We start from the raw sequence: 56,716 nt of genomic DNA on the forward strand, positions 1-56,716 counted from the left end.
TCCTGTATAAGACCGCTTGGGGCCAGCCCTTCAAGAACCGGCTCGCGCTCTCGGGCAAGCCCGCCAAGCTCATCATCGGTGCCATGATGCGCAAGCTCCTCCAGGTCGCTTTCGGCGTCCTCAAGTCCGGAAAACCCTTCGATCCAGCACTCCATGGCACTTGACCCGGATAACAGTATCTACTCGCGAGTGTGCATACGGTAGCTTTGAAAATGCTCTAAGAAATTGCTGATCCGGTGGGTTCCGTTGATGCCTCTCCAACGAGCGGTCAACGGATTGGACGGTTGGGTCAGATGCAGCCCTACGATTCAGCGTGTTTTCTGTCGGTCCGAGCCCGAGGCAGTGGCGACCGTGCTGGGCGTCCGGTCCTGGTCCGTCGAATGGAAAATGTGAATCCGAGTGTCGGCCCGATGCTGTTTCACGAGGTGAAAGATCCTGGGCATTTGCTTGCGGTCGACGCGTATGCACCCGTGGGATCGTTTGCGGCCGAGATATCGCATTGCTCCGTCCGAGGCGTCATGCATGAAGATGCCGTCCACGATCTGAATCGCGTGGGTCAGGTATACCGGCCTTTTCAGGAGTCGGGTGGCGTAATAGGAAGGGCGGCGCAACACTACGGTGCGCGGCGAGTAGATGCCGTCCGGCGTTCTTGTGGTTCTTCCCGGCAGTCCCGTCGACACGCGAACGGATTCGAGTCCGGGTACGGTCCTGCCACCGACACGGACTGACAGACGTTGACGGGTCTGATCGATTCGGATGACGACAGGGCCTTTCAGTTTCGCGCTGGTGACGCCTGCGGTTTTGGACTTTTCCGCGTGCTTCGATCCGGTCTTTGCCTTCGATGCCCGGCTCCGTTTGTACAGTTCGTATGGATCGAGTTGCGGCGGTGGATCGGTGATCAAAGGCGGATGCGATATCGATGCGAAAAGCTCGGCGATCTCCCGGTCGACTTCCGGTCCCGAGCGGTCCGCGATGCGATAGGGTATCGGCCGATCATGTGGAATCTCGTCGTGACGGCTCAAAGGCGTTACGGCCGTCCGGGGTGGCGTGTCCGTCGACACGGGATAAAGCAGCAAGGCTGCAAGGCTCGACAGAATGAACGCGATGGCTGACCTGGTCTTGTCCATGATGGGTCTTGATTTCGTCGGCTCGTCACTCTTTGACCTCAAAAACCGTCTTGATATCGATCAATTTCCGAGCGTCTTGAGAACCTGTTCCGTAGGCCATCCGATCTCGTTGCTGCGAACGATTCCGCCCCCCGTTCTCGGTACGGACGATGTACGTAGTTGTGCAAGCTCTGTTGCCGGCCGGTGAGGGACTGCGGCGGCTGATAGGGCGTTGCGGTTATTTCGGTAGTCAACTTAGGCTCAGCATAAAGCCGCCATTCTCTACGGAGACCGTAGAGAAGCCGAGACCAAGCATGCGCCGAAGTTCGACTCAAAGCGTGAATCGGAAGCTGCCGACGAGTGCGCCGGGTACCTTGCTGCCGCCGAGTGCACGATGATGGTAGGTATCGATGGCAGGGTGGATAGGGCTTTCCCGCGTCAGCGCTTCGAGCGCCGAGCCAAAAACTCGATACAAGCTGTCGTCGAACCGCAGATCGTTGATCGGTGCCACGATCTCGCCGTTCTCGACCCAAAAACAGGCATAGCGGGTCATGCCGGTCACGCGCGCGGACTGGATGTCGCTCCAATTGAGGTAGTGCAGATTGCTCACGTAAAGACCAGTACCCAGGCGTTTCAGGGCATCGGTTTCTGGCAGGTCGCCGGCCGCGAGTTCCGCAGCGCGCAAATGCTCGCCGAACCAGCCACTTGGATCGGCCGCATTGGAGGGGACACCATACTGTTTCGCGGAACGGGAACTCACCAGCAGGTTTTTCAGCCGTCCTCTTTCGATGAGTGTCAACTCCGTCGGCGGAAGCTCGCCCAGGCTGTTGAATCGAGGCGTGAGTCCCAAGCGGAAGTTTTCTTCCAAGGTGAATTGCTCGGACAAAACGGCCTCACCCTCGATCAGACGCTTGAGAGGACAATTGCCATCCCGGTACGCCCGGTAACTGAGCGCGCCCCAGGAGAACATGTCGATTAGGTCGGCGACGGCGGCTGGAGCGAAATAAACCCGATATTCGCCGGGCGCAATCGGACGGGCAGGGCGTTTCAGATGGTCAAGCAAAGCCTTGTCGGCCGCCAGGGCTGCTTGGAACCGTTCCTCGTCCCAAGTCGCTCCCCAATAACGGCCTTTGACGGCTTTGTTATCCCCGGATGCGTTGGTCGTGAACAGGGAATAGTCCACCCACAGGGATGTGGTCGAAAACCAATGGTTCAGCCCCGCCGAATTGCGGACGGCGCGGACCTGCGGGCCCGAAGCCAAGAGTCCGGTAAAGTCCGTCCCTTGCGTGACGCGTGCGATGGTGTCGATTGCAGCGGCGGCATTCGGCTCTACCCCGGAATGTTCGTGTGTGCTGGTTCCGTGGTCTTGTAGGGGCACGGCAAACGGGTCTTCCGGGAGCGTTTGGGCTTCCCGCCGTGCTCGCTCCAAACAGGAAAGGAGAAGCGCCCGGTCTCGATCGAGCTGGCCGCCGAGGTCTAAGGTGAACGTCACCTGACGGCCAGCGTGCTGAAAGGTAAGCGATAAGTTTCTCTGCAAGACGGCCGTCGCTTGCCTCACTTTGGAGTCGTTGAACCGTACATAAGTTTGATCTTCGGCGGTGAGTTGGAGGCCGAGGGCTTCTCCGGCCTTCAACTCGGAAAAGGCAGCGTCCGCGAGATCGTCGAAGAACCGTCGGGTTTCCGGAATAAACATCACGCGCCACCTCCGAAGACGTCGACGCCCGCAAACAGGCAGGGCGGGGCGGCATGGCCCACGCGGATAAGCTGATTGGGTTCGCCTTTCCCGCAATACGGGCTTCCGAAAAGCTCCCACTCTTCGCGGCGACCGACCGCCTTCAGTGCGTTCCAAAAAGGCACAGTTACTCCCCGGTAATTGGGATTCTTGAGGACGTCGGTCAAGCGGCCTTCTTCGATCCGGCGGGCATATTCGCAGCCGAACTGGAATTTGTTGCGGTAGTCGTCGATGGACCAAGATCGATTGGATTGCATGTAAATGCCCCTTTCCACGGAAGCGATCATCTCGGCCAGGGAGTTTGTGCCCGGTTCCAAGTTAATGTTGGCCATACGGTCGATCGGTGCCCGATTCCAGCTGGTCGAACGGAAATTGGCGACGCCGGGGATGCCGAGCCGGGACTGGCTCTCCAAACTGCCGAGTCCCCGCAGCAGTATTCCGTCACGGATCAGATATTCCCGTGTCGCGGGGTTGCCGCAGTCGTCGAAAGCGTAAGAAGCAAATTCCCCCTCGACGGTTGGGTCGAAGGTGACGTTCAGCAAGGGGGAGCCATAGCGCAGTCGGCCGAAATCGTCCGGTTTCACGAAGCTCCAGCCGGCATAATTGCGCTCGTCACCGAGGATGCGGTCGAGTTCCAAGGGGTGGCCGATCGATTCGTGGATCTGTAGCAGCATCTGGTCTGGCGCCAAGATTAGATCCAGCGTCTCATTGGGACAATTTTCGGCATCCAGCAACTCGAGTGCCTCACGGCCCGCCCGCCCGCACTCGGCATGAAGGGTCGGAAAATCGAAGAATTCCAACCCCGCCTGACGGCAACGGGCAGCCGGACCGTTCAGCGAACGCTGTTGGGTCTCGGTACCGTCCTGAGCGGTGGCCGCACAATGGCAGGAAACCAGCCACCACTGCTGTTCGATATCCGCGCCGCTGGATGAAACGTAAAGCATCGTGCTGTCCACCAGCGTAACTTCAGCGACCGTGCTGACGATCTTGTCGGAGACCTTGAGTGACTGGCTGGCACGAATCAGCTGATCGGTCAATTCGGCGAGCGTCAGACGGTCAAAACCCGTTCGCTGGCTGCCGGTAAAGTAACCCTTAACCGGGGGCCGGTGCTTTTCAGTGAATGGGAACAAGGCATGGCGCGCACAGGTCCGGGCCAAATGCGCTGCCCGCCGGGCGGCTTGGATCACACCCTGTTGTGAGAGATCACTAGTGCCGGCATAGGCGATATGGCCCTCGATCAGCGCTTCCACCATAACGCCGCGTTCCAGGCTGATGGCATTGTCTTCCGGAAGGTGGTTACGGACGGTACGCCGATAGGTCTGTTCCTGGACAAAACGAAGGCCGATCCAGTCCGCCTCACCTTGAATCCAGGTCAGAGCCCGGTGAATATCGAAAGCGGGAAGTTCGGGATGAAAGACGACCGGGAGGCTCATACTTCGTTGATTTGGTTGACGGTATCAAGACTGTTGTTGTACCGGGATGTCCCCGGGGCGGTCCGGCGGTTGCAAAGGTCCACCCAGTTTCCGTGAAATCTCGGTAGCCTCGGAAATCCGATCCATCGACGAGCGTCTTGCTGCAATTGCTGGAATGTACGTCTGACGTCGCTTCGGACGGCCTAACTCAAAGCGAGACAAACGAGCTAGAGCTTGGATGAACCCAAGCGCCGGAGTCGATTGGTGGCATCTTAACATGACGGGCCAACCCGAGCGCCATGGGCTCAACCTCGATCCGGTGCGGAGGGAAAGACCCGTCGAATTCCGCAACGAAACGCTTCGCCTGACTAATGGCCCACTCCGCCCACTCGGCAGCGATCTGCTCAGTGGTATAGTCCGAAACTAACCGAATATAGGCAGCTCGGTTGAGCGCCTTGCCGAATTCGATAGAAATCCGGCCGGTCGTGACGAGATGCGGCCTGAACGCCGTTATCAGACCGCTGTGGGTTTTGGCGACTTCCGGCTTGGGTATTGGCTGCCAATAGCGGCGCCCGAGCGGCATCTAACATGGCGTAATAGGCACAGTTGCAAGCTCCATCCACGTCGCCGCTGTCGCGTAGGAGCCGAGCCGAAGCCAAAGCGATCGGCTATTCCCACCTCGAAGTCGCGGGTGTTACAGACAACAACCGGGCCGTGTTTAGCAGATTTCTAGGCGGCGTTGCTGTCCTGATTGATCTCACTGCTAGAAAGGACAGTGATGGTTATGGGGGTGACTCCGTACACGGATGTCGATAGGTTACTACGGTCTGGTGTTCAGGCTGGTAAAAAATGTGCCGAGCGGCACTGCCGGAGACGGGAGAGGATTTACCAGTTGGCCCAGATCATCGAGGCAGTCGAGTTCAAGGATAGGGTTCTGGAAGACGTCGAGAACGGTACCGCCTGAGTCCATCCCGTACACAGCGTTTGAACATTTCTCTGGCCCACTCCACTCTTCAGTGCTAGCCCGTTCACCATCCTGTGAGCCATGGCGGACAAAAAAATACGCAAAGGCTTACAAGCGATCTGCGGGTAGCTCATGCAGAATATGCCGCGCAACGGTAGCTGGTGCGTTTATTAACCCATGCCATTAGGCTGGATTAATCCGGGGCGGGGATGCCGAGGTGTGGCGACAAGCGGCGTGAGCCCAAGCCGAGCGTGTAACGCCGGCCTGGGGCGGCAGCTCGAGAATACCAGGAGGGTATTCACGGGCTGACCATAAGAACAACCAGCCCATTGAACGAGTCGTTACGAAGATTGAAGGGAGGAATGAGATGTCAAGGGTAGCGTTAAAGCTATTGGTAGGAATCGTAGGATTGGCCACGGTCGGCGAGACTTACGCTGCAGTGGTGGATGGTGGCATAGAGACTACTGGGAAACTTATGTAATTGCTGCGGGCAGCAGCGTCACGTATACCCCGCCCCCCGCTTTTGTCTTTTCTGAGGAATCCGGGGAAAACGTGCTAACGCCCTCGCCATCGGAAACTTATGAGTTCACGGGTCGATTCGACGTCGAGTTCTATCGCTATTGGTGGCGCTATGAAACTCCCGTGGATGGCGGTACGTTCGAGGATACGTCGGAGGAATTCTGGGCGAGGCTGATAAACACCGATCTACATGGTGCCGAAAGCCTGCCTGAGTTCGATCTACCCAGTTTTTTCTTCGCGTCAGTGGCAATACTTTAGCCGGCAATTCCGGACCCTGTTCTATCCCCTTGGGACCCGATACCTATTGCACCGGTTATTCGACGCTCTTTTCGAGTTGGCTGACGGGAATTTTTGACGAAGAGACCCTGCAATTGGATGGCCAAACCCCCACTGGTCCTATCTGGGGTGAGGGTTACAGCTATCACATCAACGCAGCCGCGGCCGTTCCACTACTGGGTGCCCTGGTCTTGTTGGCGAGCGGTGTCGTTGGCCTGTTCGGTTGGGGACGATGCAAGTCATAATCTAGCTTAGATCTTTTATCAGCTCTCTCGGGGCCGCCGTAGCAGGATGGTGGTCTTAATGGCGTGGGGTTGTGGAGCCGATAGGGAGAAAACGGACGGACAAGGCAAGGCCGTTTCTCCTCGCAGTGAAATATCGGGACTAGGGACGGATCAGTACCTTGATCACGCCCGATTTGGCCGCCGAGTCAAAAGCTTCAACCGAGCGGGCCAGAGGGAATTCGGCGTCGATCAATGCTACGGGGTCGACAGTTCTCTGTTCCAGCAGGTTCAAGGCGGCCTCGAAGGGACCGCAACGGGAACCGATCAACGAAATCTCGTCCACGACAAGCGACGATAGGTTTACGTTGGCACTGTCCCGATAAGTCGATTTCAGTACCAGCGTGCCGCGCGGCCGGACCGCGCGGCGGGCTAACTCGAAGCCTGAGGGCGAGCCGGTCGCCTCGATGACGATGTCGTAACGACGAGCGGGAGCCTCATTCTCTGCGATCACCCGTATGCCTCGGTTCAAAAGCAGCGCTTTCTGTCGGGGATATCGCGCCGATACGTGCAAATCACAGCCGGTAAGCGCCAGGGTCTGAGCGATCAGTTGTCCCAATCGGCCCGCTCCGATCAGCAAGACCCGATGCTCGCCGGTGATGGTGATTTGTCGTTGAATTTGCAGTGCCGCCGCGAGCGGTTCGGTAAAGACTGCAGCTTCGTCCGGTACGGTATCCGGCACCCGGTGTAGATTCCGCAATGGCAAGCTGAGATATCCGGCGAATGCGCCGTGCCGGTCCCGGATGCCGAGCACGCTACGGCGCTCGCAGTGGGTCGGAAGATTACGCCGGCAGGTCTCGCATTCCCCGCAGGAGACGTTGATTTCGCCGACTACCCGACAGCCGGGCGGCGTGCCGTCGGACGATTCCACGATTTCACCGACGAATTCGTGTCCTGGAATGCCAGTGTAAGGATAATAGCCGCGCACCAGTTCAAGATCGGTGCCGCAGATGCCCGCGAGCCGCAGCCGAACCAACGCTTCGCCGGCGGTTGGCACGGGAGCGGGAAGATCGTCGCGAATGGAGAGCCGTCCGTTTTCCAGCCAAAGGGCTTGCATATCGAGGCCCGCGAGGCGTTGTACTAGAAAAGAAATGCCTTAACCCGTTTTCCTGAACACGTTTTCGATTTGCTCCTGTACCTTTTTCGCCGCCTCGCGCGGATTGGCGGCATCCCGGATCGGGCGGCCGACGACGATGTAATCGGCGCCGTTCAAAAAGGCTTGTTCGACCGTCACCACCCGTTTCTGGTCATCCGCGGGACGGTTTTCCACCGGGCGGATGCCGGGCGAAATGACCAGCAGCTTTTCGTCGGCTTCCCGCCGCAACGCAGGGACTTCGAGGCCTGACGAAATCACGCCGTCGCAGCCTAAGGCCAGGGCGCGCCGGGCGCGGGACAAGACCAAACGCTGGACGTCGCATTCGAAGCCGAGATCCTTGAGATCGCCCTGATCGAGACTGGTCAGTACCGTGACGGCTAGTATTTTGAGATCGCCTTTCGCTTTCGCGGCCGCTTCCATGATGGCGTCGTTGCCGTGGATGGTGGCGAATTCGACGCCGTGGGCGCTCAATGCCCGAACCGCCCTCGAAACCGTTTCCGGCACGTCGAAAAACTTTAGATCGGCGAAGATCTTCTTATTCCGGCCTTTGAGCCATTCGATCAATTCGAAGTAATCGCCGGCCATGAACAATTCCAACCCGATTTTGTAAAAACGCACCGAGTCGCCCAAGGTTTCCACGAGATTCTTGGCTTCAGTGACGCTCGGCAGATCCAAAGCCATGATTAGGCGTTCCTGGGAGGGAATGGGTTTCTTGGAAAGGAGGTCGGTCATGGATAGTCCTCTGTGTTTCGGTCGTTCGACCGCTTCAGTGCCGGCACCTGCGCAGCGATTGCTAGAATAACGCCTCCTTAAATCCAGGAGTCGCGAATGGTTTCCGTGCTGATGCAGATGGCCGTGTTGATCTTGTGCGGCGCGATGTGGCGCATTATACGGCCTGGCGGGCTGGATGCCGATCAGACTCGCCTGGTGTTGACCGCATTGGTATTTCATCTTCTGTTGCCCGCGCTGGTCCTCTCCGTGCTGTGGAATGCTGATTTAGGGATGGAAACCCTGAAGATTTCGCTGTTCGGTGTGGGCATCATTCTGTTCGGCACGGCCATCACCTGGCTCGCCGCCCGTCTCGTCAATCTGGCTCCCGAGCGCGCGGGTGCCGCGATGCTGGCCATCGCCTTCTCGAATGTGACTTACATGGGGCTGCCCGTGCTCGAGCAGACCTTCGGCCCTTGGGCGAGAGCCATCGTCGTTCAAATCGATTTGTTCGCATCCATGCCGTTGGTATTCACGCTCGGTGTTCTGATCGCCCGGCATTATGGCACGGTGAACTTGGAAAACGGCTCGATGCTCCGGTCGTTGCTGATCAACCCGCCGCTTTGGGCCGCGGCGGTTGCAACGGCGTTAAATGTTGCAGGCGTCGCGCAACCGGCCTGGATGGGGCACTTTTTAGTGAGCCTGTCTTCGGCCGTCGTGCCGCTCATGCTGATTTCCTTGGGACTCGGCCTCCGATGGAATGCCTGGCATGGCCGTAACCTGCCGCTTGCAGCGGTGGTCGTCGCGTTCAAGATGGGCGCCGTGCCGTTGTTCGGTTTAGGCTTAGGCTTGGCCTTGGGATTCCAAGGCGATACGCTGACTGCGCTGGTCTTGGAGGCTGCCATGCCCAGCATGTTGCTGGGCGTCGTCTACTGCGACCGCTATCGGCTCGACACGTCGTTCTACGCGTTGGCGGTTTCGCTGACCACGCTTTGCGCCATGGTTTCCCTGCCGTATTGGCATCATCGGGTGGCCGCTCTGCATCCCGGACATTAAGCATGAAAAGACCGATCGCAGAAATCCTGTCCCAAGGGGACGAACTCACCACCGGCGAAATCACCGATACTAACGCGTCTTGGCTGTCGCGCGAACTGACCAGCCTGGGACTCGACGTGGCACGGCATACCACGGTAGGCGACCGTCTGGAAGACCTGGTTGGTCTGCTCCGCGAGATCGCCGAGCGCGCCGATCTTTGCATCAGTACCGGCGGACTGGGGCCGACCTGCGACGATCTTACCGCCGAAGCGGCCGCCCAGGCGTTCGGCTGCCCGCTTGAACTGGACCGAGACGCGCTGGCTCAAGTCCGGGCCTATTTCACGCGACTCGGCCGCAATATGCCGGCGATCAATGAGAAGCAGGCTCTGCTTCCTCGTGGATCCGAACGTCTCGACAATCCCTGGGGTACAGCGCCCGGCTTCGCGCTGCAGGCGGGACGCTGCCGTTTCGTCTTCATGCCCGGAGTGCCCGGCGAGATGAAAGCTATGTTCAGTCGCTGGGTCGAGCCGGACTTGCGCCGGCGCTTCCGAACGGTTCCCGCCCGGCTGATGGTGTTGAGCACGGTAGGCGTCGGCGAATCGACCTTGCAGGAGCGCCTCGATCGAATCGCCTTGCCGCCTGGCGTGAAACTCGGCTTTCGTGCCGGAGGGCCGGAAAACCAGGTCAAGCTGCTGTTTCCGGCAAACTTTCCGGAAGCGGCGCTCGACGATTGCGTAACACGCGTGGCCGAGGCCATTGGCGATGCGGTTTTTGCGATCGGCGGCAGTGAGGAACGGGGGCGCGATCTGGCATCGGTCGTGGGCCGCGAACTCGCCGTGCGCCGATCGAGCCTCTATGTCGTCGAAACCCTGAGCGGTGGCAGGATGGCCAGCCGCTGCGCCGGCGAGCCATGGTTCGGCGGCGCGCTTGTGATTCCGGACTCGGCAGCCCTTTACCGGTATCTCGGCATACAACCGAGCGGATATCCATCCCCGGCAATAACCGCGGTTGTCCATCGGCTGCGGGAGTACGGCTCGGAATATGCGCTCGCTCAAATTGCCCATTTCGAACGCGGACGGCTGAACGATGAAACGGAGACGGTCGAAATCCATTTCGTCCTTGTGACGCCCGACGGCGTTTGGCAACAGACCCGAACGATCGGCGGCGACATCGAGCGTAAACAAATCACCGCCACGGCGCTCAGCTTCGATTCTTTGCGTCGTTATTTTTTGAGACTGTCCGGCCTTCGGACTTGACAGCGCGACGTGTCACGCGATCCGAAGTTTTGACTTCTCGGCGTTCCGTCAATAATCGATGCAAGGCGGCATGGTTCTTGAGGAGATCGGCCAAGGTGTAGCGATTTAAGACCTCCTGGAAAGCCGAGACCGCCTCCTGGAGTGCCTTTTTTAGAGTGCAGCCCGGAATGATTCGGCATAGACTGCGTTCCGGGTCTAAGCACTCGACGACATAAAAATTGCTTTCCATGTGGCGTACGACCTCGCCGATATTGATCGCTCCGGGCGCGCGCCCGAGTTCTATTCCGCCGTTCTTTCCTCGCGTGCTCTTGACATAGCCCTGCGCGGAAAGCTCTTGTACGACCTTCATCAAATGGTTATGCGACATACCGAATACGTCGGCGACCTCGGCGATGGTCACCATACGCCCGGTATGCAATCCGACGTACATAAGCACTCTTAAGGCGTAATCGGTGTAACGGGTAAGCTGCATTTAGCACCTCGAATGGACGGTTAGCGCAGTTTGCGACATCGATGAACATGAGGCAAATCCCCCCTAATTGAGAGTCGACTCAAAAAATGGTGTTGACTTTTGGGGTCAAGCCGACTTGAAATATAAATATGCATGTGAGATACATTTATACACTAAAACATGTATTCCATATGCATGATAATGAAGATGGCTTAGGTGGTGTACCTATTTTTTTCAATCGTCAATCAGTTCGGCTGACGGACTGAGGTCTCTTTGGAGTGTGACTATGAGTCTCTCTTGTTTTCTCCGACGGCTGTTATTGTTTTGTTCATCGTCTTTGCTGCTGACGACCTTTTTCATCCCAAGTGTCCAGGCGGAGTATGTTCCATTGAAGGCCGACTCGGCGACAGGGACGGCGCCCTCGGGTAAGACGCACCGCATCACGTTACGGGCAGCCGCTTTGCCTTCCGGACAACTCGCTTATCAGATGGTGAGCCACAAGATTCAGTTGCCCGGCGGTCAAACCGAAGATGTCACGAACCGTTACGCGGACAAGCCGACCATCCCGGGCCCCACCATCGTCCTGACGGAAGGTGACGTTGCGGAAATCACTCTCGAGCATGGTATTGCCAACTCGGATCAACCGGTGAGTCTGCACGTCCATGGCGTGCATTTCGATATCCGTAGCGACGGCACCATGAAGTCGCTGAATGGCGTTACCGACGAGGCCGCTTTTCCCGGCAAGCCGTACACCTACAAATGGGTCGCGGCACCTGGCACTGCAGGCACCTGGCCTTACCACGATCATACCTTTGGCCACCCGATGGTCGGAGCCGAGGATAAAGGGTTATTCGGCACTTTGATCGTCAATCCGCAAAGTGGAAAGGTGCCGGCTCTTGTCAATGGCAAGATCGAAGACGTCGATGTCGGAGACATCAAGCGTGAGTTCATCCTGTGGATGCACGAAACGACCTTCTGGGGTATGGAGGTCAATAACATTCTGAAGGGCAAGCAGATTCCGTTGTGGACCAATCCCACGTTAGGTGCTCGTCTCGGCGAGAAAGTCCGCTTCCACGTCATCGGATTGGGGACGGCTTTCCACACCTTCCATTTGCACGGTCACCGTTGGTTGCTACCCGGCACCACCAATGTCGTCGACACGGTCAACATCGGCCCGATCAGCCGCGACATGTTCGTCGTCCAGGCAGGCGAAGGCGTTGGCCCCGGCGACTGGCATTTCCACTGCCATGTGGTGCAGCACATGCAGGCCGGCATGATGGGTGACTTCAGGGTCGTCAAGTAACTCCCAAGCAACAACTAAGACGAGAGGTGATGACATGAATAAGTTGCGTAAATTAACCACCGCAGTGGCATTGAGTCTCGGAACGGTGATTTCGGCCCCCGCAGTTTTTGCGGAAACGGAAGCGTCTGAAGACGATGTCATTTTGAGTGTTGCGGGTGTCATGCCGGTCGCCGCCCTGGAAATGACCGACGAGCCCGGTAAGTGGTTCAAAGACCCGACGGACGGTGACAGCCTGGTCGTGGTCAAACCCGGCGATGCGGTCTTGATCAAGATGACCGACGTCAACGCCGAACATACGATCACCAGCCTGCTGTGGCAGCCGGGCGCCTCCAAGTTCCCGGTCGACCAGGACAAGCCGTCGAGCGCCAGCGTCACGCAAACCTTCGATAAGCCCGGTTTGTATGTCTTTACCTGTAAGGTTCACCCGTACATGTTCGGTGCCGTCGTTGTCGACGACCCCAACACGGAAGGGCTGGATCTCGGCAGTGAAATCCAGCTCGTGACCGGCGCCAAGGTGCCCACCACCAGCGATGTCGCCAAGAAGCTGCTTCGGACCTTCTTCGTCGCCACCACGCCTTCGCTCTGGCGCGATTACTCCAAGCCGACCTGGGAGGTGAAGCTGCCGTCCATTCCCCTGAATTTGGGTGGAACCGTCATTAGCCTGGACGCGCTGAACGTTTCCATGCCGAACGAATTGTCCAATCCGGCCACGCCCGGTATTGGCGAAGTCTGGGTGAACGCTCAGTTCGAAGCCATCAAAGGCAAGAACAAGCCGGGTTCCGCCACACAAGTTGACGCCGAAAAGTGGACGATTAAGAAAAAGGTCAAGGGCGTCGACATCAATATGAACAATCCACACAATATGTGGACGGATCGGACCTACAAGTACATCTATCAAACCGAATGGTTCGATAAGCGCTTGGTCACCTTCGATCGCGAAACCGGAGAGATCTACGGTGCTTTGACGGTCGGTCAATCGCCTTCTCACGTCATGTCGCGGCCGACGGATGATAGCCTGACCATTGCGCTCAACGGCGAAGACCGGGTATTGAAGCTGACCGGAGGCAAGCATCCGACGGCCAAGGACAGCGTCAACACCGGCCCGAACTCCGGACCCCACGGCCATCACGTGACTCACGACGGCAAATACGTGCTGACGCCGAATGCCTTGGCGGGTTCCGTTTCCATCGCCGATCTGGATAGCGGCCAGGTCTCCACTGTGCCGAACGTGGGCGTGATCCCAATCGCGATCTGGAGTGACGCGACCGACAAGGCCTATGTCGCCAACCTGCTCGGGACGCCGCCGCTCCTCAGCACTCTGAGCGTGATCGATCTGAAGACCAAGCAGAAGATCAAGGACATCAATCTGGCTGCCGATTACGATCCGATCAGCGGCAAGACGACTGGCGAGGCGTACGGCTTGCTGCCTATCCAGACCCCGGTCAGCCCGGACGGTAAGTACGTGGTCACGGCCAACACACTGAGCGCAACCATTACCATCACCGATACCCAGACTCACAAGGTGCTCAAGAGCCTACCTTGCGAGCCGGGCTGCCATGGCGTCAACTTCGGCATGAAGAAAGGCGGAGGCTATTACGCCTATGTCGCCAGCAAGTTCGCCAACGACCTGATCGTGGTCGACATGGACAAGCTCGAAATCGCAGGCCGCGTACTGCTTGCCGACACCAAGGACGGCGATATTGTTGCCAACAACGGTATGGGCGGTCAGGGTGTTCTGCCGCTGCCTATCGCCGATCATGGCTGGATCGAGCAAACCGCCAAACTGGCTGGCACCGGTCAGCTCAGCGCCGAGGTCGAAGCTTGGATAGGCGCGTTGACCACGGCCCAGCGCGGAATCGACTTGCCGCAAAAGGTCAGCTCTTTGCCCTAACCTTGATGTGATTCCCCCCGTCGTCAAGGACTAGGGATAGGGCCGCCCGCTCGAATGGCATGATGCTGTCGAGCGGGCATTTTTTCTTCCGTCAAATTCGCTCTCCCTCTGTGAACCGTCGTTTGGTATTACGCCTGCCGAGCCGAATCGTTCGGCTTTTCGCGGATCCCCTGATACAAGTTCTTTCTAACGCGATATGATCGCAATAGAGGATCCGTCAGGAGGAGGTCCGTCCATGCTTACGATGCGATTCATGCACCGTATCGGATATGCGGTCCTACTGGGTATCGTACTTTGCGGCGCAGTGGCCGAGGCCGACGAATACGCGGCCAAACGGCGGGCTATGATCGACGAACTCCGGCGGGAGACCCGCTGGGTCAGTAGCGAAATCGGTAAATCCGAGCTGGACGTTCGGGTGCTCGAGGCTATGGCGAAAGTTCCGCGGCACGAGTTCGTGAGCCAGGATCTGCGCAGTATCGCGTATGCGAATCGTCCTCTGCCGATCGGGTACGGGCAGACCATTTCCCAGCCCTTCATCGTCGCGTTGATGACTGATTTGCTGAGAGTGGGGCCGGATGACACCGTACTTGAGATTGGCACCGGGTCCGGTTATCAGGCGGCGGTTCTCGCGGAGCTGGCCAGGCAGGTCTATTCCATTGAAATCGTGCCGGAGTTGACGAAGATCGCAACGGAGCGTCTGAAACGGCTGGGTTATACCAAGGTCGAGACCAAGACCGGTGACGGCTATTACGGCTGGCCGGAACACGCGCCTTTCGACGGCATCATCGTTACCGCCGCACCCACTCAAATTCCGCCACCGTTGGTGCAACAGCTAAAGCCGGGCGGCCGTATGATCATACCCGTCGGCGGTCAATTCCTGCCTCAGTATCTGGTGCTCGTCGAGAAAAGCGAACAGGGCAGGATCTCGACCCGGCAAATTCTACCGGTGCAGTTCGTGCCTTTGACGGGCGCTCATTAGGCATGGGCGATTCCTCGTTCGAATCGGGGTGCAACACCGAAGGCACTCTCCACATCTCGCCGCCGCGGCTGTTGTTGCTCGCCGTGTCCTTCATTTCGGCCGCGGCGCTGGCCTACGAAATCCTCTTGATGCGGCTTTTTTCCATCATCCAGTGGCACCATTTCGCCTACATGATGATCAGCCTGGCGCTGCTCGGCTACGGTGCGAGCGGAACATTCTTGACGCTCGCCCGGGGATTTCTGTTGCGCCATTTCGCGTCCGCTTTCGTCCTCAACGCGGCTCTGTTCGGCCTGAGTTCGACAGCGTGTTTTCTGTTCGCTCAGACGGTGCCTTTCAATGCGTTGGAGTTGCTTTGGGACCCCGGTGAGTGGGGGCATCTGGTCCTCATTTATGTGATCCTGACGCCGCCTTTCTTTTTCGCCGCGAATTGCATCGGCCTGACTTACCAGCGTTACCGAGAGGCGATCGGACGGACCTACGCGGCCGATCTTTCGGGAGCGGGTGTCGGTGCCCTGGCGGTCGTTTTGCTGCTATTTTGGGTGTTTCCTTTGGACGCTCTGGTCATCGCGAGCGGTGTGGGGCTAGCGGCGGCCTCCCTGGCTTGGGTTGCGCTGGCGATGCGACCACGAGCACTGGTCGTGCTACTGGCCATCGCGACCGCCGTTCCGTGGTTGTTCGTCGGCAGGAGCGGCGCGGAACTGCGGCCGGTGGAATACAAGAACCTGTCCCAGACCTTGCGTATCTCCGGGGCGGTTCAGATCGAGGAACGCTCCAGTCCGCTCGGGCTGCTTAGCGTGGTGCGAAGTCCCGAGGTGCCTTTCCGCCATGTGCCGGGACTTAGCCTAAATAGTCCGGTCCCGGTGCCCGAACAACTGGGCGTCTTTACCGACGGCGACGGCATGAGCGCCATCAACCGCTGGGACGGAAGTCGGGACAGCCTTGGCTTTCTCGATTACGTGCCATCCGCCCTGCCGTATCATCTACTGCCTCCGAAGCCCAAGGTTCTGGTTTTGGGGGCGGGCGGAGGCAGCGAGGTGCTCCAGGCGATTTACCACGACGCGGAACACATCGACGCCGTGGAACTCAATCCCGATATGATCGACCTGGTGTCCCGTGATTTTGCCGATTTCGCGGGCCACGTTTATAGTCATCCATCGGTCACTGTTCATGCCGAGGAGGCGAGGAGTTTCGTCGCCGCGTCGCGGAAGCGTTATGATCTGATCCAGATCGCGTTGCTTGACGCATTCACGACTTCGTCGGCGGGTTCCTATGCGCTGAACGAAAGTTATCTCTACACAATCGAGGCGTTGCAAGCCTACCTGGCCCATCTGAGACCCGGCGGATTCCTGGCCGTGACCCGTTGGGTGCGCCTGCCGCCACGCGACGAAGTCAAGCTGTTCGCGACCGCTGTCGAAGCAGTCACGCGCTCCAGCAGAGGCGCGCCGGAACAGCGCTTGATATGGATCCGCGGTTGGCAGACCAGCACGCTCCTGGTCAAGAATGGAGCGGTCTCGGATTCGGAGATCGCCGCACTGCGGCAGTTCTGCGATGAACGCTCTTTCGACCTGGCCTACTATCCGGGAATCGAGGCGAGGGAAGCCAATCTTCGCAATCGGCTGAAAGAGCCTTATTTTTTCGAAGCGGCGACGGTTCTATTGAACCCCGAGCGGGACGCGTTTATCCGACGTTACAAATTCGAGATTCGGCCCGCTACCGATGACCGGCCGTATTTCTTCCAATTCTTCAAATGGCCGCTTCTCTGGGAAGCGGTCAGGTTGAAAGGTTCCGGTGGGCTTTCACTGCTTGACATGGGGTATCCGATCCTGATCGCAACGCTGGTTCAATCCGCTGTCATCAGCGTCTTGCTGATCCTGGCCCCGCTTCGGATCTTGCTGCCCCGGAGCGGAGGCGGGGCGGGAAAAAGCCTGCAATACCAGGTTTTCGCCTATTTTTTCGCGATCGGCCTAGCTTTTATGTTTACGGAAATCGTCTACATACAGAAGTTTATTCTTTACCTTGGCCACCCGCTCTACGCCGTGGCGGTGGTCCTCGCGGGATTTCTGGTTTTTGCGGGAATGGGAAGCCGATATGCCGCCAGGATCGCGCCGCATCAGGCCGGAAGGCATATTTTTCGGGCGGCTAAGATGATTATTGCCGTTTCGGCGGTCTACGCCTTGATCTTTCCGTTCTTGTTCGATTCATCCATCGCCCTGTATGCCCCCGTCAAAGTGGCCGTCGTTCTAGCCCTGATTGCCCCGCTGGCGTTTTTCATGGGCATGCCTTTTCCATTAGGCCTCGCGCGGCTTGCATCCGAGGCGGAAACACTGGTTCCTTGGGCTTTCGGCATCAACGGCTGCGCATCGGTCGTCGCCGCTATTCTGGCGACGGTGTTGGCCATTCATGTCGGCCAACTCTGGTTGTTGATGGGAGCCTTGTCACTCTACGGGGTCGCGGGTTTCACGGCGGCTCACCGGCATCGAAACGGATGTGCCGTCCCCTGATTTTTCCGTCGGTTCGCACCGTATTCGGGAACTCGGGGTTTTGCTGCCATATCAATATTTATAAACGTGTTTGCGGCGCTTCAAGGATGGTTGGCGCTCTTTCTCTCATAGTTGAATCGAGTTCACGTTTTGTTTTCACGAGGCCCAGGCTTCGCAAGGATGCGAGGTTCCGCGATGAAATATCTTTTGATAGGCATGTTATTGCTGGCCGGCTGCGCTCCGACATTGCGCGAGGAGCCTCTGATCGGCCGCGCCTTTACGCCGACGACCAAGGTCGAAATTCTGGACGCTTTGCCTGAAGATCGGAGATTCGTCGAAATTGCTGCGATTACGGCCCAAGCCGATCAGGAGTCGGTAGATGCGATCGTCGATAGAGCCATGGCAACCGGTGCCGATGCCGTTGTTTTTGGGCCCCCGTATCGCTACGGTGATGTCGCAATCTTGTTTGCCGGCGGGAATATCGGCGGTCATTTGGCGGGCAGCATCAACACGGTCCCGTTAACGCGTATTCACGCACGCCTGATCAAGTATCTGCCATGACCTATGGCCCACGCCGGGAAAACCCACTCAGGAACCGGCTAGGCCTAAATGCGAGGCCGGGTTGATCATGGGGAGCTCGAGCTTTTGACGGATGACCCGGAGTCCGGTGTCGTCGCGCGGCACTCGGCGACGACGCGGGTAATATCCTCCAATCTCACCGGCTTGGCGAAGTGATGGTTGAAGCCGGCCGCGAGGGAGCGATAGCGGTCCTGATGTTGTCCGTAGCCGCTGATGGCAATTAGCACAGCTTGTCGAGTCTGAGGCATGGACGCAGTTTCCGAGCGACTTCGTAACCGTCCATCCTGGGCAGCCCAAGGTCCAGCAACACGACTTCGGGAGCGAATCTTTGAGCGATCGCAAGGGCCGTGGGGCCATCTGCCGCACGCTCGACCTCGAATCCTTCCAGTTCGAGCAGCAAGGACAACCCTTCGACCATATCTGTATTATCGTCGACCACTAGCACGCGCCGCAGAGGGCGTTGCTCGGAATCAGGCGTCTCTCTGGGGGCGGCTGTTGCTGCAGGAGCGTCAGACAGCAAAGGCAGACGGACGATAAATTCGGAACCCTTGCCCAACCCTTCGCTTTTGGCGTCGACGCTGCCGCCGTGCAGCTGAACCAGTTGTTTCACCAGGCTGAGTCCGATTCCGAGCCCGCCTTTGGCGCGATCCAAGGATCGGTCGGCCTGGGCGAACAAGTTGAAAATGTGGGGCAACACTTCAGGACTGATTCCGAGACCCGCGTCACGCACCCGGATGATGGCCTGCCCGTTTTCGGCCGTCGCCGTCAACCAGATCTGCCGGTTAGGTTCCGAGTACTTGGCGGCATTGTTGAGTAGATTGGATATGACTTGCGCGAGCCGGATCGGATCGCCGTTGATCCAAACCGGTTCGGAAGGCAAAGATAAACTGAGGCTGTGCCCTTGGGCCTGGATCAGCGGACGGCTGGTTTCCATGGCGTGATTCACGATGGTCGCGAGTTCCAGCGGTTGCTTGTTCAAGGTGATCTTCCCGCGGCTGATCCGAGAGATGTCCAAAAGATCGTCTACCAGACGGGTGATGTGCTTGGTCTGCCGCTCGATAACATCCGTGGCCCAAGCGTATTGCGGCCCAGCACCTTCGGTCCTATGCAGGATCTGTATCGCGCTCATGATAGGAGCCAGCGGATTGCGCAACTCATGGGCCAACATGGCGAGGAATTCGTCTTTTTGGCGGTCGGCGGCGGTCAATTCTTCGGTCTTGCGAATGAGTTCGTCCTGAAGCTTTTTCATCTCGGTGATGTCGAGATTCATTCCCGCCCACGCCGTCACCTTGCCCTCCGCGTTGCGGATTGGAACGCCGCGACTCAAGATACAGCGGTAACTGCCGTCCGCACTTCGGATACGGTACTCGAAATCCCAAAAGGAGCCAGTTTTGACGCAATATCGCCAATGGTCCAGGATGGGCTGTAAATCCGCCGGATGCACACGCGCGGTCCAATTCGCATGTATTTGTTCGTCCAGCGTCATCCCAGTCATTTTTAGAAAAGAATCGCTCAAGTAGCGAATATCGCCGTTTGGCTCGCAGATCCAGGCTCCGTACGGTATTGACTCACCAATTGCCCGGTAAAAGGCTTCCGATTCGGCGAGCGCGGCCTGAGCGTGGCGCTCTTGGCTAACATCGCGAAAAATCAAAATCACGCCCAGCAGTTGGCCGTCTACGCCCCGAATGGGCGCGGCGCTATCGCTGATCGGAATTTCCCGTCCGTCCTTGGCGATTAGCAAGGTGTGATTGGCCAGGCCGATGACGGCTCCCGTTCTCAAAACCTTTTCGACGGGGTTTTCGACCGGTTTTCGGGTTGTCTCGTTGATGATGCGAAATACGTTTTTCAGCGGCTGACCGCGCGCTTCGTCCTGTGTCCATCCAGTCAGCGACTGTGCGGTCGGGTTGAGCAGATCGATGCGGCCTTCGGAATCAGTGAGGATCGCCGCGTCGCCGATACTACTCAAGGTCACGACAACGCGATTGCGCTCGGCGTTGAGCTGTTCTTCCGCTTGCCGGCGTCTTAGGCTTTCGCCCTGCAATCGCCGTCCTGCGTTCGACTCGCATTCCGCGAGCGTGTTTCGCGACAAGTGCGCGTATAGGGTAATGGCAAATCCCGTGATGAGAAACACGCTGGTCTGGAGCCATTCCGAAGCCGCTTGGTTCCAGAATGACGCCTGCGAGGGCGTTGCGAGGTACACGCCGAGCACCGAGCCCAGAACTGTCGCCACCAGTCCTGGCCCCAGTCCCCCGGCCGCGGCGCTGATCAGCACCGACAACAGGAAAGGCATCAGCATGGGCTTTTGATACGATTGCCGCAGGAGAGGTAACACGAATGCTACGGCAGCCGTGACACCAATGGCTACGGCGTATGCCGACCGGGACGAGAGCTTGGAGTGAACCATGATGAGAATCCTATCTCCATCAACACGGCGAGCTTCCGGATAGCAGATGCCACAACCCGAGTGGCAGCAGCCATGCCGAGCAATCCGCAACATCAGCGCGATGTTAACACGGCGCGACCACTTCGTGCCTCGGTGGCACCGTCCTTGCCTCGGCCAAGGCACGAAAGCCAATAAGAGCCTATCCCAATAGACTCAAGAAACCCCCTTCGACGAGGCTGTGTTGAGCCAAGTCGAAGGGCCCGCCCTGAGCCGGATCGAAGGGTTCAGGGCGAACGGCCTGCCGGGGTAGTGGTTCTAAGTCAAACTGTTCTTTAGACGCTCCATGGCTTTCCGCAGATTAGTCATACTGGTAGCGATGGAAAGGCGAACATGGCCGGGAGCGCCGAATGCGGAGCCCGGAACCACGGCGACGCCGCCGTGTTCGATAAGGTGTTCCGAAAGAGCCAAATCGTCGGAAATCCCGGGTATACGATCAATCACCCCCTGCACGTTGGGCAGCACATAGAAGGTTCCGTCGGTTTCGAGACAGGATATGCCGGGAATGCTGTTCAACTCGCTCACCACGTAATCATGCCGTTCCTTGAAGGCCTTAACCATCTCACCGATGAACGACTGATCGCCGTTTAAGGCGGTTTCGGCGGCGACCTGCGAAATGGAAGTAGGGTTGGAAGTACTTTGCGACTGGATATTGGTCATCGCCTCGATCAGCTTCTCGGGGCCGGCCGCATAGCCGATGCGCCAGCCCGTCATGGAATAAGCCTTGGACACGCCATTTAAGACTACAGTGCGGTCATACAACTCCGGGCAGACATTCAAAATATTGCGGAAGCTGCCGGCTTTCCACACGATGTGCTCGTACATGTCATCGGTGGCGATGACAACCTCGGGATAGTCTTTCAGCACCTCGCCCAAGGCTTTGAGTTCTGCCTCGTCGTAAGCCATCCCGCTTGGGTTGGACGGGCTGTTGATGACGAACAGCCGGGTTTTCGGCGTCAATGCCGCCTTGAGTTGGGCGGGCGTGATTTTGAACTTCTGCGACTGCGGCGCGTCGATGATTACGGGGACGGCTCCCGCGAGAAGCACCATATCCGGATAAGACACCCAATACGGCGCCGGAATGATGACTTCGTCACCCGGATTCAAAAGCGCCTGAGCCAGGTTGTAAAAACTCTGCTTGCCACCGCAAGAGACCAATACTTGCTTGACGTCGTAGTCGAGGCCGTTTTCCCGCTTGAACTTCGCCACGACCGCCTTTTTGAGGCTGGGCGTGCCGCCGACCGGCGTATATTTGGTGAACCCGTCCTGAATGGCCTTGATGGCGGCCTGTTTGATATGCTCGGGGGTATCAAAATCCGGCTCGCCTGCTCCGAGGCCCACAATATCTTTGCCAGCGGCACGCATGGCGGCCGCTCTCGCCGTTACGGCCAAGGTAGGGGAGGGTTTGATCGACTGTACGCGGTCGGAAAGTTTGATGTTCATCGTGTCGAATTGAAGATTGATCAAATGGGTCAGGCTTTATGCCCCAAAAAATGATACTCGATGAAACCTTGCCCCTGCATCCCACCAAGGGGAAAAGTTTCAAACTTCACAGTCAATTCAAGCCGTCTGGCGATCAGCCGGAAGCGATCCGGCAATTGGTCGAAGGTCTTGGCGACGGCTTGTTACACCAGACTCTTTTGGGTGTCACTGGTTCCGGAAAAACCTTCACCATCGCCAATGTCATTCAAGCCGTGCAGCGTCCGACGCTGATCCTGGCGCCGAACAAGACGTTGGCGGCTCAGCTTTACGGCGAGATGAAGGAATTTTTCCCGGAAAACGCCGTTGAATACTTCGTGTCGTATTACGACTACTATCAGCCTGAGGCGTACGTCCCGGCTTCCGACACCTATATCGAGAAAGATGCCTCGCTCAACGAGCATATCGAGCAGATGCGCCTTTCGGCCACCAAGGCCCTGATCGAGCGGCGCGACACTATCATCGTGGCGACCGTCTCCTCCATCTACGGTTTGGGCGAACCCGCTTCCTATTTCAGCATGGTGCTGCATCTGGTGCGCGGAGACATGATCGATCAACGGACGATACTGCGCCGGCTCGCCGAATTGCAGTACACGCGTAACGAAACGGAGCTCCGCCGCGCTACCTATCGTGTGCGGGGCGACGTGATCGACGTGTTCCCGGCAGAATCTGAAAAAGAGGCGCTACGCATCGAATTATTCGACGACGAGATCGAACGGCTATCACTATTCGATCCTTTGACCGGCGAAATCATCGCCCGCATCGCCCGCTACACCGTTTATCCCAAGACCCATTACGTCACCCCGCGGGAAAAAATCTTGGACGCGGTGGACCAGATTAAGGCCGATCTCAAGGTCCGGCTGGAAGAGCTACGGTCCATGAATAAGCTGGTGGAAGCCCAGCGGTTGGAGCAGCGCACGCTCTTTGATCTCGAGATCATGCTGGAGGTCGGCTATTGTTCCGGCATCGAGAACTATTCCCGCTATCTGTCAGGGCGCGCCCCGGGCGAACCCCCACCCACCCTGTTCGATTATCTCCCGGCCGATGCCTTGTTGGTGATCGATGAAAGCCACGTTACCATTCCACAGCTAGGCGCCATGTACCGGGGCGACCGCTCTCGTAAGGAGACTCTAGTGGAGTATGGTTTCCGTCTGCCGTCGGCGCTGGACAACCGCCCGCTCAGATTCGAGGAGTTCGAAGCTCGTGCGCCGCAACGCATCTACATTTCGGCAACGCCGGGGCCGTACGAACTCAAGCATTCCGGAGCGGTCATCGAGCAGGTGGTACGACCGACCGGCCTGGTGGACCCTGAAGTCGAGGTTCGCCCAGCCTTGAACCAGGTGGAAGACCTCCTTTCGGAAATTCGCGAGCGCATCGCCCGCAACGAGCGGGTATTGGTCACGACGCTGACCAAGCGCATGGCGGAGGATTTGACCGAATACCTGTTCGAGCACGATATCGCGGTGCGTTACTTGCATTCCGACGTGGATACCGTGGAGCGGGTTGAGATCATTCGTGATTTGCGCCTAGGCAAGTTCGACGTACTAGTGGGTATCAATCTTCTGCGGGAAGGCTTGGACATTCCAGAAGTCTCGCTGGTTGCCATCCTCGATGCCGACAAGGAGGGGTTCCTGCGGTCGACCGTATCTTTGATTCAGACCATCGGCCGAGCCGCGCGAAATCTTCACGGCAAGGCGATTCTCTATGCGGACACGGTGACCGGTTCGATTCAACGGGCAATTGACGAAACCGAGCGCCGGCGTGCCAAGCAGATCGCCTACAACAAACGGACCGGTCTAACCCCGACAGGCATTTCGAAACGCGTGACGGACATCTTGGAAGTACCGGTTCCGGGGGCATTGCAGACGGGTACCGGCAAGAAGAAACTAGCCAAGGTGGCGGAGCAGGGGGCCGACTACCGCGCGGTGAAACCGGCCGAAGCGGCCAAGCTGATCAAACAACTCGAAGAAAGGATGTACGCCCATGCCCGCGAACTCGAATTCGAAGAAGCGGCGAGGCTGCGCGACGAAATTCGCCGGATTCAGGCGGAAGTCTTTGCCGGAACATAGGCGAAGCGATCACAATCACAGGAGATCAGCGGAACAGAAAACCCTTTTAGACAATTCGACCTGCGCTGCTATGATTGTTTCTTTTGGCAAATCGAGGATCGGTTTCCATGGTCAAGCCGAACATCTCGATCGAAGTGCACTGGACCTTGGATGGCTATCGCGTCGTGGTCTGCGAGAACGATAAAGTCGTTTTCGCCAGAACCTACGCCTTGCGTCAGGTCGCGCTGAAGGCTTGCGAACGTTTGGCGAAATCCCGGGCCGTTGCTTCCAACTCCGACGGGCAAAATAGCAGCCGCGAATGATCGTCTGTCCAAAATCTCGCGAATTTCAGCCATTGCGGACAGCACGTCCGAATTCCTCGATCGCTTGATCGGACAAGGGGTGATCGCCCATTTCGAGTAGCAGTGGTAAAGGAATGGTGACGTGATGCGCGCCTGCGATTACCGCTTGCACAACCTCGCTCGCGGACTTTAGGCTCGCCACCAGAATCGTGGTCGGCGTATTACAGGCATCGACCACCGCCCGCATTTCCGACACCAGAGCTGTTCCGTCGCCTTGAAGGCGCGTGCTGCGGTTTACATAAGCGATCGAATAGGCAATACCCGCCTCGCAGGTCAGATAGGTTTGCGCCGCACTATAAGTTGCGGTCATGCCCACCTTGACCCCTTCTCTGGTGAATTTGGCAGCCAATGCCAGGTTTTCGGTGGTCATCGGGATTTTTAAGCCCACGTTTGGCCGCAGAGCGAGAAAGCGTCGGGCCTCCGCCTCGCGTTCCGACACTGTCGGCGCGGTGAGCTGATAAAAAACCGGACCCGGGCAGATGTCGGCCAGCTCGGCAATGACATCCTCGGGCTTGCGGTCAACCTTCGCCATGAGCGTCGGATTGGTGGTGATGCCGGCGACAAAACCCAGTGCCATCGCCTGCCGCGCGTCGGCCGGCACGGCGGAATCCAAAAACAAAGACATCGTACAACTCTCCTCTAAGCTTGGGTCGAATATTGTTTCAGAGCGTTCCCGGTGCCGCCGTGCCGTTTGTGGTGAAGCGGCCAATCGGATAGCGGGTGCGTCCATTCCACAACGCCGTACCGACCTTGGACCGGCGGTCTTCATCGCACACCGACCTGGACGGGACGTCCCGAAACCGGGAGGAAACAGTAGATACCGTCTTACTAACCTTGATGCAAGCGCATTAAGCGCCTATCTGTCAAGTCCCGCAAGATCGTAAACCTTCTTTCGAAAAAGATGAGGATGGGACAGTTGCCAGTTTTTGAGAGCCTGGATCGGGGTGAGATGGCCTAAGTCCTTTTGGGGAATGTGATGATTGTACAGCTCGACATAGCGGTGCAGGGTGGTGTCCAGATCGGCGGTTGAATCGAAGTGATGGGTTTGCAACACCTCCTCGATGCGGCCATTGAAGCGTTCCACCAGGCCATTCGTTTGGGGCCGGCCCGGCGGAATCAGGCGATGTTCGATGCCTTGTTCAGTACAGAGGCGGTCAAACTCATGCGTCCCCGAGGGCTGCCGAGTTCGGGTCAGGAAACGGTCGGTAAACTCCGAGCCGTTGTCGGTCAGGCATTTCTGGATGCGGAAAGGAGCGGCCTGAATCACCGCTTTGAGGAAGTCCTTGGCGCTTAAGGCGGAGCGGTTGGGCTTGAGGGCGACATAGACCCAGCGGGTGGCGCGGTCGATGGCGACGAACAGGTATCGGCGGGGTTCGCCGTCGATGGCGGGCAAGTACTTAACATCCAGGTGAAGGAAGCCGGGCTCATAGGCCTTGAAGGGTTTGACCTTCGCCTTCTCTGTAGGCGGAAGCAGGGTCTTGAGGGACGCCACCCCGTGGCGGCGCAGGCAGCGGTCTAGCCCGGAACGGGACACGGCGGGATTGAGAAATTCCCGGGTCACGGCCAGGAGATCATCCAAGGGGAGGAGCAGAGCTTGGCGGAGGTAGACCACGATGGCTTCCTGGGCGGGCGTGAGCGTGGTTCTGAGGGTGTGGGGCCGGTGTGAGGCATCTTCGACCGAGGATCGGTGTTTCCACTTGCGGACGGTCGTTCGGCTAATGCCATGCTTTTGGGCCAAGGCGCGCTCGCTCAACGTGGACGCTTGAATGGCCTGCCGAACGGCCGGGGTGGTACGGGCGTTCTTATGAAGACGAATCTGCATGGAGAGAAACCTCACTTGGACGAACCGAATATCTCCTGGAGAAGGCTCCGGGCTTCGAACAGAGCATAACTCCTTCTCGGTAAATAATCACACGAGACGCGACACCTATCCCGGAAGGGTTCAAAGTCCTTCGTCTCCACTCAAGGCAGACTGTGTCACAGAGTTAGGTAACTAACTAGCGTAACAGCGCACCGCGTTTTTCCCAATGACGCCGCGCTGGGGTTAGTCGCGTTTTCTTGCTCGCGGAACTATGATCGCATGCGGAACGTCATAAAAGCGCCACGGCAGCGCGCGCTTCCGGCGCTCCCGTTCCAGGCGTTGCTGCTGCACTCGGATCATTTCATCCTTTGATTCCAAGGCTTTTTGCAGGCGTGTTTTTTCCTCCAGATATTTTTCCTTCAGCCGTTCCATTTCCTGTCCGCTCGGAGATCGGAAATCGGATGCCTTTCTGCCGCTAAGAAGTGCCGCACGGTGGGCGAGCAGGTCGAGAAGTAACTCCTGCTTGGCCGCAGGCGTGAATTCGTACTCCGGTCCTAAGCCCGCGGGTATGGACTCGATTCGTTTCATTTCACTATCAATCAGGCGCAAATGCTCTTTGACCAAGTTCGAACAAAGGGCATCGACCGGGCCGTTATAAAGGTGGCGCTGCTCGTCTTCGGCGGGGACGGCATTCATGCCCGGGGGAGGGTGATAACCGTAGCGCACCGAGCCAGAATTATCGGTCCAGCGGTAAAGGGTGGCTGCGCTGGCAGGGGTAGCTACGCTCGCGAAAAGGATGAAAACGACAAAACCCAGATTCATGGAATGTCTCCAGTCATAACGGTTCTCAGAGTCTGTCTGAGTCGGTCCCGAGACCTTCGACTCAGGACTAGGGCAAGGCGAACGGTCTACTGAGAAAAGCTCGCGGTCAGTTTGCGAGGTTCCGATTGGTTCTCCGACCCCTTGGCGTTTCCCGTGGAAAAGCGGTCCAGGATATGCCGAACCAGCGGATTACCGTTTAAACCCGGTCTGTTAAATCCGCAAGTTTTTATGCTATCGTTCGCCCCCTTATGCACCACCTTGAAACCGCGTTCAGCACGTCCTATCTCGTAGCCTTGCTGATGGGGCTCTTCAGTTCCCTGCATTGCTTAGGTATGTGCGGTTCCATCATTGGTTCGCTAACCCTGAGCTTGAGGCGCGAAATTCGGGAGCAGAAATCGCTGCTCATGCCTTTCGTGTTCAGCTACAACGTGGGACGCATCACCAGTTACTCGCTGGGCGGGCTATTGGCAGGCTTGGCCCATCATGTTCTCAGCATGCCGTTGGGGGAAGGACACGGGCACCGCATCTTGCAAATTGTGTCCGCGTTGATTATGGCTGGCGCGGGGTTGCACATCGCCGGGTGGTTTCCGCGATTCGCTTATATCGAAAAGGCCGGTGGGGGTATATGGAAAAGAATCGAGCCTTACGGTCGTCGGCTGATTCCGGTGGAGACCTTGCCGAAAGCTTTCGTTTTCGGCATGATCTGGGGTTGGCTTCCATGCGGTCTGGTCTATACCGCCCTAGCGCTCGCCGCGACTACCGGTGACGTGGTGCGCAGCACGTTCACGATGTTGGCGTTCGGTGTGGGCACTTTGCCGGCCGTTATGGGCGTCGGTATAATTACCTCCCTTTTGGTGCGGTTGTCCAATATGAAGAAATTTCGCCAGGCAGCAGGAGTCACTCTGATCGCGCTGGCTCTATTGGCGGCGTTCCCCTGGCTCAATCCCATGGTTCGCCATACAATAGGCTAAATTTAAGGAGGAGGGTGAAATCATGTTTGAAAGGCTGATTGGCCAGTCCCCGAATTTCGAGGCGTTGTTGCGTAGCGCCAGGATGATTGCTGCGACCGACGTGACCGTATTGATTATTGGGGAAACCGGTACCGGCAAAGAGGTGTTGGCACACGCTTTGAAAGAGCATAGTCCTCGTGCCAATAAGCCGTTCATCACGCTGAACTGTGCCGCGCTTCCGGAAGCGCTCGCTGAATCTGAATTGTTCGGGCATCGTAAAGGCGCATTCACCGGGGCTGTCACTAGCCAGATCGGCCGTCTCCAAGCCGCTGACGGCGGCACGGTTTTTCTCGACGAGGTCGATTCGCTGCCTGCGGCGTTGCAGGCAAAATTCCTGCGTTTCCTCGAGACTGGAGAGATTCAACCGGTTGGCGAAACCCATACGCTCAATGTTGACGTGCGCGTCATTGCCGCGACCAATGCCAACCTTCAGGAAAAGATTTCCCGAGGCGAGTTCCGTAAAGATCTCTATTATCGTCTCAACGTCGTGCCGCTCGAAATCCCGCCATTGCGCGAGCGCATGGGCGACATCCAACTCTTATTGCAGCACTTCATGAAGCAGTTTGCTGAGGAACACAAGCTCCCGGAGGCTTCGTTCACGAAGGCAGCCCTCAATCGGCTTACGGCTTATTCCTGGCCCGGTAACGTCAGAGAGCTTCGAAATGTGTGCGAGCGGCTCGCTATCCTGCTGGCCGGCCGAATGATCGACGAGAGCAATCTGCCCCAGGAGATCGTCAACCGAGCGCCCTCGCAGAAGCCGGTGTTTGATCTGCCCGAGGTCGGGATTGAGCTGGAAAAGGTCGAAATGGATCTGATTCGTCAGGCCTTGTCTCGCACCAATGGCAACCGCAGTCGTTCGGCCCGGCTTTTGGGTATATCGAGAGACACGCTGCTTTATCGCATGCAGAAATACGGAATCAGCTAAGATACCTGTTTGGGTGGTTTCACTCTCCCGCCCGACCACATTTCGGAAGCCCGCGGTCGAACCCGCGGGCTTTTTATTTAGACGAACTTCAGGCCTTTTTGGGCGGCGATCCGCATGCGCAAGGCGTTGAGCTTAATGAATCCTTCCGCATCTTTTTGATTGTAAGCGCCGCGGTCGTCCTCGAAAGTGGCGATGTTCATGTCGAACAGGCTATTGTTTTCGGACTTTCGACCAACGATTGTGACATTACCCTTGTAGAGCTTTACCTTGACTTCACCGTTTACCGTCGCCTGCGAAGCATCGATTAACTCCTGTAGCATCAGGCGTTCCGGGCTCCACCAATAGCCGTTGTAGATCAGGCTGGCATAGCGCGGCATCAGCTCATCTTTCAGATGCGCTACTTCGCGATCCAGTGTGAGGGATTCGATAGCGCGGTGGGCTCGCAACATGATGGTACCACCCGGCGTCTCGTAGCAGCCGCGCGATTTCATGCCGACATAGCGGTTCTCGACGATATCGAGGCGTCCGATTCCGTTTTCGCCGCCCAGTCGATTGAGCTTTGCCAGCACTTGAGCAGGTGTAAGCCGTTCGCCGTCGACGGCCACGATGTCGCCGCGCTCGTAGCTCAGTTCGACATAAGTCGGTTTATCGGGCGCTTTTTCGGGCGAAACGGTCCAGCGCCACATGTCTTCCTCGGGTTCGGCCCACGGATCCTCGAGAATGCCGCCTTCGTAGGAGATGTGCAGAAGATTGGCATCCATGGAATAGGGTGACGCCTTGCCACGCTTCATCTCGATCGGAATGCCGTGCCGTTCGGCATACGCGAGAAGTTTTTCGCGCGAGTTCAGGTCCCATTCCCGCCAGGGTGCGATGATTTTGATATCGGGGCGCAGGGCGTAGGCGCCCAATTCGAACCGGACCTGGTCGTTGCCCTTGCCGGTAGCGCCGTGTGCGATGGCGTCGGCACCGGTCTCTCGGGTGATTTCGATAAGACGCTTGGCGATCAAGGGACGAGCAATAGAAGTCCCGAGGAGGTACTCGCCTTCATAGATCGCATTGGCGCGGAACATGGGAAATACGAAATCCCGAGCAAACTCCTCCTTAAGGTCGTCGATATAGATTTCCTTGATGCCAAGGGCCTGAGCTTTGGCGCGCGCCGGCTCCAACTCCTCGCCCTGGCCGATGTCAGCGGTAAAGGTGACGACTTCGCAGCCGTAGGTCTCCTGAAGCCATTTGAGGATGACGGATGTGTCGAGCCCGCCGGAATAGGCAAGTACGACTTTTTTTACGGTTTGGTTGGGCATGGCGTTTCTGATAAATAGCGAAAAAACATTAAATTATAACGAGGCACTTGGACCTACGCAGCCCGACCTCGCCCGATTTATGGCAGTTCGAGGCTGGTTCCGGCCGTGTTGGACCTGTACGACGTCGTTGTTAAATAACTGGATTCGGTTCATGGCGGATGCGTCGACCAAAACCTGAGTCAATACCTTACGTTACCGTTCGTTTAGTTCTGTCGAAGGACTGAATCAGACCTTCCCAAGCCTTTTCGCCTGCATAATTGAAAACGTCCGAGCTGCTTTCGTCTATAGTCCATACTTCTTCCGCTTGCGCCAAAAGGTCGCCCTACTCATGCCGAGCATCTGCGCGGCGCGGTCGATACGGCCACGGGCGGACGCCAGCGCCCGACGAATGCGATCCGCCTCGCTCTCAGCCGCCGGTATGTTGGGGACCGATGGTGATTGGGGCTCTTCACGAAATTCGGGCGGCAAATCCTCGACTTGCAGTACATCGCTTCGGCCAACGGCAAATGCGTATTCAACGACATTTTGCAGTTCGCGCACGTTGCCTGGCCAGTGATAATCCAGCAGCACTCGCATGGCCTCGGGTTCTATGCTCTGGATGCGGCGCGGCCCTTGAACATTGTGGCGATCAATGAAGTGCTGCAAAAGAAGACTGATATCCTGACGCCGTGCCCGCAGGGGCGGCAAGAAGATGGGCACGACCCGCAGCCGATACATCAAGTCCTCGCGGAAACGCCCGGCTTTGACTTCCTCGCGCAATGAACGGTGAGTGGCCGCGACGATGCGTACGTCCACTGTGATCGGGTGATCGCCGCCGACCGGGATAAATGTTTTTTCCTGCAGTACACGTAGCAGCTTGGCTTGCAGTTCAAGCGGCAGTTCGGCGACTTCGTCCAGGAAAAGAGTGCCGCCGTCAGCGCGCTTGAACAGCCCCTGGTGGTCCTTGACGGCACCGGTGAACGCACCGCGCACATGTCCAAACAATTCGCTTTCCAGTAGATGGGCGCTTAGAGCGGCGCAGTTGATGGCGAGGAACGGATGGTCGCGGCGGTGGCTTTCTTCGTGCAGGGCCTGAGCGACCAACTCCTTGCCGGTTCCCGATTCGCCCCGGATTAAGACCGTTGCATCGGTCTGGGCCACATTGCGGATGATTTGGAAAGCCTGCTTCAGCGCGGGGTCTCGTGTGATGAGGCCGTGAAAGACTTCTGCCTCGTTGGCCGGCGGCGTTCCGATGTCCTTACGATTGGGTTCCGGTTCAGGCCAAAGTATTTCGATGGCTCCGGCGAAACGACCCTGAGCGTCAAAAAAAGCCTGAGCGGAGCGTTTGACACGGATGGTTCCACCCTTGGCGTGCTCGACCTCGAACGGGATACCCCGAATCTTTCCTTCTTGAACGACGCTGCTCCAACCATCGTGATCGTGGCAGCGGATGACGGAACCGCAAGGTCTCCCTAAGACCTGCTCGCTGGAGAAGCCGAACAAGCGCTCGGCTCCGCGGCTCCAAAACAGGATTTCACCGTCGGCATTGATCGCAAACACGGCGCCGCCCATCAATTCGGCTAAGGTCGACAACGCTTTGTCGGGTCCGACGGCACTCAACCAACGATTCAGAAAAGGCGAGAACTGGGTCACAAGGGGATAATCAAATGGTTTCGTAATGTTTCATATGGCATGTTTTGTTTCATGTAATGTATCACATGAAACGCCGGATGAAACATTCGATTGATGGCGGCTTGTTCGGGAGTCGTGAAACACCGGTAAAAATGCGGGTTTCCGTGGTGAGAGGGGGTTCCAAGAATATAGGCATAGTCCTTGTAAGGTATTAGTCAGATAGGTCTCGCGGATTCCCGATCCGTAAGGAGCGACACAATGATCTTCAGACAACTTTTCGAGCCCGACATATTCACTTACACCTATTTGCTCGGCTGTGAGCGTACCCGCCGCGCAGTGCTGATCGACCCGGTAGCGACCGAAGTCGACAACTATATCGATCTCTTGAAGAAGCTTAGTCTCAAGCTTCTTTACACGATGGAGACGCATGTCCATGCCGACCACATTACCGGTTCGGGGCTTCTACGGGAGCGCCTGGGGAGCAAAAGCGTCGTACATCGTGATGCAGGCGCTATGTGTGCCGACCTTCTGGTTACCGACGGCGTTCTGCTTCAGGTGGGAGACATCGAAATCGAGGTACGCCATACGCCGGGCCATACCAATGGCTGCGTCAGTTATGTCGTCGGCGATCGGGTATTTACCGGCGACGCCTTGTTCATCGGCGGGTGTGGGCGTACCGACTTTCAGCAAGGCGATGCCGGGCGGCTGTACGACAGCGTCACCAGCAAGCTATTCACGCTGCCGCCGGACACGTTGGTCTACCCTGGCCATGATTACAACGGTAATACGGTGTCCACTATCAAGCAGGAGGTGGCTAAGAATCCGCGGCTGGGCGGCGGGAAGACCCGAGAGGAATTCATCGATATCATGAGCAAACTCGATCTGCCATACCCCAAGTACATCAACCAGGCATTGCCGGCCAATCGAGCCTGTGGCCGGGAACCCGCCGTGCGTCACGGTTGAGGATCGCGTCGCCGGATGAACATTGCTGCAACCCGGCCTCTGCGCGTGGTTCGGAGGCTGGGTTGCGCATGATCTGATGGAGCGAGAACCATGACCCTAGTCGTCATCCTATCGCTCGTGATCGGCTTGCTGCTCGGGCTGCTCGGCGGTGGAGGATCGATTCTCACGGTTCCGGTGCTGGTTTATCTGCTCGATATCGAGCCGAAAACAGCGATTGCCACATCGCTGGTCGTCGTGGGAGTCACTAGCTTTGCTGCCGTCATTAATTATGCCCGACGCGGGCGGGTCTGTTGGCGAACGGGACTCATTTTTGGCGTTGCGGGTATGGTGGGCGCGTACGGCGGCGGACGCCTCGCGGCCTTTGTTCCGGGCGGCGTGCTGTTGTTACTGTTCGCTGCGATTATGTTCGCCACGGCTTTGGCGATGCTACGTGGGCGACGGCCAACCGGTGCGGATGCTGGCAGGGTCAAGCCGGTTTGTCCGCGCGATCTCCCTTTGTTGGCTATCATTTTCGACGGCCTCATGGTCGGTGCGCTGACCGGATTGATCGGTGCCGGGGGTGGCTTCTTGGTGGTGCCGGCGCTGAATTTGCTCGGTGCCTTGCCCATGCACGCGGCAATCGGCACATCATTGCTGGTTATCGCCATGAAATCGTTCGCCGGCCTCGCCGGATATATCAGTCATGTCAGGATCGATCTCCAGCTGGTTTCCATCGTTACCGGCTTTGCCGTCCTCGGGAGCCTGTTTGGTGGCTTGCTTTCGCGGCGTGTAAGCGGACCAGCGCTGCGCCGGATTTTCGCGCTGTTCGTCATCGGGGTCGCCTGCTACCTCTTGTACAAAGAGATCACCTTTGAATTAATCGCCGAAACGAAAGAAACGCTGCTGAAGCATTCTGATTTTCTTTGGGGCATGGCGACCATGCTGGGTGTTGTTGCAATCGTCTGGCTCTGGCGATGGATACATAGCCAAGGTTTGCACCAAAAAAAAAGCATGTACGCTGAATTACGGTAATGCGCCGGATGCCGCTGTAAGCGTGATTTCGGTAAGATTGCGCCCGTTTGCATTGAACACCGATCTATCGGACAGGACTAAACATGCGTTTACCGTTTCCCCGCTCGGGGCTTTATGCCATCACCCGGGAAGCTTATCCTGATGAGCAGGCCCTGTTTGATGCCGTGGCAGCCGCTATTCGGGGAGGGGCAGCGGTGATTCAGTACCGGGCCAAGACGCCGCGCGATCCGTTGGGCGAGACGGCCGGTCTTTTGGCGATCTGCCGTGCAGCCGGGGTGCCGCTGATTATCAATGACGATGTAGACCTGGCCCGCCGCATCGGTGCCGACGGCGTACATTTGGGCAAGGAGGATATGTCGCTGACGGAAGCGCGGGCCACTTTGTGGCCGGACGCCATCGTCGGCGTATCCTGCTACGATTCCGTTGATCTGGCAATCCAGGCCGAAACTTGCGGCGCTAGCTATGTCGCGTTCGGCCGTTTCTTCCCGTCCAAGACGAAACCCGATGCGCCGTGCGCTCGACTGGAAACGCTTGCGGAGGCCAAAAGCCGCCTTCGCATTCCTATCGTCGCGATTGGCGGCATAACGCCGGAGAATGGCGGATTACTTCTGAAAGCCGGTGCGGATCTCTTGGCCGTGATCGAAGCCGTATTCGGGGCGCCGGATCCGGGCGTTGCGGCGGCGGCGTTCTTGCCGTTGTTTAGCGAGAGCAAGAGCGAGTCGGCCGTATCGGAGATGCCCTAAAAAAAATCCTGCTTAGCGATGAATTTCAGCCAAGCGAAGTTGCCACGATGGAGATCAATTGTGAAAGTGCGTTTGGCCTTTAAGATTAGGCTAGATCGCTATCGTGTGCTGGAAATGGAGCATTCGATTCGGTCGCTCGGCCATTAGCCGGTACCCCGATCCCGTATAACATCCGCGGAATTATGGACTGGAGCTGGTTTTTCACTAATTTTTTCGCTGCGTTGCTCCTGCCTCCGCTCAACATGCTCATTATCGCAGCGTTCGGTTTCTGGCAGCTCAAGATACGGCCTCGGGTAGGTATTGGGTTGATCGCCGGTGGGCTTTTTGGACTCGGGTTGCTGTCGACACCTTATGTGTCTAGTCGTCTGTTGGCTACGCTCCAGGTTCCACCTCTGCCGAACTCGGACCACGATGCGGAAGCCATTGTGATTCTCGGTGGCGGCATTCGCTCGAGCGCGCCGGAATACGGCGGCGGTGCAACCATCAATGCGCGTACTCTGGAAAGGCTTCGATACGGAGCGTCCTTGTACCGCAAAACCGGAAAACCGATCTTGGTCACCGGTGGTGCCCCCGTAGGCGCCCCGGTGGAAGGTCCCATCATGCGCTCGATCTTGGAGAACGAGTTCGGCGTCCCGGTCCGCTGGGTCGAAAGCAGGTCCAGAAATACAAGGGAGAACGCCCAATTCTCCTCGCCGATTCTCAGGCAAGCAGGCATACGCCGGATTTATCTCGTTAGCCATTGCTGGCACCTGCCGCGAGCGATTCCTGAGTTCGAGCGGGAAGGCTTGGATGTGGTTCCTGCCGGAACGGGATATGTGTCGACGGGCCGCGTCAGGCTGTTCGATTTTGTGCCCAGCTACCTGGCCATAACCAACAGCGCCTTCGCACTTCACGAATGGATCGGGTTGGCGTGGTATCGGATCCGAGGCTGATGGCGGGCAATTTAGAGAGCGATCACAAATTGGCGCAGAGTCTTGTTAGCTCAACAGGCTACTGCAATCCATGCGCCGCCTAGTCATCTGGGTGAGCTCCGAAAGCAGCAGCTGCTGACTTAAGAAACAGTCCTAAGGGTTTCTTACCGCCATGGGCTCACGGAAGGGTGTCGCGAACGTTAAAACCGGCGAAGCCGACAGGCGTTCGTATTCCCGCCGAGCGCGTCTCGAAATTACCGTAGATAAGACTCGGCGCCGGATCTTTCGGATAGCGGGTGTCTCGTCGGTTTGGGTTTTCAGCCGCCCGGTCAACGTTGCCAGCACGGAAAGCAGAGAGTCTTCGACCGGACGCCTAACCGGGGCGCTCATTCGTCGCCCTGGGCGAAACGATTCATCAGGTTTTCGAGATCTACCGCCAACTGCAGAGCCTGTTCACTGGTGTTGGCCGTTCGTTCGGCTTCTTGCGCAATGGTCTTGGTTTTTTGGTTGATGTTTTCAATATTGCGCATGATCTCCTGGGTTACGCAGGACTGCTCTTCAACCGCGCTCGCCACTTGGACGTTCATACCGTTGATTTCTTCGATTGTCTCCGTGATCTCTGAGAGTGTGTGGTTACAGATTTCCGCCTGCTGCACGCTCGCCTGGGCTTGTTGCCGCCCCTTCTCCATCACGACTGCCGCCTCTCGCGCACCTCTCTGCAGCCGCTCTACGATTTGTTGGATTTCCCGTGTCGAGTTCTGGGTGCTGGATGCGAGCTTGCGAACTTCTTCGGCGACGACCGCGAAACCTCGTCCTCTGTCGCCGGCCCGGGCGGCTTCGATTGCGGCATTCAGCGCCAACAGATTGGTTTGCTCGGCAATGTCGCGAATCACTTTTACCACGAGGTCAATGCCTTTGCTTTCCTGTTCCAGTTGCGCGATGACCCTTGCCGCATTCTCGACTTCGTGAGCCAGGTCGTCTATCGCGATGCTGGTCTGCCCGACCGCCTGCTTGCCCTTGCCGGCTGCTTGCGTCGCGCGGTCGGCAGCGGACGCGGCTTCAGCCGCGCTGCGAGCGATCGCCTGAACGGTGGCGGTCATTTCGTCGATGGCAGTCGCCACCAAGGCGATTTCCGACTCCTGCTGGGCAAGATCGCTGCTGGTCTGGGCTGCGGCCTGGCGGGTCTGGGTCGCCATGGCTTGGAGTCGGCCGGCGGCGTCGTCGAAGCGCCCGATAACGGTTCGCAGTCGAGCCTGCAGGGAAAGCATGGCGGTTTGCAATTGGCCCACTTCGTCGTTCCGGCCGGCATAAACCTTTCGGGCGATGCCGTTATCGATGAACCGCTTGGAATAGTCCGCCGCTTGGGTGAGTGGCTTGGTCAAAAGCCGAGCCATGACGGCCGCAACTGCCAAACTCGCGGCGGTGGTGGCAACAAACACGGGATCGAACTCGCCCCGGACGAAATGGACGACCGGGAGAGGCGCTAGGGCGACCACGAATCCGACGAACGTTTTTGCTGCGAAACCCAGATCGGAAAGCGACGCTCGCTTTAGCTTTTTTTCGCGCATCGAACGGTAAAGGTTTTCTGCCCTGGCGACATGCTCAGGCGAAGGCCTGACTCTTACCGACTCGTAACCGACCACCCGGTCTTTATCGAGCATCGGCATGACGAAAGCGTCGACCCAATAGTAATCTCCATTCTTGCAGCGATTTTTTACGATGCCCATCCAGGGGTTCCGGTTCTTGATGGTGGACCAGAGATCAGCGAAGGCTTCCGGCGGCATGTCTGGATGTCGGACCAGATTGTGACTCTTGCCGAGCATTTCCTCGGCGGTGAAGCCGGCTACCGCTTGAAAGTCCTTGTTTGCGTACGTAACGATGCCCTTTAGGTCGGTGGTCGAGATGAGTTGTGTGCCGGCAGGATAGGTTCTTTCGTGATCGGTGACGGGCAGATTGATTCTCATAGGATCGCCTAATGGATTCCACTCGAACGGGAGTGCGGAAATCCGTTTTCCATGTCGGCCGTCGAGATAGGAGTCGTTTAGTTATTCTTGGAATTGCCGAGCGCGCTCGCATCCAGAGATGCAGCCGAGACTGCGTCGGGGACGACTTAAATTATAGGTAAGAGAGCCGTTTTTAAATGTGCGAACCGATTTTGTAGGCGTGTTTTAGAGAAATCTAAATCGCGTTCTCGGATTCGCATATTTGCCAAGCTGGACTAATTTTTAGGCCAATTCTCCTTAAAACTTCTGTCCACCGGGTCCGCAGCATCGTCGTGGTCTTTCGGGACGGCGCCGAGGTCAACCGCCCGCCCGGAGGTCCCGGTCTGTTGCTGCCTATTTCTTAGAGGTCCGTGATGCCTGAACAAACCGATACGCTGATTGGCCACCTGTTAGAAGTCCGCAATGGTCGATTCGTAGCCAAGTTGCTGAACGAGAAAGACGGTTTTCGCCCGACGCTGAAAGCGGCCGACGAGGTCAAGGTGGTCGGGCAGGTAGGTTCTTACGTGTCCGTCCGTCAGCACGGCTTTCGATCGTTGGCCTTGATCAATCACGTAGAGGCGGATCGTTCCGACGGGAGGCGCTGCCGTTCTGCGGCCGGCTGCTTGGTTGCGCTGACGCCGCTCGGGCAGATCACCGAGGATGGTGTATTCCATCGCGGGGTAAGGCATTTTCCGACACCCGGCGCGGAGGTTCACATCGTAGCCGAGGAGGAAATTGATTCGATTTTCGCGAAGCACCGGCAGTACCAGTTCGAATTCGGTCATCTCCACAGCCATCCCTCGACGGCCGTTCATTTGGATCCGTCGGCCTTGTGCAGCCGCCATTTCGCGATTCTCGGACAGTCCGGCTCCGGTAAGTCATGGTCGGTGGCAAGCCTTATTCAGCGCATGGTCGATGCCATGCCGAACGCACACATCATCTTGCTCGATCTGCACGGCGAGTATTGTTGGAGAGATCGAACCAGGGCTTTGCACTCCGCTTTCAAGCCGGAACAGACGCGTTATCTCGACGCGCGGGCGCTGGAGATTCCTTATTGGCTTATGACCTTCGCGGAGTTAGTCGACTTGTTGGTTGACCGCAACGATCCGGGAGCCGCCATACAGACGGCGTTTTTACGCGAGACGATTTTCGAGTTGAAGAAAAAGGAGGCAAAAGTCCTTGATTTGGAGACGATTTCACTCGACTCGCCGATCTATTTTTCCTTGCGCGAGGTTTACGAGACCTTCAAAGAAGCGAATGAATTCCGCACCGATTTCGGCAAGACCAAAGGCCCGCTGTTTGGTCAGTTCGACGAGTTTTTGGTCAAACTGCTAAGCCGGCTCAATGATGTGCGTTACGATTTTTTGCTCAATCCGGTGAGGCGAAACCGCTCGGAAACCCTGCCGGGGCTGTTGCGGGATTTCGTTGGCCTGGGCGATCCGAAATGCCAGGTCACAGTCATCGATCTGAGTCCGGTGCCGTTCGATGTTCGTCCGACGGTTTCTGCGCAGATCGGCCGGTTGGCCTTCGAATTCAATTACTGGAACCCGTTCAACCGCGAATTCCCGATTCTGCTGGTCTGCGAGGAAGCTCATGCCTACATTCCCCGTGAATCCAACACCCAGTTCGAAGGAACTCGCAAGAGCATGGAACGCATCGCCAAGGAAGGACGTAAGTACGGCGTCGGCTTGGGCGTGATTAGTCAACGGCCCCACGAGCTGTCGGAAACAGTATTGTCTCAATGCGGTACATATATCTGTCTGCGCATTACCAATCCCGATGACCAGGATTACGTGCGCAAGCTGGTGCCGGAAGGCGAAACTGATTTGGTCGATATCTTGACTTCTCTCGGTCGCGGTGAAGCGATGATTCTCGGTGAGGCGATCCCGCTTCCCACCCGGACCCAGATTCACAAACCCGATCCTACGCCCAACAGCAACGATGCGGATTTCTACACCGCCTGGACATCGGGTCCGGAAAACTTGGACATTGAAGGTATCGTTGACCGCTGGAGACGGCAGGGAAGGTAAGCCGGCGGTGGTCTGAGCAAATTTTTGCCGTTCCAAGGAAAACCTGGGGCGGCAACGCCTTAGCTCGGCTCGCTGAAGCTCTTCCACAACCTTATCCACAGAAACGGTGGATAACCACAGTTCTGCTTTAGTGGAGCGGCCTCGTCTCAAAGGTTATAATGCCCCCCGGTAATTGCGCTGCATTTTCATTGCGGCGCTGCTCCTTCACGGTACAGCGATCCCTCATGACTTCCTTCGCCAAAGAAATCATTCCGGTCAATCTCGAAGACGAGATGAAGCAGTCCTACCTCGATTACGCCATGAGCGTGATCGTGGGACGGGCCTTACCGGATGTTCGCGACGGCCTGAAACCGGTGCATCGGCGCGTGCTCTACGCCATGCACGAATTGAGCAACGACTGGAACAAACCTTATAAGAAATCCGCCCGCGTGGTGGGCGATGTCATCGGTAAATACCATCCTCACGGCGACGCCGCAGTTTACGACACCATCGTGCGCATGGCCCAGCCGTTCTCGCTGCGCTACATGTTGATCGATGGCCAAGGCAATTTCGGGTCGGTGGACGGGGATCCGCCGGCGGCCATGCGTTATACCGAAGTGCGCATGGCCCGGATTGCACACGAACTGCTTGCGGATCTCGAGAAAGAAACGGTCGACTTCGTTCCGAACTACGACGAATCCGAGAAAGAGCCTTCCGTGTTGCCAACGCGCATTCCGAATCTGCTTATCAATGGTTCGGCTGGCATCGCGGTAGGCATGGCGACCAACATCCCGCCCCACAATCTCAACGAAGTCATCGATGCCTGCTTGCTGCTGATCGAGAAACCGGATGCCAGTATTGCCGAACTGATGGAACACATTCCGGGTCCGGATTTTCCCACGGCGGGAATCATCAACGGGGCGAGCGGCATCCGAGAAGCGTATCTTACCGGGCGGGGGCGAATTTTCATCCGAGCCCGCTGCGATTTCGAGGATGACGGTGGGCGCACCAGCATCGTCGTCACCGAGCTGCCGTACCAGGTGAACAAGGCGCGGCTCATGGAAAAAATCGCCGAGCTGGTCAAGGAAGGAAAGCTGGAGGGTATTTCCGGACTGCGCGACGAATCGGACAAGGAGGGCATGCGCATGGTGATCGAGCTCAAGCGCGGCGAAGTGCCGGAAGTAGTGCTGAACAATCTGTATCAGCAGACCGCCATGCAGAGCGTGTTCGGCATCAATATGGTGGCCTTGGCGGATGGCCGCCCGCGCTGCATGAATCTCAAGGAGTTGCTCGCGGCCTTCATCGACCATCGCCGCGAAGTCGTCACCCGGCGCACGCTGTACGATCTCAGAAAGGCGCGCGAGCGGGCTCATATCCTGGAAGGACAGGCCGTCGCCCTCGCGAATATCGACGAAGTGATCGAACTGATCAAGACCTCGCCCACCCCGGCGGACGCGAAACAGCGGCTGCTGGAGCGCACCTGGCGTCCAGGAGTGGTTTCGGAGCTTCTGGCGCGGGCGGAGGACGCGATGCGGTCGCGTCCGGAAAACCTTGCGGTCGGTTATGGTTTGACCGAAAACGGCTACAACCTGTCACCCGAGCAGGCGCAGGCGATCTTGGATCTCCGTCTGCACCGCCTGACCGGTCTCGAACAGGACAAGATCATTGACGAGTACAAGCAGCTCTTGGCGCAGATCGACGAGTTCCTGGAAATTCTGGCCAGTGACAAGCGGCTGATGGAAGTCATCCGCGACGAGCTCCTAGCCATCCGCGAGCAGTTCGGCGACAAGCGCCGCACCCAAATCATCGAGGATCATCTCGATTTATCCGCCGAAGATTTGATTACCGAGGAAGATGTGGTGGTCACGGTCTCGCACGAGGGCTACGTGAAATCGCAGCCTCTCAGTGCCTATCGTGCGCAGCGGCGAGGCGGTCGCGGCAAGGCGGCTGCGACGACCAAGGAAGAGGATTTCATCGAAAAACTTATAGTGGCCAACACCCACGACACCATTCTGTGTTTTTCGAGCGTGGGCAAAGTGTACTGGCTCAAAGTCTACGAGCTACCTTCGGCCAGCCGGGCTTCGCGCGGCAAGCCTTTCGTCAATCTCCTACCGTTGGAGCAGGGCGAGCGCATCAATGCCATTCTGCCGGTGCGGGAGTTCGATGGAAGCCATTATGTGTTCATGGCGACAGCATCCGGCATCGTCAAGAAAGTGGCCCTAGGGGAATTCGAACGTCCGCGCCCGTCTGGGAAAATCGCCATCGATCTTCGCCAGGACGATTATTTGGTGAATGCTGCCATCACAGACGGCAAGCAGCGGGTCATGCTGTTCAGCAATGCGGGCAAGGCCGTTTGCTTCGAGGAGGACGACGTCCGGCCTATGGGGCGCGGCGCGACCGGCGTTCGTGGTATGACGCTGAACGACGGACAAAAGATCATCGCTCTCATTATCGGCACCGAGGGATCGGTGTTGAATGTCACCGAAAACGGCTTCGGCAAACGCACGGCCCTAAGCGAGTTCCCGGTACATCGTCGCGGTGGTCAGGGTGTGATCGCCATTCAAACCAGCGAACGTAACGGCTCGGTGGTCGGCGCTGTGCTGGTACAGGACTCGGATGAAATCATGTTGATCACGGACGCCGGCACACTCGTAAGGACGCGAGTCGAAGAGATTCGGGAACTCGGACGCAACACCCAGGGTGTGATGGTCATTCGTCTCAATCCGGGCGAAAAAGTGGTCGGAGTGGACAGGATTCCGGTTCTCGAGGGCGAAAACGAGGAATTGGCGGAGTCGAATGGAAACGAGGAGGGTGGCGATGGCTAGGATTTTCAATTTCAGCGCGGGACCGTCCATGCTTCCGGAGGCGGTATTGTTGCGCGCGCGCGAAGAATTGCCGGATTGGCACTCCACCGGCATGTCGATCATGGAAATGAGCCACCGGGGCAAGGATTTTGTCGCCGTCGCTGAAAAATCCGAAGCGGATCTGCGAGAACTACTGGCGATTCCGGCCAACTATAAGGTCCTGTTTTTGCAAGGCGGCGCGACCGGGCAGTTCGCGGCGGTTCCGATGAATCTGTTACGGGGGAGATCTAAGGCCTGTTACGTCAATACCGGTCTTTGGTCGGAAAAGGCCATTGCCGAGGCCGAGCGTTACTGCTCAGTGACCGTTGCGGCGAGCTCCAAGGAAAGTGGATTTGTGACGATTCCGGATCGCGCGGACTGGCGAATCGATCAAGATGCCGCTTATCTCCATTACACCGCTAACGAAACCATCGGCGGGGTTGAATTCCAGGACATCCCGGACTCGGCCGGTCTGCCGCTGGTTTGCGATATGTCGTCCAATATCCTGTCGAGGCCATTGGATGTCACGCGATTCGGGCTGATTTATGCCGGGGCACAGAAAAACATGGGGCCTTCCGGCATCGTCGTGGTGATCGTGCGTGACGACCTCATCGGGCAGGCTCGCGATGACACACCCTCGATCTTCAACTATAAGAAGCAGGCTGACAGCGGTTCCATGCTCAACACACCGCCGACCTACAACTGGTATTTGCTCGGCCTGGTACTGGAGTGGCTGAAAGAGCAGGGCGGATTGGCTGCCGTCGAGGCGCGCAACATACGTAAGGCGGAAAAACTGTATGCCGCCATCGATAGATCAGCGCTCTATTCGAATCCCGTCGACCCGGCTTATCGCTCCCGCATGAACGTTCCGTTTCGGTTGGCGAAAACGGACCTCGAAAAAACGTTTCTGGCGGAGGCTAGGGCGGCAGGATTAGTCAACCTCGAGGGGCACCGGTCGGTGGGCGGATTCAGGGCGAGTATCTATAACGCCATGCCTGAAGAAGGCGTCGATGCCCTGATCGAATTTATGCGCGAATTCGAGCGCAAATACGGATAGCTTGATGTTCAAGGTTCTCACGTACGACAACATTTCGATAGCCGGTCTGGAGCGATTGCCCCGCGACCGCTACGAGGTTGCGTCGGAAATACAGCATCCGGACGCTATCCTGTTGCGTTCACATAACCTCCACGGCGTGCCGATTCCCGAATCGGTCAAGGCGGTGGGGCGCGCTGGGGCCGGGGTCAACAATATTCCTGTCGCCGAGTATTCGAAGCGCGGCGTTCCAGTGTTCAACGCTCCGGGTGCCAACGCCAATGCCGTGAAAGAGCTGGTCATCGCGGGCATGCTGCTGGCGGCCCGGAATATTTGCGCCGCTTGGGATTTTGCCCGCCAGCTGGAGGGTGACGACGAAGTCATTCATCATCAGGTGGAAAAGCATAAGAAGCAATTTGCGGGTTTTGAGCTGGCGGGCAAGACTCTGGGTGTTTTGGGGTTGGGGGCGATCGGTGTCAAAGTAGCGAATGCGGCGGTGGCTTTGGGTATGCACGTGATCGGTTACGATCCTCTGCTAACGGTCGAAAGCGCTTGGCAGTTGTCTTCGTCGGTTGCGCGGGCCGCAAGCATTGACGATTTGATCGCCAAAGTCGACCTTCTCACGCTTCATGTGCCCCTGAACGATCAGACGCGCCACCTCGTGAATGCCGCGCGGATCGGTATCATGAAAAAAGGCGCCGTTTTGCTTAATTTTTCCCGTGCCGGCATCGTGGACGATGCCAGTGTTTGCAACGCTTTGAACACGGGCCACCTCACGGCGTATGTGACCGATTTTCCCTCGCGCGTTATGCTCAAGCATCCGCGAGCGATCGTCCTTCCGCACATCGGTGCCTCTACGGCCGAAGCCGAAGAGAACTGTGCGGTTTTTGTGGCCGATCGGATACGGGATTTCCTGGAAAACGGCAACATCCGGCATTCAGTCAATTTTCCGGACGTGGTCATGCCGCGTACCGAAGGCATCCGCTTAGGAATAGCCAACGAGAACGTGCCCAATATGGTGGGGCAGATTTCCAGTGCGCTGGCCGATGCCAACCTCAATATTCTCGATTTATTGAACAAGTCGAGAGGAGAGCTCGCATATACACTCATCGACCTTAATTCCGAGGTTCCGCCGGAAACGCTGGAACGCATCCGTGCCATCAAGGGAGTGCTCTCGGCCCGCGTCATATAACGAGTTGTCATGGCGAATTCGAATAAATCATCGACTGCTGATACTGCGTTGCTTCAGCTCCGTAAGGAGATCGATGCGATCGATGATCGCATCTTGGATCTATTGAATCAGCGTGCTCGCTGTGCTCAGCAAGTCGCCGAGATCAAAACTGCCGCTGGCGAGGTCGATTGTTTTCACCGTCCTGAACGGGAGGCGGAAGTGTTGCGCCGTATTGCCGAAAACAATCGCGGACCTCTGAGCCAAGAGGCAGTCACCCGTTTTTTCCGCGAGTTGATGTCGGAATGCCTGGCTTTGGAAAAACCGCTGGCCGTTGCTTTTCTGGGACCCCAAGGCACGTTCACGCAGCAGGCCGCATATAAACATTTCGGTCATGCCATTCAGGCGCTGCCTTTACCTACCATCGACGAGATTTTCCGAGCCGTTGAAAGCGGCGCTTGCCAATACGGCGTGGTGCCCGTCGAAAATTCGACCGAGGGTGTGATCACGCATACCCTGGACAGTTTTCTCCGGTCCTTTTTGCTCATCGCCGGCGAAGTGGGGTTGCGGATTCATCACAACCTGATGAGTACGGTGAGCAGTTCGGAGGAGATACGGGAAGTCTTCTCCCATCAGCAATCACTTGCGCAGTGTCGAGGATGGCTGGATCGTTATCTTCCGAACGTTCGGAGGACGCCCGTGAGCAGCAACGCCGAGGCGGCGCGACTGGCCGCGGTTATGCCGAATACCGCAGCCATAGCAGGGGAAGTGGCGGCCGAGCTGTACGGACTCACTATCCTAGAGCGCAACATCGAGGACGAACCCGACAATACCACGCGATTTCTGGTTATCGGACGAAACCCAGTCGGCGCCACCGGAAACGACAAGACCTCATTGCTTCTTTCGACCCGGAACAACCCCGGTGCTCTTTATGCCGTTCTCGAGCCGTTTGCCAGACATGGCATCAGCATGACTAAAATCGAGTCTAGGCCGTCTCGACGGGGGACGTGGGATTATGTTTTTTTCATCGACGTGGAAGGACACCGCGACGATCCTCGATTGGCGGAAGCCTTAAAGGATGTTGAGAAAAGTGTCACCATGTTGAAAATCTTGGGCTCTTACCCTCGAGCCTCGTTTTGATGCTTGATCCCGGTACTCGACTCGCTTCCATGAAAGTAGAACACCTAGCTGCTCCCGGAGTTCGGGCGCTCACCCCTTATCTGCCTGGTAAACCCATTAGCGAATTGGAGCGGGAACTGGGACTTTCCACTATCGTCAAATTGGCGTCAAACGAGAACCCGCGCGGACCGAGCCCTAAGGCGCTCGAAGCAGCCCGTCGCGCGCTATCCGAGAGCCATCTTTATCCGGACGGCGGCGGTTTCGAGCTCAAGGCTGCTTTATCGGCCAAACTCAATGTGCGGCCTGAACAGATTACCTTGGGTAACGGTTCCAACGACGTCCTGGAATTGGTGGCCCGCGTTTTCCTATCCGCTGAGTCGAAAGCGATCTATTCCGAGTATGCTTTTGCAATTTACCCCATCGTGACCCAGGCCGTCGGCGCGAAGGCTGCCGTTGCACCGGCCCATGACGGTTCACGCGGGCCTCGTTATGGCCATGATTTGCAGGCCATGGCGCAACGGGTAGACGAAACGACACGGCTGGTCTTCATCGCCAATCCCAATAATCCGACCGGGACCTATTTGACGAAATCGGAGTTACGCGGTTTTCTCGACCACCTCCCGAAAGATGTTGTCGCGGTAGTGGACGAGGCTTATTTCGAGTATGTCGATGCCCCGGATTATCCAGATTGCATTGCGTGGCTGCCCGATTTTCCCAATTTGATCGTTACGCGCACGTTCTCCAAGGCCTATGGGCTGGCAGGGCTTCGGGTCGGCTATGCCGTGTCGAGCCCGTCGATCGCCGACCTTTTAAATCGTGTAAGGCAACCGTTCAACGTCAACTCGGCGGCCTTGGAAGCCGCCAAGGCCGCACTCGAGGACGAGGAGCATCTGATCCACTCCGTGAATCTGAATCGAGCCGGATTGGTTCAACTGTGTGAAGCTTTTGCCGCGCGCGAGTTGAGCTTTATTCCGTCGGTCGGCAACTTTGTTACTGTTGACGTCGCGAAACCGGCAACCCCGGTTTACGACGCGCTGCTACGACAGGGCGTTATCGTCCGGCCGGTCGGCAATTACGGTTTGCCCAATCATTTACGCGTGACCGTCGGTACCGAGGAAGAAAACCGGATTTTCCTCGACGCGCTGGATCGCGTTCTGGCGCTATGATCAATCGTTTATGCATTATCGGCGTAGGGCTGATCGGCGGATCAGTGGCGCGCGCTGCCCGTGCCAAAGAATTGTGCCATGAGATCGTAGGCGTCGATGCCGACGCCGATAACTTGCGAAGTGCATTGGAATGGGGCGTCATCGACGTCGGCTTTTCTGATGTGGCAAAAGGCGCGGCAAATGCCGATATGGTCATGATAGCCACCCCGGTCGGAAGCTTTGATGTCATTTTCAACGCCTTGAAAGCGATTTGGCCGACCGAAGCAGTTGTGACGGACGCTGGCAGCACGAAATGCAGTGTCATCGAATCCGCCAAAAGAGTTTTCGGTGAAGTTCCCGACAATTTCGTACCCGGGCATCCGATCGCAGGAGCCGAAAAAAGCGGAGTGGGGGCTTCGACGGTTGATTTGTTTCAGGGCAAGCGGGTCATTCTGACGCCTCTCGAGACCACATCGCCTTCAGCCGTGAAGCGGGTCGAGCGTCTTTGGCAATCGATGGGCGCGAAGGTTTACCAAATGGAGCCCGCTCATCATGACGAGGTCTTGGCCGCAACCAGCCATTTACCCCATGTGCTAGCGTTCGCTCTGACGAACATGTTGGGGAAGAAAGACGAACAGCAAGAGATTTTTCAGTTTGCCGCCGGCGGATTTCGAGACTTCACCCGCATTGCATCGAGCGATCCGAAAATGTGGCTGGATATTTGCCTCGCAAACCGACGGGAGATCCTACCTCTGATCCACCAGTTCCGCGAGGAGTTAGCCGTGGCCGCCAGCCTGATCGAGAAGGGGGCCACGGACCAACTTTTTGCTTTGTTTGTCGATGCTCGCGGCGCTCGGCAACGATTCTTAGATCAACTTGAAAAATAGCATATCCATGCAGAACGACACGATCAGTTTTCGCGTGCAGCCCGGCGGTACACTTCGCGGAGAAGCCCGCGTACCCGGGGATAAATCCATCTCTCATAGATCGATCATGTTCGGGGCGCTTGCCGAGGGCACGACTCGTGTCGCCGGTTTTTTGGAGGCGGAGGATTGCCTCGCCACCATGAATGCGTTTCAGGCAATGGGCGTCGAGATCGACGGACCCGAAAACGGGTTGGTCTCGATTCGAGGTGTGGGGCTTCATGGGCTGCAAGCGCCGAAAGAGCCCTTATATTTGGGGAACTCGGGTACATCGATGCGCCTTCTCTGCGGGTTGCTGGCAGGGCAACGGTTTGACACAGTTTTGACTGGCGACGCATCTCTGTGCCGACGTCCCATGAAGCGGGTTACCGAGCCGTTGCGCGCCATGGGTGCGGTGGTGGAGACCACCGATGCGGGCACTGCCCCCCTCCGAATCAAGGGGGTGGGACGGCTGAGAGGAATCCACTACGACATGCCGGTAGCTAGCGCCCAGGTCAAATCCTGCCTGCTCTTGGCAGGACTCTATGCGGACGGTCAGACCTGCGTGCGAGAGCTGGCACCGACACGCGATCATACCGAGCGTATGCTCACCGGATTTTCCTATCCGGTAGTCCGTGCCGGAGATACCGTGTGTATACGGTCGGGTGGCAAACTCGTCGCCCGCGACATCGATGTGCCCAGCGACATTTCATCGGCCGCATTTTTTATGGTCGGCGCCGCGATAGGAGAGGGTGCCGACATTACGCTAAAGCACGTGGGCGTCAATCCGACGCGTACCGGCGTCATCGAGATTCTGCGCCTGATGGGGGCTGATATCGAGGTCCTCAATCCCCGAGAGATCGGGGGGGAGGCGGTCGCGGACATACGCATCCGATCGAGTCGCCTCAACGGCATAGACATTCCGGAAGAGCTGGTACCGTTAGCGATCGACGAGTTTCCAGTTCTATTTGTCGCTGCGGCTTGCGCTGAGGGCGAAACTCGATTGAGTGGTGCCGAGGAACTGCGCGTCAAGGAAAGCGATCGTATTCAAGTGATGGCCGACGGCTTGCAGACATTAGGGATTGATGCTCGACCGACGCCTGACGGGATGATCATTCGGGGCGGAAAACTATCCGGAGGAAAAGTCGATTCCCACGGTGACCATCGCGTTGCAATGGCGTTTTCGATTGCCGCGCTGCGTGCCAATGGTCCTATAGAAATCGACGATTGCGCCAACGTCAATACGTCCTTCCCGAATTTTGTGGAGTTAGCACGTGATCTGGGCTTGAATATTACGGCCATTTGCGGCGAGATCATATGACGATGAAGGTGCCGGTAATTACCATCGATGGGCCTAGCGGTGCCGGTAAAGGAACGGTGAGCCGCGCATTGGCAAAAAAACTGGGCTGGCATTTTTTGGACAGCGGGGCTATCTACCGTTCCTTGGCACTGGCGGTCACGCAAGCAGCAGTCGATCCCAACGATATCGATGCCGTCGTCAAAATCGCGTCTTCGATGGAACTTGAATTCGAGACGAATGACCCGCCGCGTATACTGTTGAACGGCCGGGAAATTACTGATCAAATCCAATCGGAAGAATGCGGCAGCACGGCTTCGAAGATTGCCGCCTATGGCCCTGTGCGGCAGGCGCTTCTCCAGAAGCAGCGAGACTTTCGGCGTGAACCCGGCCTAGTTGCCGACGGGCGCGACATGGGCACTGTCGTTTTCCCGGATGCTCCTTACAAAATCTTTCTCACCGCCAGCGCGGAGGTGCGCGCAAAAAGACGGTATAAGCAGTTGAAAGAGAAGGGGGCTGATGTTAACCTTGAACGCTTAACGAAAGAGATTGAAGAACGGGACCGGCGCGACAAGGAACGTACCGAGGCGCCGCTGATTATACCGGATGGCGCTGTTCTGATTGATTCGTCCGATCTCACGATTGATCAAGTTATCGCCCGTTGTCTCGATATTGTAGGCGGTAAGTGAGATCTTAATCGGTAATTTTTAGGTGTTGCCGGCTTTGTTCGGCAATATGTTCAACCATTTAACCCAAGCGGCCAGGGAGACTTGGCTGTTAGAACCAAGATCGTTTTATGAGCGAAAGCTTTGCACAACTGTTTGAAGAGAGTCTGCGTCAGGCGGAGATGCGGCCAGGCAGCATCATTACCGGCACTGTGGTCGATATAGGCCCTGATGTGGTCGTGGTCAACGCTGGTTTGAAGTCGGAAGGCGTCATTCCGAAATGGCAGTTCCTGAATGCGGACGGGCAAATCGAGGTACAGGTTGGCGACACCGTCGAGGTGGCGCTCGATATGCTGGAAGATGGCCTTGGGTCCACGCTTTTGTCCCGTGACAAGGCAAAGCGGATGAAGGCGTGGCAGGAGCTTGAGCGAGCGTACGAGAACAATGAAACAGTGGTCGGTCGAATCACCGGTAAGGTACGCGGCGGCTTCACCGTGGCCATCGGTGCGCTTCGCGCCTTTTTGCCGGGCTCTCTGGTCGATGTGCGCCCAGTGCGCGACACTTCCTATCTCGAGGGACGCGATCTCGAATTCAAGGTTATCAAGATCGACCAGAAGCGCAACAACGTCGTGCTTTCCCGTCGAGCCGTCGTGGAGTCCGAATTCAGTGCCGAGAAGGAAGCGCTGCTCGAAAGCCTAAAGGAAGGCGCTATCGTTACGGGTGTGGTAAAGAACCTTACCGATTACGGTGCCTTCATCGACTTGGGCGGCATTGACGGTCTTCTTCATATTACGGACATGGCATGGAAGCGAGTGCGGCACCCTTCCGAAGCCGTCCAGATCGGCCAGGAGATTCAGGTTAAGGTACTGAAATTCGATCAGGAAAAGAACCGGGTCTCGCTTGGTTTGAAGCAGTTGGGAGAAGACCCGTGGCTGAATATCGCACGTCGCTATCCGCCGGGTACTCGGCTTTTCGGTAAGGTTAGCAATCTTACCGATTACGGCTGTTTCGTCGAGTTGGAAGAGGGTGTCGAGGGCCTCGTTCACGTTTCCGAGATGGATTGGACCAATAAGAACGTCAACCCGGCCAAGGTGATCCAGCTGGGTGAGGAAGTTGAGGTCATGGTGCTCGATATCGACGAGGAACGTCGTCGCATTTCGCTAGGCATGAAGCAGTGTAAGCCTAACCCGTGGGAAGAGTTCGCTGCGACCCACAAGAAGGGCGATAAAATTAAGGGGAATATTAAGTCCATTACGGATTTTGGTATTTTCATCGGATTGGAAGGCTCTATTGATGGCCTCGTTCATCTGTCAGATATTTCCTGGTCCATACCGGGCGAAGAGGCGATCCGACAGTACAAAAAAGGCGACGAAGTGGAAACCGTCATTCTGGCCATTGATCCTGAGCGGGAGCGTATCTCTCTTGGTATCAAGCAGCTGGAGCAGGATCCCTTCCAGAATTATTTAGCGACCCATGAGAAGGGCAGTGTCGTTCAGGGCGTCGTCAAAGAGGTCGATGCAAAAGGAGCAATAGTTACGTTGGCCGATAGCGTAGAGGGCTATCTCCGCGCTTCCGAGATTTCTCGCGATCGAGTAGAAGACGCCCGCACCCAATTGAAAGTGGGCGATGAGATCGAGGCAAAATTCATTGGCGTCGACAAGAAAAACAAGTTGATTACGCTTTCGATCAAAGCCAAAGATCAAGAGGAGGAGGCTGCGGCGATCAAGGGATACGCTCAGCAATCTGCGTCCGGCATGCCGACGTTGGGAGATATCTTCAAGGAACAGATGGAAAATAAATAGTCAGGTCAGACTAGGGAGCCGTGTGCGGCTCCCTGCCACTCATGGAAATGACAGTGACAAAGTCAGAATTGATCAATCTTTTGGCAGAAAAATACAGCCATCTTCCGTTCAAGGACGTTGAGATGGCTGTAAAAGGAATGATCGAGCATATGACCCACGCTCTTTCCTCAGGGGAGCGGATCGAAATCAGAGGATTTGGCAGCTTTTCACTACATTATCGTCCTCCACGGATCGGACGTAACCCAAAGACAGGCGATGCAGTGGAATTAGCATCCAAATTCGTACCTCATTTCAAGCCAGGCAAAGAGCTGCGAGACCGAGTCAATCAGTCGCGGAGTTGAGTCGTTCCTACTTACTTACCTCATTCGTCTGCAGGGGCCTTTGACGGGCTCCGCGGCATCGTACTTGGCTGCTGTGGCGTTTGAAATTTCCTGTTCAGCGTCTTCAGCGTCCTCTCAGTTTATTCGTTAGAGATTCTACGCGGCCACAACGCGCGTTTTTTCACCTTCAGGGAAGGAGGCGAGAAATGAAGCGCGGGAAGATGAACTCAAGTTCCTGTTTCTCACTCGTTGGCCTCGCGCGTTATTGCAAGGCGTGAACGGTTTTGGCTCTTCTCCTGGCCTGATTATTCTGCCGAGATGTGGTGGTCGGAGCTTCCTCGAAAAGTAGGTGCGGTGGCGCGCAGTTACGTATCGGACCATGTGATGTTGTCGCTCACAAGCGTCAGTAAAAGCTTACAAAAAAATCCGTAAATACTTACAGAAAGTTAGGTTGTGTAACAGGCTTTAGCTGCTACCTTTAGAAATACCTAATTACTAAAGGAGTAGAAATAATGGCAAGGCTTGTAAAACTCATCGTAGCTTTATTGCTTATCGGTTTTGCCTGGTGCGCGTCAGCCGAACAGGTGGATATCAATTCCGCAACGGCGGAGCAGATCGCCGAAGTTCTGACCGGGGTAGGCAAGGCAAAAGCGGAAGCGATCGTTCAGGACCGTGAAAAAAATGGAAAATTTAAGTCAATCGAGGACCTGGGACGCGTCAAAGGCATCGGCCAGGCTACTATCGAGAAAAACCGGGACAAGATCATTATAGGTATGGATACGCAAAACCCGCCGGCGGCGCCTCCGAAGGGCAAGTAGATCACAATAGTCTTTTCGATTGCTAAGCTCCTTTATGGAGCTTTTTTTTTAAAAAAAGATTGGCGCTTGCTGGTGAGTGCTATGGAACTCGAAGCTACAATACTCGAGAGAACCAACGGCAGCGAAAGTGATTTCTATGAGTTCAAATATCGTCTGGCACAAGGCATCCGTAACACGGGAAAAACGAGAGCAGCTTAACGGGCATAAAAGTTTTGTTTTGTGGTTTACCGGACTTTCCGGTGCGGGAAAGTCAACCTTAGCTCACCGGATCGAAGATTTGCTATTCGAACGAGGGTGTCGCACCTATGTGTTCGACGGGGACAATGTTCGGCACGGACTTTGCTCTGATTTAGGTTTCAGCATAGAAGACAGACGGGAAAACATCCGCCGCATAGGAGAGATGAGTAAGCTATTTGTCGATGCAGGCGTGATTGCCCTGACTGCTTTTATATCCCCGTTTCGGCAGGATCGACAAATGGTGAGATCACTTGTCGGTGAGGAGGATTTCATCGAAATTTACTGCGATGCATCGGTGGATGTGTGTGAAAAGCGAGATACAAAAGGTCTATATAAGAAGGCTAGACTGGGCGAAATCCCTGATTTCACAGGCATCTCCTCGCCGTATGAACCACCGGAGAACCCTGAGATCGTCTTGCATTCCGGGGTTGATTCTCTGGAAACGTGTGCACAAACCGTAATGCGGTATCTTGAGGATAGACGCAAAATTTAAGCTGTATTTTTGTTCAACCAAGAGCAGAGAATGAAAAGGATCGTACGAAAAGCTGTTTTTCCAGTAGCGGGTTTGGGAACTCGATTTCTTCCGGCAACCAAGGCAAGTCCCAAAGAAATGTTGCCTATTGTAGACAAGCCGTTGATCCAGTATGCAGTCGAAGAGGCGGTTGCGGCTGGAGTCGATGTCATGGTGTTTATAACGAGCCGGACGAAAAGGGCGATCTCAGATCATTTCGATAAGGCTTACGAACTGGAAACAGAGTTGGCCAATCGTGGGAAGTCCGAAATTTTGCGAATCGTTCAAAACATCGTACCCCCTCACGTTACCTGCGTTTACATCCGACAGGCGGAAGCCCTGGGTTTGGGACACGCCGTCAATTGTGCGCGGGCGGTGATCGGAGATGAACCGTTTGCCGTGTTGCTGGCTGACGACATGATCGATGATGGGAGTACCGGTTGTTTGTCCCAAATGGTCAGCGTGTTCGACGAATGGCAGTGTTCCGTTCTTGGGGTTGAACGAATTTCTCCTGCGGAGACCCAAAGCTACGGCATTGTTAAGGCCAATATGATTCAACACAACATCGGAAAGTTGGAGCAGATCGTCGAAAAACCGAAGCCTGAGAACGCGCCTTCCAATTTAGCTGTTGTTGGTCGGTACATTCTGACCCCAGCTATTTTCGACAAGCTTGATAACGTGCAAAAAGGCGCGGGCGGTGAAATTCAACTTACCGATGCAATTGCAATGCTTCTGCACGAGGAACCGGTCTTGGCTTATGAATTCCATGGCAAGCGCTACGACTGTGGTTCCAAACTCGGATACTTAATTGCAACCGTTGAACAGGGTCTGAAACACCCCGAGTTGAGCGCGAGCTTCAAAGACTATTTGGCAAACCTCGAACTTTCTTAAGCGAGCATAGATCCCCGTCTAGAGCATTCTCATACTGCCTGCACAAGGCACCTCACGAGTAAGTAGGGCATCCCCTTCCGGTGTTGCAGTTGGAGACAGGGGTTCGTTGCCAACGGATGGCCGACCTACGGAATTGCAGTTGATCCAGCCTGGCTGAAGGTGGCAACGACTTCCGCCAGGGCTGTTTCCTATACGAACCCGATTGAAAACGCATTAGCCGTCGAAAGACGCGGGCGGGGCGTAGACTTGACTTCAAACGCGGAACCCGTTATTTCAGCTTCGCCAGTCCCTCGCCTCGTGGATCGCTTGCCGCGTAAACACGGTTAGTGCTCTTATTCCATAGCACGGCTTGCATGTCTCCGTATCGGCGGTCTATAGCTTTCAATTTATGGCCCCGTTTTTTGAGTTCTGCCTGCTCGTTCTCGGTCAGTCCGCTCGGTTCGTATTGGATAACATCCGGCAGGTATTGGTGGTGAAATCGGGGGACAGCGACCCAGGATTCTGGTGTACGACCTTCGGCAAAATCGAGAACCGCCAACAACATCATCGAGACGATACGGCTACCGCCTGGGGTTCCCATGATACCGATCCGATACGCGTCCTCGACAAAGAGCGGTGTCATGCTGGACAGCATCCGTTTGCCCGGGGCGATAGTGTTCGGCTGTCCTCCAACCAACCCGTAAACATTCGCGGTGCCGGGCTGAGCGGCGAAATCGTCCATCTCGTCATTTAGCAATACGCCCGTACCCGGGACCATGAATCCGGAACCGAAAGGATAATTGATGCTCAGTGTAGCGGAGACTCGGTTACCCTCCTTATCTAGAATCGAGAAATGCGTCGTGTTTTCGCCATCCGGTTCCGGGAGGTTGGCGTGACTCAAATAATCGCTGGGCAGCGCTCTGTCGGGACGTATTGACGCGCGAAGTCCGGCAGCGTAATTGGGGCTGATCAACCGCTGCAAAGGGATCGTGACGAAATCGGGGTCGCCCAAAAACCGCTCGCGGTCATGATAGGCACGTCGCATCGCTTCCACGATAAGATGCTTGCGAGTGGACTCGTCGACCACTTGGAGATCATAGCCGGACAAGATATTCAGCATCTCGATCAGCCCGACGCCGCCGGCAGAAGGTGGTGGCGGTGCGGTAATGCGGATTCCGCGGTAAAAGCCCTGAATCGGCTGCCGCTCGACAACACGGTACTCGGACAGATCTCTCAGCGTCCAAATGCCGCCGGCATTTCGTACACCTTCGACTAACTTTTTAGCAAAATCACCATTGTAAAATCCTTTCTTTCCAGATGTGGCGAGTTGCTTGAGTGTATTGGCAAGGTCTTTCTGCACCAAGAGCGTGCCGACGTCAGGCACATTACCTTCGATTAGAAAAACATCGGACGCAGCCTTCGAGCGACGTAATATATCGACGCGAAAAGATAGCAAGCGATGGTGACGTTTGCCGATGGGAAATCCGTTTTCAGCATAACGAATAGCCGGCGCTAAGCTCGTGGTTAGCGGAAGGCGTCCGTAATGTTCGGAAAGATGTACGAGCGCAGCAGGCATACCCGGAATACCGGCTGATAGGGCCCCATTGATGGATTTGTCGGGTACTGGTTTTCCCTGCTCGTCGAGGTACATGTCCGGGCGAGCCTCTAGAGGCGCGCGCTCCCGACCATCCAGCATCACCGTTTTACCGTCGGCCGCACGATGAAGTAGCCAAAACCCGCCGCCGCCGAGCCCCGATCCCGCCGGCTCGACGACCGCGAGTGCTGCACTGACCGCTACCGCAGCATCGAAGGCATTACCGCCTTTTTCCAGGATTTCAAAACCGGCCTCCGTAGCGAGTGGGTGTGCGCTAGCAATAGCGGCTTGCGGTGGGGAGGCCTGCGCTACAGGGAAAACAATAATGAGACAGAGTGCGAGTCGAATCAGGCCGGGTTTGGAAAACGATTGGATAATGAGCCTTAATGCATCGAACTGGCAGTCTAAGCACCGCAAGTATGGACGGTTACGATTATGCATTGTCAAGGCGTTGGGCTGCGCGACGACTAGGTCTTGAGCCCGAGCACGTCTTGCATGTCATAAATTCCCGGTGCTTTATCCATAAGCCAATTTGCTGCGCGCATAGCGCCCTTGGCGAAGGTCATGCGGCTGGAGGCCTTATGGGTAATTTCGACACGTTCGCCTTCGTCGGCGAACATGACAGTGTGCTCGCCGACAATATCGCCCGCCCTGATGACGGAAAAACCAATGCTCTTGCGTTCACGCTCGCCGGTATAGCCTTCGCGTCCGTAAACGGCACATTCGTTCAGATCGCGGCCAAGTGCCGCGGCCACGACCTCACCCATGCGTAACGCGGTTCCGGAAGGCGCATCCACCTTGTGCCTATGGTGTGCTTCGATAATCTCGATATCGGCTTGCTCGCCGATGACTTTGGCGGCGATTTCCAATAACTTGAAGCAGAGATTGACTCCCACGCTCATG

General features: G+C 56.8%; 51 protein-coding genes (2 of these 51 running past the window's edge). 33 read left to right on the plus strand and 18 right to left on the minus strand.

Translation table 11 applies throughout. The features are described from left to right. Positions 1-164, plus strand: the end of a protein-coding gene (locus QEN43_RS14565; protein WP_449815052.1) for an IS110 family transposase. Its footprint begins 802 nt before the window's first position; only the last 164 of its 966 coding nucleotides appear in the window; its start codon lies beyond the left edge, outside the window; the stop codon is at positions 162-164. 144 nt (positions 165-308) lie between these two features. Here QEN43_RS14565 and QEN43_RS14570 read toward each other — a convergent pair whose 3' ends face one another. From QEN43_RS14570 to QEN43_RS14585, 4 genes are all read right to left on the minus strand, one after another. Further along, positions 309-1,127, minus strand: coding sequence for a L,D-transpeptidase (locus QEN43_RS14570; RefSeq protein ID WP_026609103.1), 819 nt, complete (start codon positions 1,125-1,127; stop codon positions 309-311). 310 nt (positions 1,128-1,437) lie between these two features. Further along, the gene (locus QEN43_RS14575; protein WP_026609104.1) at positions 1,438-2,799 is read right to left on the minus strand and encodes a TldD/PmbA family protein; all 1,362 of its coding nucleotides are present in this window, start codon (positions 2,797-2,799) and stop codon (positions 1,438-1,440) included. Then, entirely contained in the window at positions 2,799-4,271 is a 1,473-nt protein-coding gene (locus tag QEN43_RS14580; RefSeq protein ID WP_051331416.1) for a TldD/PmbA family protein, read from the minus strand. The genes QEN43_RS14575 and QEN43_RS14580 overlap by 1 nt, the downstream gene beginning before the upstream one ends. 187 nt (positions 4,272-4,458) lie before the next feature. Then, positions 4,459-4,833 (minus strand): hypothetical protein, encoded by a 375-nt coding sequence (locus tag QEN43_RS14585; RefSeq protein WP_202901076.1) that lies wholly within the window; start codon positions 4,831-4,833, stop codon positions 4,459-4,461. A 201-nt stretch (positions 4,834-5,034) separates the two neighbouring features. On the opposite strand from QEN43_RS14585, the gene QEN43_RS14590 reads away from it, so the two are divergent. The 3 genes from QEN43_RS14590 (at position 5,035) to QEN43_RS14600 (ending at position 6,254) form a co-directional block, all read left to right on the plus strand. Then, on the plus strand, positions 5,035-5,214 hold the full coding sequence (locus tag QEN43_RS14590; RefSeq protein WP_156912639.1) for a hypothetical protein: 180 nt from the start codon (positions 5,035-5,037) through the stop codon (positions 5,212-5,214). A 552-nt stretch (positions 5,215-5,766) separates the two neighbouring features. After that, positions 5,767-5,991 (plus strand): hypothetical protein, encoded by a 225-nt coding sequence (locus QEN43_RS14595; RefSeq protein WP_026609107.1) that lies wholly within the window; start codon positions 5,767-5,769, stop codon positions 5,989-5,991. Positions 5,992-6,020: 29 nt separating this feature from the next. Further along, a complete protein-coding gene (locus tag QEN43_RS14600; protein WP_036267788.1) occupies positions 6,021-6,254 on the plus strand; it encodes a hypothetical protein in 234 nt (77 codons plus the stop codon). Between the two features lie 139 nt (positions 6,255-6,393). Here QEN43_RS14600 and QEN43_RS14605 read toward each other — a convergent pair whose 3' ends face one another. Together QEN43_RS14605 and pyrF are read right to left on the minus strand one after the other, a co-directional pair. After that, positions 6,394-7,347 (minus strand): MDR/zinc-dependent alcohol dehydrogenase-like family protein, encoded by a 954-nt coding sequence (locus tag QEN43_RS14605; protein WP_026609108.1) that lies wholly within the window; start codon positions 7,345-7,347, stop codon positions 6,394-6,396. Positions 7,348-7,386: 39 nt separating this feature from the next. After that, positions 7,387-8,118, minus strand: a complete 732-nt coding sequence (pyrF, locus tag QEN43_RS14610) for an orotidine-5'-phosphate decarboxylase (RefSeq protein ID WP_026609109.1) — start codon at positions 8,116-8,118, stop codon at positions 7,387-7,389. 96 nt (positions 8,119-8,214) lie between these two features. On the opposite strand from pyrF, the gene QEN43_RS14615 reads away from it, so the two are divergent. Together QEN43_RS14615 and QEN43_RS14620 are read left to right on the plus strand one after the other, a co-directional pair. Next, complete coding sequence (locus tag QEN43_RS14615; RefSeq protein WP_026609110.1) at positions 8,215-9,150, plus strand: AEC family transporter; 936 nt, start codon at positions 8,215-8,217, stop codon at positions 9,148-9,150. A 2-nt stretch (positions 9,151-9,152) separates the two neighbouring features. Continuing rightward, positions 9,153-10,385 (plus strand): competence/damage-inducible protein A, encoded by a 1,233-nt coding sequence (locus QEN43_RS14620; RefSeq protein ID WP_026609111.1) that lies wholly within the window; start codon positions 9,153-9,155, stop codon positions 10,383-10,385. Here QEN43_RS14620 and QEN43_RS14625 read toward each other — a convergent pair. Continuing rightward, positions 10,330-10,857 carry an Rrf2 family transcriptional regulator gene (locus QEN43_RS14625; protein WP_084161612.1) on the minus strand — a complete coding sequence of 176 codons (528 nt, stop codon included), beginning with the start codon at positions 10,855-10,857 and terminating at the stop codon, positions 10,330-10,332. The two genes, QEN43_RS14620 and QEN43_RS14625, sit on opposite strands and share 56 nt — an antisense overlap. A gap of 265 nt (positions 10,858-11,122) precedes the next feature. Here QEN43_RS14625 and QEN43_RS14630 point away from each other — a divergent pair, with 265 nt between their 5' ends. From QEN43_RS14630 to QEN43_RS14650, 5 genes are all read left to right on the plus strand, one after another. After that, entirely contained in the window at positions 11,123-12,139 is a 1,017-nt protein-coding gene (locus QEN43_RS14630) for a multicopper oxidase domain-containing protein (protein WP_156912640.1), read from the plus strand. 34 nt (positions 12,140-12,173) lie between these two features. Beyond that, complete coding sequence (locus QEN43_RS14635) at positions 12,174-14,030, plus strand: YVTN family beta-propeller repeat protein (RefSeq protein WP_026609113.1); 1,857 nt, start codon at positions 12,174-12,176, stop codon at positions 14,028-14,030. A 235-nt stretch (positions 14,031-14,265) separates the two neighbouring features. Next, positions 14,266-15,009, plus strand: a complete 744-nt coding sequence (locus QEN43_RS14640; protein WP_317963366.1) for a protein-L-isoaspartate(D-aspartate) O-methyltransferase — start codon at positions 14,266-14,268, stop codon at positions 15,007-15,009. A 2-nt stretch (positions 15,010-15,011) separates the two neighbouring features. Then, on the plus strand, positions 15,012-17,510 hold the full coding sequence (locus tag QEN43_RS14645) for a spermine/spermidine synthase domain-containing protein (RefSeq protein ID WP_051331417.1): 2,499 nt from the start codon (positions 15,012-15,014) through the stop codon (positions 17,508-17,510). Positions 17,511-17,684: 174 nt separating this feature from the next. After that, positions 17,685-18,050, plus strand: coding sequence for a hypothetical protein (locus tag QEN43_RS14650; RefSeq protein ID WP_317963367.1), 366 nt, complete (start codon positions 17,685-17,687; stop codon positions 18,048-18,050). Between the two features lie 65 nt (positions 18,051-18,115). Here the strand turns inward: QEN43_RS14650 and QEN43_RS14655 are convergent, their stop codons facing one another. The 3 genes from QEN43_RS14655 to QEN43_RS14665 all read right to left on the minus strand — a co-directional run bounded on the left by QEN43_RS14655 (position 18,116) and on the right by QEN43_RS14665 (position 21,951). Beyond that, entirely contained in the window at positions 18,116-18,316 is a 201-nt protein-coding gene (locus tag QEN43_RS14655; RefSeq protein WP_317963368.1) for a response regulator, read from the minus strand. Continuing rightward, a complete protein-coding gene (locus QEN43_RS14660; RefSeq protein ID WP_317963369.1) occupies positions 18,289-20,472 on the minus strand; it encodes a hybrid sensor histidine kinase/response regulator in 2,184 nt (727 codons plus the stop codon). The genes QEN43_RS14655 and QEN43_RS14660 overlap by 28 nt, the downstream gene beginning before the upstream one ends. A 294-nt stretch (positions 20,473-20,766) precedes the next feature. After that, positions 20,767-21,951, minus strand: coding sequence for a pyridoxal phosphate-dependent aminotransferase (locus QEN43_RS14665; RefSeq protein WP_026609116.1), 1,185 nt, complete (start codon positions 21,949-21,951; stop codon positions 20,767-20,769). Between the two features lie 38 nt (positions 21,952-21,989). Between QEN43_RS14665 and uvrB the strand changes: the two genes are divergently transcribed. After that, the gene (gene uvrB / locus QEN43_RS14670) at positions 21,990-24,056 is read left to right on the plus strand and encodes an excinuclease ABC subunit UvrB (RefSeq protein ID WP_235726513.1); all 2,067 of its coding nucleotides are present in this window, start codon (positions 21,990-21,992) and stop codon (positions 24,054-24,056) included. A gap of 107 nt (positions 24,057-24,163) precedes the next feature. Continuing rightward, positions 24,164-24,358: a hypothetical protein gene (locus QEN43_RS14675; protein WP_026609118.1), complete on the plus strand. Its 195-nt coding sequence runs from the start codon at positions 24,164-24,166 to the stop codon at positions 24,356-24,358. 25 nt (positions 24,359-24,383) lie between these two features. On the opposite strand, the gene QEN43_RS14680 is transcribed toward QEN43_RS14675, so the two are convergent. The 3 genes from QEN43_RS14680 to QEN43_RS14690 form a co-directional block, all read right to left on the minus strand. Further along, positions 24,384-25,022 (minus strand): transaldolase family protein, encoded by a 639-nt coding sequence (locus QEN43_RS14680; RefSeq protein ID WP_026609119.1) that lies wholly within the window; start codon positions 25,020-25,022, stop codon positions 24,384-24,386. Between the two features lie 231 nt (positions 25,023-25,253). Continuing rightward, positions 25,254-26,219: an IS481 family transposase gene (locus QEN43_RS14685; protein ID WP_317963370.1), complete on the minus strand. Its 966-nt coding sequence runs from the start codon at positions 26,217-26,219 to the stop codon at positions 25,254-25,256. 222 nt (positions 26,220-26,441) lie between these two features. Beyond that, positions 26,442-27,020 carry a DUF4124 domain-containing protein gene (locus QEN43_RS14690; protein ID WP_051331419.1) on the minus strand — a complete coding sequence of 193 codons (579 nt, stop codon included), beginning with the start codon at positions 27,018-27,020 and terminating at the stop codon, positions 26,442-26,444. A 248-nt stretch (positions 27,021-27,268) separates the two neighbouring features. Here QEN43_RS14690 and QEN43_RS14695 point away from each other — a divergent pair, with 248 nt between their 5' ends. Both QEN43_RS14695 and QEN43_RS14700 read left to right on the plus strand, forming a co-directional pair. Further along, positions 27,269-27,991: a sulfite exporter TauE/SafE family protein gene (locus tag QEN43_RS14695; protein WP_036267794.1), complete on the plus strand. Its 723-nt coding sequence runs from the start codon at positions 27,269-27,271 to the stop codon at positions 27,989-27,991. Positions 27,992-28,013: 22 nt separating this feature from the next. Then, positions 28,014-28,955 (plus strand): sigma-54 interaction domain-containing protein, encoded by a 942-nt coding sequence (locus QEN43_RS14700; protein WP_026609122.1) that lies wholly within the window; start codon positions 28,014-28,016, stop codon positions 28,953-28,955. Positions 28,956-29,032: 77 nt separating this feature from the next. On the opposite strand, the gene QEN43_RS14705 is transcribed toward QEN43_RS14700, so the two are convergent. After that, positions 29,033-30,259: an argininosuccinate synthase gene (locus QEN43_RS14705; RefSeq protein ID WP_026609123.1), complete on the minus strand. Its 1,227-nt coding sequence runs from the start codon at positions 30,257-30,259 to the stop codon at positions 29,033-29,035. A gap of 282 nt (positions 30,260-30,541) precedes the next feature. Next, entirely contained in the window at positions 30,542-31,891 is a 1,350-nt protein-coding gene (locus tag QEN43_RS14710) for a sigma-54 interaction domain-containing protein (protein WP_026609124.1), read from the minus strand. A 237-nt stretch (positions 31,892-32,128) separates the two neighbouring features. On the opposite strand from QEN43_RS14710, the gene QEN43_RS14715 reads away from it, so the two are divergent. The 4 genes from QEN43_RS14715 (at position 32,129) to QEN43_RS14730 (ending at position 35,519) form a co-directional block, all read left to right on the plus strand. Continuing rightward, entirely contained in the window at positions 32,129-32,833 is a 705-nt protein-coding gene (locus tag QEN43_RS14715) for an MBL fold metallo-hydrolase (RefSeq protein ID WP_317963371.1), read from the plus strand. Between the two features lie 90 nt (positions 32,834-32,923). Beyond that, a complete protein-coding gene (locus QEN43_RS14720; RefSeq protein ID WP_317963372.1) occupies positions 32,924-33,844 on the plus strand; it encodes a sulfite exporter TauE/SafE family protein in 921 nt (306 codons plus the stop codon). 83 nt (positions 33,845-33,927) lie between these two features. After that, on the plus strand, positions 33,928-34,587 hold the full coding sequence (gene thiE, locus QEN43_RS14725) for a thiamine phosphate synthase (protein WP_051331421.1): 660 nt from the start codon (positions 33,928-33,930) through the stop codon (positions 34,585-34,587). 182 nt (positions 34,588-34,769) lie between these two features. Continuing rightward, positions 34,770-35,519 carry a YdcF family protein gene (locus tag QEN43_RS14730; RefSeq protein WP_026609126.1) on the plus strand — a complete coding sequence of 250 codons (750 nt, stop codon included), beginning with the start codon at positions 34,770-34,772 and terminating at the stop codon, positions 35,517-35,519. 365 nt (positions 35,520-35,884) lie between these two features. Here QEN43_RS14730 and QEN43_RS14735 read toward each other — a convergent pair whose 3' ends face one another. Then, entirely contained in the window at positions 35,885-37,462 is a 1,578-nt protein-coding gene (locus QEN43_RS14735) for a methyl-accepting chemotaxis protein (RefSeq protein ID WP_026609128.1), read from the minus strand. Between the two features lie 392 nt (positions 37,463-37,854). Here QEN43_RS14735 and QEN43_RS14740 point away from each other — a divergent pair, with 392 nt between their 5' ends. The 14 genes from QEN43_RS14740 (at position 37,855) to galU (ending at position 54,240) form a co-directional block, all read left to right on the plus strand. Continuing rightward, the gene (locus QEN43_RS14740; protein WP_026609129.1) at positions 37,855-39,510 is read left to right on the plus strand and encodes an ATP-binding protein; all 1,656 of its coding nucleotides are present in this window, start codon (positions 37,855-37,857) and stop codon (positions 39,508-39,510) included. 224 nt (positions 39,511-39,734) lie between these two features. After that, positions 39,735-42,314: a DNA gyrase subunit A gene (gene gyrA, locus QEN43_RS14745; protein WP_026609130.1), complete on the plus strand. Its 2,580-nt coding sequence runs from the start codon at positions 39,735-39,737 to the stop codon at positions 42,312-42,314. Further along, positions 42,307-43,389 (plus strand): 3-phosphoserine/phosphohydroxythreonine transaminase, encoded by a 1,083-nt coding sequence (serC, locus tag QEN43_RS14750; RefSeq protein WP_026609131.1) that lies wholly within the window; start codon positions 42,307-42,309, stop codon positions 43,387-43,389. Before gyrA ends, serC begins: the two co-directional genes overlap by 8 nt. A gap of 4 nt (positions 43,390-43,393) precedes the next feature. After that, entirely contained in the window at positions 43,394-44,557 is a 1,164-nt protein-coding gene (locus QEN43_RS14755) for a phosphoglycerate dehydrogenase (protein ID WP_026609132.1), read from the plus strand. A 9-nt stretch (positions 44,558-44,566) separates the two neighbouring features. Then, entirely contained in the window at positions 44,567-45,673 is a 1,107-nt protein-coding gene (gene pheA / locus QEN43_RS14760; RefSeq protein ID WP_026609133.1) for a prephenate dehydratase, read from the plus strand. A gap of 29 nt (positions 45,674-45,702) precedes the next feature. Further along, positions 45,703-46,818, plus strand: coding sequence for a histidinol-phosphate transaminase (gene hisC / locus QEN43_RS14765; protein ID WP_026609134.1), 1,116 nt, complete (start codon positions 45,703-45,705; stop codon positions 46,816-46,818). Beyond that, complete coding sequence (locus QEN43_RS14770; RefSeq protein WP_026609135.1) at positions 46,815-47,684, plus strand: prephenate dehydrogenase; 870 nt, start codon at positions 46,815-46,817, stop codon at positions 47,682-47,684. Before hisC ends, QEN43_RS14770 begins: the two co-directional genes overlap by 4 nt. A gap of 7 nt (positions 47,685-47,691) precedes the next feature. Further along, positions 47,692-49,020 carry a 3-phosphoshikimate 1-carboxyvinyltransferase gene (gene aroA / locus QEN43_RS14775; RefSeq protein ID WP_317963373.1) on the plus strand — a complete coding sequence of 443 codons (1,329 nt, stop codon included), beginning with the start codon at positions 47,692-47,694 and terminating at the stop codon, positions 49,018-49,020. After that, positions 49,017-49,685 (plus strand): (d)CMP kinase, encoded by a 669-nt coding sequence (gene cmk / locus QEN43_RS14780; RefSeq protein ID WP_317963374.1) that lies wholly within the window; start codon positions 49,017-49,019, stop codon positions 49,683-49,685. The genes aroA and cmk overlap by 4 nt, the downstream gene beginning before the upstream one ends. A gap of 107 nt (positions 49,686-49,792) precedes the next feature. After that, positions 49,793-51,463 (plus strand): 30S ribosomal protein S1, encoded by a 1,671-nt coding sequence (gene rpsA / locus QEN43_RS14785; protein WP_026609138.1) that lies wholly within the window; start codon positions 49,793-49,795, stop codon positions 51,461-51,463. Positions 51,464-51,516: 53 nt separating this feature from the next. Then, positions 51,517-51,804 carry an integration host factor subunit beta gene (locus QEN43_RS14790; RefSeq protein WP_026609139.1) on the plus strand — a complete coding sequence of 96 codons (288 nt, stop codon included), beginning with the start codon at positions 51,517-51,519 and terminating at the stop codon, positions 51,802-51,804. Positions 51,805-52,295: 491 nt separating this feature from the next. Beyond that, on the plus strand, positions 52,296-52,601 hold the full coding sequence (locus tag QEN43_RS14795) for a ComEA family DNA-binding protein (protein WP_026609140.1): 306 nt from the start codon (positions 52,296-52,298) through the stop codon (positions 52,599-52,601). Positions 52,602-52,737: 136 nt separating this feature from the next. Continuing rightward, positions 52,738-53,331 carry an adenylyl-sulfate kinase gene (cysC, locus tag QEN43_RS14800; RefSeq protein ID WP_026609141.1) on the plus strand — a complete coding sequence of 198 codons (594 nt, stop codon included), beginning with the start codon at positions 52,738-52,740 and terminating at the stop codon, positions 53,329-53,331. 30 nt (positions 53,332-53,361) lie between these two features. After that, positions 53,362-54,240, plus strand: a complete 879-nt coding sequence (galU, locus tag QEN43_RS14805; protein ID WP_026609142.1) for a UTP--glucose-1-phosphate uridylyltransferase GalU — start codon at positions 53,362-53,364, stop codon at positions 54,238-54,240. A 268-nt stretch (positions 54,241-54,508) separates the two neighbouring features. Here the strand turns inward: galU and ggt are convergent, their stop codons facing one another. Then, positions 54,509-56,254, minus strand: coding sequence for a gamma-glutamyltransferase (gene ggt, locus QEN43_RS14810; protein ID WP_051331422.1), 1,746 nt, complete (start codon positions 56,252-56,254; stop codon positions 54,509-54,511). A gap of 26 nt (positions 56,255-56,280) precedes the next feature. Then, positions 56,281-56,716, minus strand: partial view of a 4-hydroxy-tetrahydrodipicolinate reductase gene (gene dapB, locus QEN43_RS14815; protein WP_026609144.1) — the 3' portion only. It continues 371 nt past the right edge of the window; 436 of the gene's 807 nt are visible here — the last part of the coding sequence; its start codon lies beyond the right edge, outside the window; it ends in the stop codon at positions 56,281-56,283.

The sequence above is a fragment of the Methylocaldum szegediense genome, assembly GCF_949769195.1.
GTDB classification, from domain to species: Bacteria; Pseudomonadota; Gammaproteobacteria; order Methylococcales; family Methylococcaceae; genus Methylocaldum; species Methylocaldum szegediense.

What these genes read in the sequence shown, in the direction of transcription:
- QEN43_RS14620 (WP_026609111.1), top strand. Translation starts at nt 9,153, where the DNA reads ATGAAAAGACCGATCGCAGAAATCCTGTCCCAAGGGGACGAACTCACC.
- QEN43_RS14660 (WP_317963369.1), bottom strand. Translation starts at nt 20,472, where the DNA reads ATGGTTCACTCCAAGCTCTCGTCCCGGTCGGCATACGCCGTAGCCATT.
- QEN43_RS14730 (WP_026609126.1), top strand. Translation starts at nt 34,770, where the DNA reads ATGGACTGGAGCTGGTTTTTCACTAATTTTTTCGCTGCGTTGCTCCTG.
- QEN43_RS14685 (WP_317963370.1), bottom strand. Translation starts at nt 26,219, where the DNA reads ATGCAGATTCGTCTTCATAAGAACGCCCGTACCACCCCGGCCGTTCGG.
- QEN43_RS14655 (WP_317963368.1), bottom strand. Translation starts at nt 18,316, where the DNA reads ATGCCTCAGACTCGACAAGCTGTGCTAATTGCCATCAGCGGCTACGGA.
- QEN43_RS14580 (WP_051331416.1), bottom strand. Translation starts at nt 4,271, where the DNA reads ATGAGCCTCCCGGTCGTCTTTCATCCCGAACTTCCCGCTTTCGATATT.
- QEN43_RS14625 (WP_084161612.1), bottom strand. Translation starts at nt 10,857, where the DNA reads ATGCAGCTTACCCGTTACACCGATTACGCCTTAAGAGTGCTTATGTAC.
- QEN43_RS14675 (WP_026609118.1), top strand. Translation starts at nt 24,164, where the DNA reads ATGGTCAAGCCGAACATCTCGATCGAAGTGCACTGGACCTTGGATGGC.
- QEN43_RS14645 (WP_051331417.1), top strand. Translation starts at nt 15,012, where the DNA reads ATGGGCGATTCCTCGTTCGAATCGGGGTGCAACACCGAAGGCACTCTC.
- QEN43_RS14715 (WP_317963371.1), top strand. Translation starts at nt 32,129, where the DNA reads ATGATCTTCAGACAACTTTTCGAGCCCGACATATTCACTTACACCTAT.
- cmk (WP_317963374.1), top strand. Translation starts at nt 49,017, where the DNA reads ATGACGATGAAGGTGCCGGTAATTACCATCGATGGGCCTAGCGGTGCC.
- hisC (WP_026609134.1), top strand. Translation starts at nt 45,703, where the DNA reads ATGAAAGTAGAACACCTAGCTGCTCCCGGAGTTCGGGCGCTCACCCCT.
- QEN43_RS14720 (WP_317963372.1), top strand. Translation starts at nt 32,924, where the DNA reads ATGACCCTAGTCGTCATCCTATCGCTCGTGATCGGCTTGCTGCTCGGG.
- aroA (WP_317963373.1), top strand. Translation starts at nt 47,692, where the DNA reads ATGCAGAACGACACGATCAGTTTTCGCGTGCAGCCCGGCGGTACACTT.
- QEN43_RS14665 (WP_026609116.1), bottom strand. Translation starts at nt 21,951, where the DNA reads ATGAACATCAAACTTTCCGACCGCGTACAGTCGATCAAACCCTCCCCT.
- QEN43_RS14740 (WP_026609129.1), top strand. Translation starts at nt 37,855, where the DNA reads ATGCCTGAACAAACCGATACGCTGATTGGCCACCTGTTAGAAGTCCGC.
- pheA (WP_026609133.1), top strand. Translation starts at nt 44,567, where the DNA reads ATGGCGAATTCGAATAAATCATCGACTGCTGATACTGCGTTGCTTCAG.
- QEN43_RS14695 (WP_036267794.1), top strand. Translation starts at nt 27,269, where the DNA reads ATGCACCACCTTGAAACCGCGTTCAGCACGTCCTATCTCGTAGCCTTG.
- QEN43_RS14735 (WP_026609128.1), bottom strand. Translation starts at nt 37,462, where the DNA reads ATGAGAATCAATCTGCCCGTCACCGATCACGAAAGAACCTATCCTGCC.
- rpsA (WP_026609138.1), top strand. Translation starts at nt 49,793, where the DNA reads ATGAGCGAAAGCTTTGCACAACTGTTTGAAGAGAGTCTGCGTCAGGCG.
- QEN43_RS14640 (WP_317963366.1), top strand. Translation starts at nt 14,266, where the DNA reads ATGCTTACGATGCGATTCATGCACCGTATCGGATATGCGGTCCTACTG.
- serC (WP_026609131.1), top strand. Translation starts at nt 42,307, where the DNA reads ATGGCTAGGATTTTCAATTTCAGCGCGGGACCGTCCATGCTTCCGGAG.
- QEN43_RS14630 (WP_156912640.1), top strand. Translation starts at nt 11,123, where the DNA reads ATGAGTCTCTCTTGTTTTCTCCGACGGCTGTTATTGTTTTGTTCATCG.
- QEN43_RS14590 (WP_156912639.1), top strand. Translation starts at nt 5,035, where the DNA reads ATGGGGGTGACTCCGTACACGGATGTCGATAGGTTACTACGGTCTGGT.
- uvrB (WP_235726513.1), top strand. Translation starts at nt 21,990, where the DNA reads ATGCCCCAAAAAATGATACTCGATGAAACCTTGCCCCTGCATCCCACC.
- thiE (WP_051331421.1), top strand. Translation starts at nt 33,928, where the DNA reads ATGCGTTTACCGTTTCCCCGCTCGGGGCTTTATGCCATCACCCGGGAA.
- QEN43_RS14770 (WP_026609135.1), top strand. Translation starts at nt 46,815, where the DNA reads ATGATCAATCGTTTATGCATTATCGGCGTAGGGCTGATCGGCGGATCA.
- QEN43_RS14575 (WP_026609104.1), bottom strand. Translation starts at nt 2,799, where the DNA reads ATGTTTATTCCGGAAACCCGACGGTTCTTCGACGATCTCGCGGACGCT.
- QEN43_RS14705 (WP_026609123.1), bottom strand. Translation starts at nt 30,259, where the DNA reads ATGCCCAACCAAACCGTAAAAAAAGTCGTACTTGCCTATTCCGGCGGG.
- QEN43_RS14690 (WP_051331419.1), bottom strand. Translation starts at nt 27,020, where the DNA reads ATGAATCTGGGTTTTGTCGTTTTCATCCTTTTCGCGAGCGTAGCTACC.
- QEN43_RS14755 (WP_026609132.1), top strand. Translation starts at nt 43,394, where the DNA reads ATGTTCAAGGTTCTCACGTACGACAACATTTCGATAGCCGGTCTGGAG.
- QEN43_RS14615 (WP_026609110.1), top strand. Translation starts at nt 8,215, where the DNA reads ATGGTTTCCGTGCTGATGCAGATGGCCGTGTTGATCTTGTGCGGCGCG.
- QEN43_RS14700 (WP_026609122.1), top strand. Translation starts at nt 28,014, where the DNA reads ATGTTTGAAAGGCTGATTGGCCAGTCCCCGAATTTCGAGGCGTTGTTG.
- QEN43_RS14570 (WP_026609103.1), bottom strand. Translation starts at nt 1,127, where the DNA reads ATGGACAAGACCAGGTCAGCCATCGCGTTCATTCTGTCGAGCCTTGCA.
- QEN43_RS14795 (WP_026609140.1), top strand. Translation starts at nt 52,296, where the DNA reads ATGGCAAGGCTTGTAAAACTCATCGTAGCTTTATTGCTTATCGGTTTT.
- ggt (WP_051331422.1), bottom strand. Translation starts at nt 56,254, where the DNA reads ATGCATAATCGTAACCGTCCATACTTGCGGTGCTTAGACTGCCAGTTC.
- QEN43_RS14585 (WP_202901076.1), bottom strand. Translation starts at nt 4,833, where the DNA reads ATGCCGCTCGGGCGCCGCTATTGGCAGCCAATACCCAAGCCGGAAGTC.
- pyrF (WP_026609109.1), bottom strand. Translation starts at nt 8,118, where the DNA reads ATGACCGACCTCCTTTCCAAGAAACCCATTCCCTCCCAGGAACGCCTA.
- QEN43_RS14605 (WP_026609108.1), bottom strand. Translation starts at nt 7,347, where the DNA reads ATGCAAGCCCTTTGGCTGGAAAACGGACGGCTCTCCATTCGCGACGAT.
- QEN43_RS14635 (WP_026609113.1), top strand. Translation starts at nt 12,174, where the DNA reads ATGAATAAGTTGCGTAAATTAACCACCGCAGTGGCATTGAGTCTCGGA.
- gyrA (WP_026609130.1), top strand. Translation starts at nt 39,735, where the DNA reads ATGACTTCCTTCGCCAAAGAAATCATTCCGGTCAATCTCGAAGACGAG.
- QEN43_RS14650 (WP_317963367.1), top strand. Translation starts at nt 17,685, where the DNA reads ATGAAATATCTTTTGATAGGCATGTTATTGCTGGCCGGCTGCGCTCCG.
- cysC (WP_026609141.1), top strand. Translation starts at nt 52,738, where the DNA reads ATGAGTTCAAATATCGTCTGGCACAAGGCATCCGTAACACGGGAAAAA.
- galU (WP_026609142.1), top strand. Translation starts at nt 53,362, where the DNA reads ATGAAAAGGATCGTACGAAAAGCTGTTTTTCCAGTAGCGGGTTTGGGA.
- QEN43_RS14680 (WP_026609119.1), bottom strand. Translation starts at nt 25,022, where the DNA reads ATGTCTTTGTTTTTGGATTCCGCCGTGCCGGCCGACGCGCGGCAGGCG.